Here is a 56,130-nt window from a genome sequence, read left to right as displayed (position 1 = left end):
CGCAAACAAAAGCACCGGCGGCGGCGGGCGACCCCCATCCCCATAGGCGTCGCCCGCACTAACCGCCGGTCTCGGGTCGCGCCGTCCCCCAACGGCTGATGCCACCCGTCCCCAAACACCGATCCGCGGCGATCATTGCTGATCGACCCGTTCCCCGAACTAACGGCTCGGCGTCCATCGACCACGCTAGTTGGGGCAGTCAAGCCTCACAACCCGTATGCGTGTCGACATCTGTCTCAGGCGTCACAATCGCCAACAACCAACCGATCGGACGATCCGGTTATCACTCGTCCGGACTCCTTCGCACCGGTTGAAATTACGACTCTTACCGAGCGAAGGAAATGATGAGCGTCGAATCAGGGCGATCTTGACGGCGGGTGGCGCGCAGATGAATTCACGGTGATCATGATCGTGTTTTCGCACGTCAGAGCGATCTTGGCGGAGGCCGAGGTGGCTGCGCGACACCGTCGCGAGATATCTTCCGGTCCGAAAATGGGGTAGCGCTTGCGCACGGCACTTCTCGCCGCCGGACTCGCGGCGCGACCATCTTCACCCCACCCGCGGCGGCCACCGCGACCATGCCGAGATCCGGGCCGGCGGTGAGGCCGGGACCGAAGCCGCCGATCGTTTCGGGCCCGGCGGACCGAGCCGCTGAAGCACGGTCAGGTGATCGACTCGGCTCAGGGTGGCGTCGCCGGGATGCACGGGGGGACCGGCAGGCGGTCAGTGGCAGCACCGCCGCGCTGACCGTGCGCGCCACGGACACGGCAGTGGGATCAGGGCGTGCCGTCGCTGACCGGATCGGGCGCGGCGAAGTGCTTGAAGGCCTGCAGGTTGGCCAGGGACTCGCCACGCTTGACCCGCCACTCCCACTCCCGGCGGATCGACGAGCCGAACCCGATCTCCAACATGATGTCGAACGACTCGTCGGAATACGTCAGCACCGCGCCGAGCAGCCGGTCCAGCTCGTCCTCGTCCAGGCCCTTGAGCGACACCCGGCCGGTCAGGTAGATGTCGCCGACCGCGTCGATGGAGAACGACACCCCGTACATCCGGGCGTTGCGGCGCAGCAGCCAGGCCCACAGCTCCTCGCGGCGCTCGTCCGGCTGGCGCATCACGAACGCCTCGATCCGCAGCGCGTGCTCGCCGACGATCAGGTTGCAGGCGGTCTTCAGCTTGTGCGTACCGGGCAGCGTGACCACGTAGGACGTGTCGCCGGTCGGCTCCCACTCCAGCTCACGGTCGTCGAGCACCTTCTCGATCAGTGCGGTCACCATGCGCAGCTCGCCCCCTCCACCCGGGCCGTGATCAGCGCCCGGTGCTCCGTCACCGCGTCACGGTAGACCCGCAGCAGCGTCTCCACGGTCCGATCCCAGGAGAACTGGGAGGCGTGCGCGACCGCGCCGGACGACAGCCGGTGCCGATAGCCGGGCGCGGCCAGCAGCCGGTCCAGCACCCGCGCCCAGTCGGCCGGGTCGTGGCCGTCGATCAGCACGCCGCTCTCGCCGTCGCGGACCGCGGTGACCAGCCCACCGACCGCGGCCGCCACCACCGGCGTGCCGCAGGCCTGCGCCTCCAGCGCGACGAGCCCGAACGACTCGTTGTAGGACGGCACCGCGACCAGGTCGGCGGCCCGGTAGAGGGCGGCCAGGCCGGCGCCGGTCTGCGGGGGCAGGAACACCACCGAGTCGGTGACACCGAGCGAGGCGGCCAGCTCGATCAGCGCGGACGGGCGGTCCAGCCCGCTGCCGCTCGGGCCGCCGCAGATCACCAGGGTGACGTCGCCGGCGCCGCGGGCGCGCATCTCGGCGAGCGCGGAGATCAGCACATCCGGCGCCTTGAGCGGCTGGATCCGGCCGACGAACGCGACGATCCGGCCGTGCTCGGGCAGCCCGAACCGGGCCCGGTCGGCCGGGCCGGGACGGAACCGCTCCAGGTCGACGCCGGGCTGCACCACGCTGACCCGGGCCGGGTCGGCCTGGTAGTGGGTGATCAGGTCCTGCGCCTCGAACCGGGTGTTCGCCACCAGGCGGTCGGACTCGGCGACCACCTGCTCCTCGCCGATCACCCGGGCTTTCGGTTCCGGCCGGTCACCGGCCGCGATCAGCCGGTTCTTCACCTTGGCCAGGGTGTGCGCGGTGTGCACGTGCGGCACGCCCCAGCGCTCCCGGGCCAGCCAGCCGACCTGGCCGGAGAGCCAGTAGTGCGAGTGGATCAGGTCGTAGTGGCCCGGCGGGTGCGCCGCCTCGGCCCGCAGCACACCGGTGGAGAACGCGCAGAGCTGCGAGGACAGCTCCTCCTTGGCCAGGCCCTCGAACGGACCGGCGGTGACGTGCCGGACATGCACGCCGGGCAGCATCTCGACCACCGGGGGCAGGTCGCTGGAGGTGGCCCGGGTGAAGATCTCCACCTCGACGCCGGCCGCGGCGAGCCGCTTGGACACCTCGACGATGTAGACGTTCATCCCACCGGCGTCACCGGTGCCCGGTTGCTCCAGCGGCGACGTGTGCACCGAGACGGTGGCAATGCGCCGTGGGGTGGGCCAGCAGACCTCGGCCACGTTCGTTCCCTCCGCTCGGGGTGCTCCACCGTGAAAGTTACCCACTGGTGAAAGTCGTTGCGCAGTTGTCATCTTCCCCATCGGCGTGGGCTGAACCACTACGCAGCGGCGCGAGGGTGACTCAGGTCATGAGGTTAGATCGGAGCCATGCAGAACATCGCAGTGGTCACCGGGGCTTCCAGCGGAATCGGAGCGGCGACCGCCCGCCGCCTGGCCGGTGAGGGATTCCACGTGGTAGCCGCCGCCCGCCGGGTCGACCGGCTGGACGCGCTGGTCAAGGAGATCGGGAACGCGACGGCTGTCGAGTGCGACGTCACCTCGGACGCGTCGGTGGCCGCGCTGGCCGCCGCGGTGGACGCGCTGGACGGCCGGCTCACTGTGCTGGTCAACAACGCCGGCGGCGCCCGCGGGCTGGACCCGGTCGCGACCGGCTCGGCCGACGACTGGCAGTGGATGTTCGACGTGAACGTGCTGGGCACGCTGCGGGTCACCAAGGCGCTGCTGCCGGCCCTCGAGGCGAGTGGCGCGGGCACGATCGTGACGATCGGGTCGACGGCGGCCTTCACCCCGTACGAGGGTGGTGGGGGTTATGTCGCGGCCAAGCACGCACAGACCGCCCTGGTCGGGACGTTGCGGCTGGAGCTCTCCGGCAAGCCGGTCCGGGTGGTGGAGATCGACCCCGGGATGGTGCGCACCGACGAGTTCGCGCTGAACCGCTTCGACGGCGACGCGGCGAAGGCCGACTCGGTCTACGCCGGGGTCAAGGAGCCCCTGGTGGCCGACGACATCGCGGACATCGTCGCGTTCGCCGCGACCCGGCCGCAGCACGTGAACATCGACCGGCTGGTGGTCCGCCCGATCGCCCAGGCGGCCCAGCACAAGGTGCACCGGGAGCTGTAGCCGGTGAAACCGGTCGGCGCGATCACCCGGGGGACGACGAACCCGAACCGTCTGCGGCGGGTGGACAACTACATCGCGTACCGCTGCGCGGCCCCGCTTCTCGCGGCGGCCGCCCCGCTCGTCGTCGACCTCGGGTACGGCGCGACGCCGGTCACCGCCGTGGAGCTGCGGGGCCGGCTCGCGGCCGCGGTCCGCCCGGACGTCACGGTGGTCGGTCTGGAGATCGATCCGGGCCGGGTCGCGGCGGCGCTGCCGTACGCCGACCCGCCCCGTCTGGAGTTCCGGCGGGGCGGATTCGAGCTGGCCGGGCTGTCCCCGGTGGTGGTGCGCGCGTTCAACGTCCTGCGGCAGTACCCGGAGGACGGAGTGGCCGCGGCCTGGCGGCAGATGACCGCGACCGGCGCGCTGCTGGTCGAGGGCACCTGCGACGAGCTGGGCCGGATCGCCACCTGGGCGGTGATCGAGGACGGCGTGCCGTCGACGCTCACCCTGTCCGCCCGGCTGCCGGCCCTCGAGCATCCGGCGGTCTTCGCCGAGCGGCTGCCCAAGGCGCTGATCCACCACAACGTGCCGGGCCACCCCGTGCACGAGTTGCTGCACGCGCTGGCCCGGGCGTGGGAGACCGAGGCGACCCCGTTCGGACCACGGCAGCGCTGGCCGGCCACGGTTCGCCGGCTGCGCGCCGAGGGCCGGACGGTGCTCGACGGCCCGGCCCGGTGGCGGCTCGGCGAGCTGACCGTGCCCTGGCCGGTCTAGCTCGGGGGCGGGCCGCCTTCTTCGTCGCCGAGGACCTTTTTGAGGGCCGCCAGCAGGGCGTCGGCGGTGAACGGTTTCTTCACCAGCAGGGCGTCCGGACCGACCAGCCCCTTGGCGACCGCGATGTCCTTGGGCAGACCGGAGATGTACACCACGACGAGCTTCGGACGCATCGTGATCAGCGTGGCGGCCAACTCGCCGCCGGATGCCCCGCCGGGCAGCGTCAGGTCGGTGACCAGCGCGTTGATGTCGCCGACGTGGTCCCGGCAGACCGCAATGGCCTCGTCCGGGTCCCCGGCGACCAGGGCCGCGAACCCCCGGCGCTCCAGCATGCGACGCATGATGTCGCGGAGGTCTTCTTCATCGTCGACGACCAGGACGGTCGGCGTTACGGCGACCGGCGCCTCGGACATGGGTCCTCCTCGCGGCTGGGATCGATCTCACGCTAGCCGTCGCGGGCCCCGAAGTGGGGCACTTTGCCGAGCGCTGGCCGGACGGCCGGTTTTCCCGGAAAACCAGGACATTTCCGGATGGGTAAACAGCGACGCCGCGCGACACCTGAGGCGTCGCGCGGCGTGCGGGGCAGGACTCGGTCAGTGCTTCTTCGCGGTGCTCGCGGGGGTCTCGTTCAGGTAGCCGGTGTAGAGGACCTTGTTCGGCGAACCGCTGCCCGGATTGCGGACCAGACCGGTCTCGGCGTGCCCGACCAGGTCGTCACGGACCTGCTGCGGGGTCCAGCCCGGGTGGGCGCCGAGCACCAGAGCGACCGCGCCGGCCACGTGCGGGCTGGCCATCGAGGTGCCGCTCATCACGGTGGTGGCGGTGTTCGACGACCGGGACGCCGACTTGATGTCCACCCCCGGCGCGAACAGGTCGACGCAGCGGCCGAAGTTGGAGAACGAGGCGCGCTTGTCGGCGCTGTCCACGGCGGCCACGGTGATCGCGTTCGCGGTGTCGGCCGGCGAGGACTTGCAGGCGTTCTTCTTCTCGTTGCCGGCCGCGATGGCGTACGTGACACCCTTCGCGATCGACCGGTTCACCGCGTCGTCGAGCGCCTTGCTGACCGGGCCGCCGATGCTCATGTTGGCCACCGCGGGCAGCTTGGCGTTCTCGGTCACCCAGTCGATGCCCGCGACGAAGTCGGAGTACGAACCGGAGCCGTCGCAGCCGAGCACCTTCACGCCGACCAGCTTGACGTCCTTGGCCACGCCGTAGGTGGCGCCGCCGATCGTGCCGGCCACGTGGGTGCCGTGACCGTTGCAGTCGTTCGCGACCTTGTCGCCGTCGACGAAGTCCCAGCCGCTGCTCGCCCGGCCGCCGAACTCCTGGTGGGTGGTGCGGATGCCGGTGTCGATGACGTACGCGGTGACGTCCTTGGCCGACCGGGACGTGTACTTCTTGTCCAGGCTCCGCTCCCGCTGGTCGATCCGGTCCAGGCCCCAGGTGGCGTTGGGCTGGGTGGAGGACATGGCGATCACGGCGTCCTGCTCGACGTACTGCACGGCCGGGTCGGCGGCGAGGCGGGCCGCCTGGGTCGCGGACATCCGGGCGTGGAATCCGCGTACGGTGGCCTGGTAGTTGCCGAGCACCTGACCGCCGTACTCCGAAGTCAGGTCCTGCGAGGCGGAAGCGACCCGCAGCGCGGCGTCGGATCCGGGCTTGAGCACCACGATGTAGCTGTCCGGGATGGCGCCGGCAGCGCCGGCCTCCAGGATCGTCCCGGTCCGCGGCGCCACCGGAGCGGCCGCGGCCGGCCCGGTGAAACCGCAGAGAGAAACGGTGGCGGCGCTCGCGACGGCCGCGAAACGGACGGCCAAGCGACGGGCGTCGGAACCGAACATCAAGTGTCTCCCTCGGTCAGGTGCCTCGGCTCCAGGTGGAATGCCTTGGCGACTTGAGGGAAATCTTCAAGGAGTTGGAGAGCGGGTTCGGGTCACGCCGGGGTGCACAACCGTTGCGCGGATCCGGGCCGGGCCGACCGGCCGTCCGCTGCGGGAGCAACGGCCGAACCCCTAAAGCGTCCTGACCGGGGACCGATCTTCTCGCTGTCAGTACCGCTGCACACCGCCACCGAGCAAGGAGAGCGTTATGACCACCCTGCTGTCGCCCGAGATCGACGTAGTCGGCGAGATGACCGAGCGCTGCGATCGTTGTGGCGCGGCCGCCAAGCTGGAGGTGACCCTGAGCAGCGGCGGCGACCTGGCCTTCTGTGGCCACCACGCGAATCGGATGCATGCCGAGATCTCACGAGTGGCCAGCAAGGTCCGCCTGGAGGAAGGGTTCGGCTGGGCGGGTAAGTAACCACGCGCGCCGCGATATGCTCTTTTCCTCACGTCATGGGGGGATTGGTGCATATCGCGGCACGCGGCGTGGGCACATGGTCCCGGCTGATCGCCGGGAGCGCCGGAGTGACGGTCACCGTCCTCGGACTCCTGAACACGCACACGTCCGACCTCAGCATGCCGGAGGGGCTCACGCCCGCTCCGGCTGTCGCGTTGGCCCCGGCCGGGCTGGCCCTGCTTCTGCAGGTGATCCCGGCGGCCGGCGGGATCACCGACCGGCTGCGCACCGGGGCGGCCGCACTGCTCGCACTGACCTCGGCCGCCCTCGGCGCCACCGCGCTCGACCGGCACCCGGCCGCCGCGGTCGCCACCCTGCTCGCCGGCCTCGCGGTCGCCGGTCTCGACTTGCGGCTGCCGCGCCGGATCCGCGGCACCTCGGTGCGGGTGGCCGACCCGCTCCTGCTCGGCGCGGCCACCGTCGCCCTGGTCGCGCTGGTCCACCGGCTGTTCGCGCCGGCCGTCCCCGGGCAGGGCCCCGCCGGGGGGATGCCGCTCACCCTGGCCGCCGGCCTGCTCACCCTGACTGCCGGCGCGATCCTGGCCCGCCCCGACGCCGGCCCGCTGCGCACCCCGGACCAGTCCGGCCTGGTCGCCGAGCTGCGCGACCGTCAGGACTTCGCCGACAACCTGCTCCAGTCGATGAACGAGGCGGTCATGGTGCTCGACGCCAACTACCGCGTGATCGACGTGAACCGCCGCTGGCGGGAACTCACCGGCCAGCAGGACGACGTGCCGGAACCCCCGCCGCTGCCCCCGCCGGGCGGTGGCGGCGACTGGCTGCTGCACCGCGCCGACGGCACCGAGGTACCGGTCCTGGCCACCATGGCCGCCATCCCGGACGCGGCCGGCGCGCCCCGCGGCTACGTCGCCACCCTCGTCGACATCGCGTCGCGCAAAGAGGCCGAGGTGGCGCTCAGCGAACACGCCGCCGAACTCGAACGCGGCAACGCCGACCTGGCCGCGGCGCTCGCCTTCAAGAACGACCTGACCTCGATGCTGACCCACGACGTGGCCCAGCCGATCAGCTCGATCGCCAGCCTCGCCGAGCTGCTCTGCGCCGACTGGGCCGACCTCCCGGACGACATCCGGCTGGAACTCGCCACCAAGATCGACAAGAACACCCGACGCCTGATCAAGATGATGAACGACCTGCAGCTGCTGTTCCGGCTGGACACCGGCACGGTCACCGCCCGCCGGGTGCCGGTGCCGCTGCTCGAAGTGGTCCGCACGGCCGGCGCCGACACACCCGGCGCCGACCAGATCGAGATCACGATCGATGAGGAGCTGTCCGCGCTGGCCGACCGCGGCCACCTCGCGGTGGTCGTCGAGAACCTCCTGAAGAACGCGATCACCCACGGGGCCGCGCCGATCCGGGTGTCCGCTTCTCATCAGGGCGACGGGACGGTGCTGCTCTGCGTGCAGGACAGCGGCGCGGGCGTGCCGGCGGACCTGCTGCCCGGCCTGTTCGGGCGGTTCATCCGAGGGTCGGGGCTGGGGCTGTTCATCGCCCGGCACCTGGTGGAGGCGAACGGCGGGTCGGTCCGCTACGAGCCCGCCACCCCGCGCGGCGCCCGGCTGCTGGTCACCCTGGAAACCGCGCCCCGCTGACCGCTTCTGGTCACCGCCCCGCCGGCGCGGGACCGCTTTTGGTCATTGCCACACCGCTTTGGTACGCATACGGAGTCCCGTCCGCAGGCTACGAGCCACGTCCCGTGATGGTCTCGCGCAAGACCGCGCCCACTCCCGGCCGAGGCGCGCCTCCCGGCATCGGCTGGCTCTCAAGGGTGCTTCGCACCCCTGAAGACACCCCCGAGAACCAGCCGGGGCCTCGCGCCGGACCGCTTCGCGTGCCCCACGCCGGGCCCGCGTGCAAGTGCGTGGAACTGCGCGGGCGCGGGGCAGCGGGATGCGAGAAGGCCGCCGGCCCTGGGTGGGCGGCGGCCTTTCGGGTTGGGTGGGGTGACCGTCAGTGGTCACGGATGTCGCCCGGAGGGCTTGGCGTTGTGGACGCGTCAGCGGCCAGCCGAGCCCGCAGGGTCCCGGCGGGAGCGGCGGTCTGTACACCAGCGGACGCACGACATCTTGATCTTGATTTTTTGTCAGCCGTTGCCGCGGCCCTCTTCATTGATCATGCCGCTGCCCCAGATGTCGCCGGCGGTGGTGTGGCCGCCCATCCGGGCGGAGCCGGCCACCGCGCCGGTGTCCCAGCCCGCGCCCGGATGCGGAGCGGACTCCGGTGAGCCGAGGCTCGGCGGGGTGGCCTGGGTGGCCGGTGGGTGCTTGTGGGCGCGGGCCGCGACCGAGGCCGGTGAGGCGAAGTCGGCGCCCCGGCCGAACAGCGAGCTCGCCGGGGTGGGGAAGAGTTTGGTGCTGGCGCCGGTGGGCATCGGGCGGCCGCCGAGGACGCCGCTCTCGATCAGGCCCTTGAAGGTGGTCAGGTCGGCTTTGAGCCTGCGGTTCAACGACTCCTGGCCGTGCCGGTCGCTGGGCATGAGGAACGCGATGTCCGCCTCGAGCTGGGCGACGATCTGGGTCTTCGTCTCGCCCATCGGGCGCAGCGTCAGGGTCTCGGCGAGCAGCGGTCCCTCCATGGTCGACCAGGAGACCCGCTCGTCCGGTGATCGTTCGATGATCTGCGCGTCGAACTCCCGGCGCTTGCCGTCCACATCCATGATCCAGTGTGTCTGGTCCGCTCCGATGGTGGTCACCTGACGGACCCCGGTCATGAACCTCGGGTAGTTCTCGAACGCGGCGAGTTGCTCGTACACCGTGTGCAGCGGTGCACTCACCTCGATGGCCTGCTGAACCATACTCATCGCATCTCTCCCATGCTGAAGTGCTGGCATGACAGAGAGTACGGAGACGAGTGCGACCCGTGTTCGCTTTCGCTCAGACCCGCCGGAGGTACTGCCAGCCGCCCACCTCGGCCGCGTACCGGGCGTCACTCGCCGGGACGAGGGACACCGAGGCGTCCCGCAACTGGGCCACCAGACGCGGGGACGGGCTGCGCCACGCCTCACTGATCTCGACCAGGGTGCCGGTGGTCCGGCAGGCCGAGGCCAGGTCGGCCAGCAGCGCCGGGGAGACCGCGGTGTCGTCCACGCCGGCCTGCGCCAGCAGCGCGAGGGGGCGGGCCAGCTGGGTGGGCACGTACCGGCAGGCCCGCTCCAGGCCCTGCACGGTCGCCGCGACCAGCAGCTCGGCCACCTGCTCGGCGGTCAGCTCACCGGCCGCCACCCGGGTCCGGATCGCCCGGGCGTCCAGGAGCTCGTCACCGTACGGCAGCGCGGAGATCGCCACCGACAGCGCGTCGAGCTGGGTCAGGTCGGCGGGCAGCGCCAGCCAGCCGTCCGGGCGGACCACCTCGACCTCGGCGGCCACCCGCAGCGTCATCTCGGTACGGTGCCGGGCGCGGCGCACGGCGTCGGCGTACGCGGACAGCCAGGTGGTCTCCGGCCCGGCCTGGTCGGCGAAGGTGAGCGCGGTCAGGCCGGCCCGATCGGCGGCCGAGACCACCACGCCGACGGCATCCCGACCGGCCGAGAAGCCGGTGTGCACGTGGGCATCCACTGTCAGATCAAGCGGCCCCGCGGTTCCTACCGCTCCGCCGCCGATGACTGATTCCCGCTCTGCGCCCACGATCGCTCCCCGGACTGAAAGCGCGGGATTCTCCCGCCCACCGAGAAGACTGCGGGTCGCGCGTTGTCTCCGGGGTCAGCCGCCGGTGCAGGTGAGGAGCGTACGTCCGCCGGACGAGCAGAAACGGGCATCCGAGATTCGGATGCCCGTTCCGGGGTTCACTCCTGCGGCCGGCTCTCCGGCTTCTCCAGCATCGCGGTCACCGCGGTCACCGCGGCGTCGTCGGGTGACGCGGCGGCCCGGTTCGCCTCCTGCAACTCCCGATACACCTCCTCGCGGTGCACCTGGACGTGTCGCGGGGCCTGGATGCCCAGCCGGATGACGTCGCCGCGGGCTTCCAGCACGGTGATCACGACGTCGTCGCCGATCATCACGCTCTCTCCGGCCCGTCTGGTCAGCACAAGCATCGGCGCTCTCCTTCTCCATCCATGGAACGGACAGCATTTTTACTTCCTCGAGCGGACAGCATGGCAAAGGCGCGGCCGCGATACACCGCGACCGCGCCCGTGCTTACGGCTCAGAAGGCCCGGTTCATGATCGCCCGGACGGGGTAGCCCGAGCCGGTGAGGATGGTCTGCACGGCCCGCATGCTGTCCCGGTCCACCACGATCGGAGCGAGGAGGTTCGCGGTGGTGTCCTCCTTGCTCGCGGTGATGATGGTCAGCAGCAGCACGCGGTCGGCGTCCTTGGTGTTCAGCGCGGCGAACACCGACTCGTCGATCTCCGGGGCGTAGTCCGGGAAGAACGGCTCCGGCGGCGCCACCAGGAACCGGAGTTCCGGGTTGTCGAGCGAGGTGAGGGCGTAGAGCAGACCGTCGTCGTTCAGTCGCACCAGGACGAATTCCTTGTGCGCCGGGAACCCGGGCATAGGCACCGCCATCGAGATGGTCGGCAGGCCCAGCGACGGGTCGGTCATGGTGGCCTCGATCGGTCGGGACATGGTGCGAGTAGTCATGGTCACCTCAGGAAATCGATGAGCGAGGGCTGGATCACCTTGGCCGTGGCGGCCAGGGCGGCCTGATACGAGGTCTGCTGGAGCTGCAATTCCATGATCGCCTTAGGCAGGTCGACATCCTCGATATCGGACAACTGCGACGACACGGACATCAAGCGATCCTCAGCGGACTGCTTCATCTGGGTAACCCGATTATATCGGGCACCTACGTCCGAAAGAGTGGATTTCACGAGATCAGACGCGTTATCGATGTTCTGTAGGCCCGAGTCCAGCGCGTCCATATCGCCGGACCGCATCGCCGCGATGACGTCGTCCAACGCTCGGAACATCTGGGCCGGGTTGTCCACCATGTTGCCGTTCTCGTCGGTCACCTGATCGGCGCCGAACACCTCCGGGCCGCGCACGTCGACCCGCACCTTCGCGTTCGGCCCGATCGCCCGGACCGTCTCGCCGGCCTCCTCCCCGGTGTACTTGCCCGCGTCGTCGTACGCCGCGGTGTCCGGTGTGGACCCGCCGAACACCGGCCGGTCCAGATATCGGGAGTTGGCGAACTGGACCAGGTTGCCCTTGATCTCCTCGAGCTGCTCGGCCCGCGCCCGGTTCGCCTCCGGGGTGGCCTGCGCGCCGTTGCGCGCCTCGAGCGTCAGGTTGCGGGCCACGGTCAGCAGCTCCACCGACGACTGCAGGTTGTCCTGCGCGACGCCGAGCCGGCCGACCGCGTCGTCGGCGTTCGCCGAGTACTTCTTGTTCGCCCGGACCTCGCCGCGCAGTTGCAGCGCGGTGACCGTGCCGGTCGGCGAGTCGGACGGGCGTTTCAGCTGCTTGCCGCTGGAGATCTGGTCCATCGCCGTCTGGGTCCGGCCGAGGTTGCGCTGCAAACTGGCCATCGCCCGGTTGCGCATACCGCTGTCGGTGATCCGTGGACTGGTCATACCGTGCCCCCTTACCTACCGACCAGGCCGGTTCGGTTGATCAACTGGTCGAGCATCGAGTCGATGGTGGTGAGCACCCGGCTGGCCGCCTCGTACCCGCGCTGGTAGGTGAGCAGGTGGGTCATCTCCTCGTCGAGGTTGACCCCGGACTCGGCGTCGCGTGCCGAGTCCACCTGATCGGTCACCGCGTTCTGCACGTCGCGGCGGCGGGTCGCGGCCTGGGACGAGACACCCAGCTCGCCGATCATCGACTTGTACTCGGTGTCCGCGCCGGTCCGGGACTCGGCCAGTTCGGCGATCGTGTCCGCCAGGTTCCCGTCGAGCACCTTGGGCGCCCCGGTCGGGAAGTCGGCGGTGGGCGCGCCGGTCGGGTCGCCGGACGAGATCGCCACCTGGGTCGGGTTGGTCACCGCCACCTTGATCTGCGCGGCCGTGACGTCGTCCTCGAGCCCGGTGTCGTTGCGGACGAAGAACGGCGCGCCGGTCGTGCCGTCGATCGCGTAGCCCTTCTCGTAGATCGCGTTGACGTTCTTGGCCAGCGTGCCCGCCACCACGTCCAGCTTCTTGGTCATGGTGTCCAGCACGCCGTCCTTGGCGAGCAGTTCCATCGTGGCGCCCATCGTGCCGCCGGCGGTGACCGCGGTCTTGGTGTCCGCGAAGCGCAGGTTGACCTCGCTGCTGGCCAGGTCCTCCAGCCGGGTGGCACTGCCCTTCTCGATCTCGATGGCCCGGGTGCTGAACCCGGTGACCAGCGGGGCACTGCCGACGAAGACGTTGATCACGCCGTTCGGCAGGTCGGTGGCGGACGCGCCGACCAGCTCGGACAGCTTGAGGATCTGGGTGGCCCGCTGGTCCTGGAGCTCGTTCGCGCCCAGACCGGCCGCCTGGGCGACGGAGATCTGGTTGTTCAGCTTGGCCACCGACTCGGCCGCCTTGTTCACCTCGTCCACATAGGTGTCCAGGCCGGTCCGCGCGGACTTGTACTGGTTGTTCAGCGAGGCGGCCGCGTCGTTGAGCGTCGAGGCCACCGTGGTCGCCTGCTCCAGCAGCGCCGATTTGGCGGACAGGTCGCTCGGGTTGGCGGCGGCCGCGTTCCAGCCGTCCCACATGTCCGCGAGGCGCCCCTGCAGAGCGGTGTCGCTCGGCTCGGCGAACACGTCCTCGATCAGGTTGTACGCCCCGGCCCGGGTGTTGTGGTACGCCGAACTCGCGTGCTCGGAGTAGCTGCGCTGGTCGAGTGCCGCGTTGCGGAGCCGGTCCACCGACGCGACGTTGACGCCGCCGGCGAGGTCGTTGGTGGTGGAGTAGATGCCCGGGTTCGTGTTGGTGTTCTGCGCCGCCAGCACCACGCGTTGCCGGGTGTAACCCTCGGTGTTCGCGTTGGCGATGTTCTGGCCGGTGACCTCCAGGCCGCGACGCTGCGCGTACAGGGAGGTCAGTGCGGTGTTGAGTCCGCTGAATGTGCTGCCCATCAGATCGCCTCATCAACGAGGGTGGGGCGGCGTGCGCCGCCGGTGACGGTCTGGCCCTGCGGCCCGTACGTTTCCACAGTCTCGGCGAACACGAGCATGGTTTCGCGAGCCGCCCGCTGCCCCGCCGTGAGCAGTTCGCGGTTGACGTCGGCCAGGGCCCGGATCTCCGACGTCAGTAACAGGAACGCCTTGCGGTGCTGATGCAGCAGATCCGACCAGGGGTCCGGCGCGGCGTCGGCCAGCTCGCCGAGCGACGCCTCCGGGGAGAGGCCGAGTTCGGCGGCGACCTCCTGGGCGTACGCCGCCCGGATGACCTCGGTCTGCCGGATCTGATCCAGCACCACCTCCACCTCACGGGTGGCGTGGCTGAGCCAGCGCGATCGATTGGCCGCGAGGAGCAACTGCTCCTCCTCAAGCTTGAACAGCAGCATCTCCAGCAGCTCGCGAGAGCGCCACAGGACGCTGGCCAGGTCGGTCAGACTCACCCGGTCCTCCGTCGTTTCGCTGGTCGGGCTGCACCCAATCGGCAACCCGCTCATTCGGACAGGTCGGCATGTTCACGGTGCCGCTGAGCACTTTCTCCCAATCGGCATTCATCTGGGTTGCACCGATAAGCCGGAAGAATTCTCGGAGAATCCTCAGAGCAGTCTGGCCACCGGCCGAAGGTAACTGCGTAACACCACGGCTCATGGATGGGCCGGCTCGAGACCCCACTCAAGGAGGAAACACTCATGGGTCTTCGCATCAATCAGAACATCGCCGCGCAGAACGCCTACCGGAACCTGTCGGTCACCGACGGGCAGATGTCGAAGTCGCTGGAGAAGCTGTCCAGTGGTTTCCGCATCAACCGGGCCGCGGACGACGCGGCCGGCCTGTCGATCTCCGAGGGTCTGCGGGCGCAGACCGGCGGCCTCAAGGTGGCGGTCCGCAACGCCCAGGACGCCATCAGCGTCGTGCAGACCGCTGAAGGCGCCCTGAACGAGACCACCAGCATGCTGCAGCGCATGCGTGACCTCTCGGTCCAGGCCAACAACGCGTCGCTCGACGACGACGCGAAGAAGGCGGCGTCGGCCGAGTTCAACAGCCTCGCGTCGGAGATCGACCGGGTCAGCGACACCACCGCGTTCGGTAAGTCGAAGCTGCTCGACGGCTCCTTCGGCACCACCGGCGAGCTCGCCGGCGCGGCGATCCCGGCCAACGCCGACGGCACCACGGCGGTCCCCGCGGCCTCCGGCGCCATGTCGATCACCAAGCTCAACGGGCAGACGCTCGCCACCCAGATCGACATCTCCTCGGTCACGCTGACCGACGACAGCGGCAAGCAGCTCTCCGCGCAGGCCTCGGCCTCCAAGATTCAGGACGCGGTCACCGCCGCCCTGAAGAAGAACGGGCACTCCGACGTCGACATCAGCATCACCGCTGAGGTCGACAAGGACAACAACGTCACGTTCAAGGCGCAGAGCGGCTCGCAGTTCACCGCCGACTTCGGCGCCACCGGCATCACCGGAACCTCGGCGAAGCCGACCACCACGGTCCCGACGAACGGCGCCTTCCAGATCGGCGCCAACTCGGGCGAGACGCTGAACGTCGCGATCGGCGCCGTCAACTCGAAGACGCTGGGTCTCAACAACCTCGACCTGACCCGGGTCGCCGACCCGGCTGCCGGCATCGAGTCCGGCGCCTCCGAGGCGATCAAGGCGCTCGACACCGCCATCCAGTCGGTGTCCGACACCCGGGCGAAGCTCGGTGCGCACCAGAACCGCTTCGAGCACACCATCAACAACCTGAACACCGCCGTGGAGAACCTGTCCGCGTCGGAGTCCCGCATCCGGGACACCGACATGGCGCAGGAGATGGTCTCCTTCACCCGGAACCAGATCCTGACCCAGGCCGGCACCTCGATGCTGTCGCAGGCGAACCAGTCCGCGCAGAACGTGCTGTCGCTGCTCCGCTGACCGGCGACCGCAACCGGATAGCTACCGGTAGCGGCTGAATTCGATCAGCGAACGGCCGAATAGGTGGGGGTAGCCAGGCAGATCAGCCGGCTATCCCCACTTCGGTTTCCCCCCCGCTCGCACTGCACCGGAAAGGCAGGCACTCGTGACCAGCTCCGTCGACGGCCTCGTCAGTGGTCTCAGCACCTCCTCGATGATCAGCTCCCTGATGCAGGTCGAGGCGGTTCCGCAGACCAAACTCAAGACCAAGGTCGCGACCGCGCAGACCGCGGTGACCTCGTACCTCTCGGTGAACACCAAGATCAAGGCCACGAAGGTGGCGGCCGAGTCGGTGGCCGACCTCGCCTCGTGGCGGTCCCTCAAGGTCACCTCCAGCTCGTCGACGGTCAGCGCGACCGCGACCGGTGGACTGGGCGGCATGGCCGGCATCGCCAAGTTCGACGTCACCTCGGTGGCCCGGAACCAGAGCACGGTGCTCAAGCTGGCCGACACCACCGCCGAGCAGGCGCTGCCGGCGAGCTTCGACATCCAGCCGGGCACCTGGAGCCCGGACGCCGACGCCGACGGTGTCGACGAGTTCACCCCGGTCGGCAACCCGGTGACCATCACCGTCCCGGAGCCCCGTACCGCCGCGAAGCTCACCTCGGCGGTCAACTCGGCCGCGATGGGGATCCGCGCCATGGTGGTCAACACGTCCGGCACCGAGGGCGTGATCCAGTTCAGCGGGCAGAAGAGCGGCTCGGCCAACGGCTTCCAGATCTCCGGGCTGGACGGCTTCGGCACGGCCGGCGCCAGCCCGACCACCACGTCCGCCAAGGATGCCGTGCTGACCATGAACCCGGGCACCGCGTCCGCGTACACGGTGACCAGCGCGACGAACACGTTCAGCGCGCTGATGCCGGGCGTGACCCTGACCGTGGCGAAGGAGGAGCAGGGTGTCACGGTCGACGCGACCACCGACACCAGCGCCATCTCCGGCAAGTTCCAGGCCCTCGTCGACGCGGCCAACGCGGCGCTGGCCGAGATCACCAGCCAGACCGCATACGACATCGACACCAAGACCGGCTCGCCGCTGACCGGTGACTTCACCGTCCGGCAGATGAAGCAGACGATGCTCAGCCAGGTCAGCAACGGGCTTTCCTACACCAAGTCGACCACCGACTCCAACGGCGTCGCGACGAACACCACTGTGGACTTCGGCTCGCTCAGCAAGCTCGGCATCTCGCTGACCAAGGAGGGCACCTTCGCCTTCAAGGAGGCGGACTTCAACAAGGCGTACCTCGCCGACCCGGCGAGTGTCCAGGAGGCCGGCATCGCCTTCGGCGCCAAGGTGAAGGAACTCTCCAACACCCAGGCCAAGGCGGTCACCGGCGTGATCACCGGCCGGAAGAGCGAGATCCAGACGCTCACCGACCAGATCGAGAACTGGGACGTACGCCTGGCCGCCAAGAAGGTGGCGCTGCAGAAGCAGTACACCGCGCTGGAGACCTCGCTCGGCAGCTTGAAGAACCAGTCGAGCTGGCTCTCCGGCCAGCTCGCCGGCTTGGGCTGATCCGCACCCGTTGCACCGACGACGCACCATCCCGCCGCCGGCTCTGCCCGAGGAGACATATGAGCGCGACCAACCTTCGTGACCGGTACCTCCAGGACTCGGTCAACACGGCCTCCCCCGCGAAGCTGCTGACCATGCTCTACGACCGCCTGATCCTCGACCTGCAGCACGGCGAGGACGCACTGAACAAAGACGATCGGGAACTGGCCAACGACAAGCTGAACCACGCTCAGGAGATCGTCCTCGAGCTGCGGATCTCGCTCAACGTGGAGGCCTGGGACGGCGCGCCCGGACTGGCGAACCTGTACGGCTTCATCCTCACCGAACTGATCGGCGCGAACATCTCCCGGAGCCCGGAGCGGGTGGCCGGCTGCCGCAAGCTGATCGAACCGCTGCGCGACGCGTGGCGCGAGGCCGCAGTCGCGGCAGCGGCGGGTTGATCGGGCCATGACCACGGACTGGCGGGGTGCCTGGACAACCGCGCTCGACGAGCTGGAGATGGACGTCTCGGCGGTCGAGGCGATGCTCGCCGACGAGCACCGGCACGCCGACACCCCGCCGGCCGACATCTGGAAGCCGCCGACCGAGCTGGGCGCGCTGCCGCTGGACCTGCGGCCGCGCGCCGACGGGATCCTCACCCGGCAACTGGCCGCGGCCGAGGAGATCGCCCGGCGGCTGACCGCGAACCGGCAGCAGGCCAAGATGACCTCCCGGATCGAGACCGGCGAGGCGATCAAGCGCCCGATCTACCTCGACTGCGCGATGTGACCGCAGCGGTGCCGACAACGACAAGGTGACGAGCACAAACGTCCCGGAACCCCGGCCAGGGGGTCCGGGATGTTCGCGTGTGCAACCTCTCAGCAACCGTCTCGCGCTCAGCCGATCACCGGACTCGCCGAACTGCATGGTACGAGCACGGATTGCTCAACCGACAGCCATGGATCGGCGACAAGACGGACTGATCAGGGAGCTGCAACGTGTTCGAAGACGTCACTTCGTCCGCACTGCGCGTCGCTGTCACCGGCCTGTCGGCCCGGCAGACCGCCATTGCCAGCAACATCGCGAACGTCGAGACCCCGGGCTACAAAGCTCGTAAGGTCAAATTCGAGGAGGCCCTTCAGGGCGCCGTCTCCCGGGGTGAATCGCCGGCCGGGGTGTCACCGAGCGTGCTGACGTCGCTCGAACCCACCCGGCTCAACGGCAACAACGTCAACCTCGACGAGGAGACGCTGCAGCACATCGACACCACGATGCGCTACCAGCTCACCCTGCGGGCCGTCGACAGCAAGTACGGCCTGCTGCGCGACGCCATCAAGGGAGCCTGAGGATGAGCATCTTCAATGCCATCGGGGTCGCGGGCACCGGCGTGACGGTCTACCGCAAGTGGCTGGACGCGGTCTCCGACAACATCGCGAACATGAACAACACCAGCCGTACCTCCGAGAACGCGTTCCAGGCCCGCTTCGTGCAGGCCCGGTCCGCGCAGGACGGCAACGGCGCCGAGGTGGCCGGCGTGTCGTTCGGCAGCGCCGAGGGAGTCCTGGCCTACGAGCCCGACAACCCGCTCGCCGACGCACAGGGTTACGTCCGCCGGCCGGACATCGACATGGGCAGCCAGATGGCCCAGATGATGATGGCTCAGCGCTCCTACCAGGCGAACCTCTCGGTCGTCGACCGGGCGCGGGACGCCTACGCGGCCGCTATCAACCTCGGGAAGTAATCATGACAGCGATCAATCCCATCGGCGGGATCTCCGGCTTCAGCGGCATCAGTGGCCTCTCCGGCGCCTCCGGGCTGTCCGGCGCCTCCGGCATGTCCGGCCTCTCCGGTGACCTGGACTTCGCCGAGGCGGCCAAGACCCCGAGCCCCAACACCGACTTCGCCCGGATGCTCTCCAAGGGTCTGGAGAGCGTGCAGGCGTCGCAGGACAAGGCGAACGACCTCGGAATCCAGGTCGCCAACGGGACGCTGCAGGACCCGGCCCAGTACACGATGGCCTCCACCGAGGCGTCCCTCGGCCTGCAGATGACCCTCGCCGTCCGGAACAAGGCCGTCGAGGCTTTCCAAGAAATCATGAGGATGCAGGCCTGACATGACTGACCGCCTTCCCGCACCGGTACGCCGCATCACGGACACCTTCAAGTCCTTCACGCCGGGACAGAAGGCTGTCACGATTTTCGCGGTCCTCGCCATCCTCGTCGGTGGCTACTTCTTCGCGACCTGGGCGGCCAAGCCGTCGTACGCGATCCTCTTCAACAACCTGTCCACGAAGGACGCCAGCGCCATCGTCGAGTCCCTCGACAAGGCCGGCACCTCGTACGAGCTGGCGAACGAGGGACAGACGATCATGGTGCCGCGTGACCAGGTGAATGCCCTGCGACTCCAGCTCTCCGGCGAGGGCCTGCCCAACGACGAGGGCACCGGGTACTCGCTGCTGGACCAGCAGGGCATCACCACCAGCGACTTCATGCAGCACGCGAACTACCAGCGGGCCATGGAGGGCGAACTCGCCAAGACCATCAAGTCGATCGACGGCGTCGAGGCGGCCACCGTGCACCTGGTGATGCCGCAGAAGGACGTCTTCGCCGACAGCGACGCCAAGCCGACCGCGTCGGTGCTCGTCGCCTCGAAGTCGACGAGCCCGCTCAGCACCGACCAGGTGCAGGCGATCGTGCACCTGGTCGCGTCGAGCGTCGAAGGGCTGGATCCGACCCAGGTGACGGTGGCCGGCGCCGACGGCAAGATCCTCTCCACCGGCGGCGGGGCCTCGGTGGCGACCGGCGGGGACAGCGGCTCCGAGTCGCAGACCGTCGAGTTCCAGAACCGGATGAACTCCTCCCTGCAGAGCATGCTGGACCGGCTGGTCGGCCCCGGGCACGCGGTCGTCACCACGACCGCCGACCTGGACTTCGACCAGACCGAGACGCGCAGCAAGACGTACAGCTCGGACCCGTCCCTCCCGTCGCTCTCCGAGACCAGCAGCTCCGAGACGTACAGCGGGAGCGGCACCGGCAACGGCGGCGTGCTCGGCCCGGACAACATCCAGGTGCCGAACGGCGCCGGCTCCAACGGCCAGTACGCGAACAAGAACGAGGCCCGCAACAACGCCCTCAACGAGGTGCAGGAGGTCCGCCGCAAGGCACCGGGCAGCATCCGGCGGCTGAACGTGGCGGTGCTGCTGGACAGCACCACCGCGGCCTCGGTGGACCCGACCCAGGTGCAGCAGCTGGTCAGCTCGGCGGCCGGGATCGACGCCACCCGCGGCGACACGATCGCGGTGAGCGCCATGCCGTTCGACAACTCCGCGGCCCAGGCGGCCCGGGACGAGCTGGCGGCCTCGGCGGCCCTGGACAAGCAGAACAAGCAGATCACCCTGATCAAGACGGCCGCGCTCGCCTTCGTGGTGCTGATGCTGATCTTCCTGGCCTGGCGGGCCAGCCGGCGTGCCAAGCGGCGCCAGCAGCTCACCGCCGAGGAGAAGGCGCACCTGGAGGAGATGCAGGCCGCGCTGGACGCGCAGCGGCAGGCCGAGCTGGAGGCCACCCACGCCATGCACGCCGCCGGGATGATCGAGAGCGGTTCCGGGTTCATCCCGGAGGAGATCAACGAGGCCCGCGAGGAACGGCACCGCGAGATCGAATCGATGGTCAAGGAGAAACCGGACGAGATGGCCACCCTGCTGCGCGGCTGGATGGCCGCCGACGCGACGCACCACTGACCCCCCAGGTAGCCCCCGCAGGCAAGACGGTTCGAGGAGTACGCGTTGACCACACCCGCGCTCACCACGCTCTCCATGACGGGCGTACGCAAGGCCGCGATAATGCTGGTCCAGTTCGGCAAGGAACAATCCGCGCAGGTGCTGGCGGGAATGACCGAGAAAGAGGTCGAGATGCTCTCCGCGGAGGTCGCGCGGCTGGGCAAACTCGATCCGGTCCAGGTCGACGACGTGATGGACGAGTTCTACGCCATGGCGACCACCCGGTACGCCGGTTCCGGCGGCATGGACTACGCCCGTGAGCTGCTGGAGGCGTCGCTCGGCAAGGAGCGGGCGGCGCTGATCCTGGACCGCCTCGAAGCGTCGATGAACGACATCCCGTTCAACTTCCTCAGCAACGCCGACCCCCGGCAGCTGCTCTCCTACGTGCAGTACGAGCACCCGCAGACGATCGCGCTGGTGCTCGCGCACATCCCGGCCGGCCTGGCCTCGTCGATCCTGGCCGGCCTCCCGCTCGAGGTGCAGACCGAGGTCGCGCACCGGATCGCGATCATGGACCGCACCTCGCCGGACATCATCCGGCAGGTGGAGAGCGCGTTGCAGCGCAAGCTCTCCAGCGTGCTGCAGCCCGACGAGCTCTCCACGGTCGGTGGCCTGCAGCCGCTCGTCGAGATCATCAACCGCGCCGACCGGACCACCGAGCGGCTCATCCTGGAGGCCCTGGACGCCCGCAGCCCGGAGCTGGCCGAGGAGATCCGCCGCCGGATGTTCATGTTCGAGGACGTGGTGAACCTCGAGGACCGCGCGGTCCAGCTGATCCTGCGCCAGGTGGAACCGGCCGACCTGGCCACCGCCCTCAAGGGTGTGCCGGAGAACGTCCGGGACAAGGTCACCAAGAACCTCTCCGAGCGCGGCCGGGAGAACCTGCTCGAGGAGATGGACCTGCTCGGCCCGGTCAAGGTCAAGATGGTCGAGGAATCCCAAGCGAAGATCGTCAGTGTCATCCGCACCCTGGAGGACTCCGGGCAGATCGAGATCCAGCGTGGCGGCGATGTTGATGAGCTCATCGCCTGACGGGCCGGTGATCCGCGGGGCGGAGGCGATCGGCGCGACCGCCGCCCGCTTCTCCACCGACCTGCGCCGGCCGGATCCGAACAGCCCGAAGGTCCTGGAGGAGGCCCGGCAGCAGGCCCGGACCACCGGGTACGCCGAGGGCTGGTCCCAGGGCAAGCGCGACGCCGTGGCCGCCGCCGAGGCCGCCGCGTCCCGGGCGCTGGTCAGCGAGGACCAGCACGAGCAGCGCCGGTCGGCGGCGCTCGCACACGCCGTGAACGCGCTCGGCCGGGCCATCACCGAGCTGGAGAACCAGCTCATGCCGACCTTCACCGAGCTGCAGGAGCTCGTGCTGGCCAGCGCGTTCGAGCTGGCCGAGGCGATCGTCGGGCGGTCCCTGCTGGACGACCCGGAACGCGGCCCGGACGCGCTGCGCCGGGCGATGACCGCGGCCCCCGAGCACGGCGACATGACGGTGCGCCTGCACCCGGACGACCTCCGGACCCTGGCCGGCGACACCGGCGGCGCGTACGACTACCAGGGCCGGAAGATCACCTTGCGCGCCGATCCCAGCCTCCGTCCCGGCGACGCGATCGCCGAGACCGGCACCGCGACCGTCGACGCGACCATCGCGGCGGCGGTCGCCCGGACCCGCGAGGCCCTGCGGATCTGAGTCCGCACCCGGCTCGCTGGCATGAGAGGCAGGGCATGACCGACGTCTTCCACCACCGCATGCAGAGTGCCGTCGCGGCGGCCCGGCCCCGGGTCAGCGGGCGGGTCACCGGCGCGGTCGGGCTCCGGGTCACGGTCAGCGGGATCGAGGCCCGCGTCGGTGACCTGCTGCGGATCGGCACCGGGCCGGACGCGGTGCTCGCCGAGGTCGCGGCCCTGGACGGGCAGCAGCTGTCCTGCCTGCCGCTGGGCCCGATCGCCGGGCTGGGCACCGGCACGCCGGCGATGAACACCGGTGGCCCGCTGCGCATCTCGGTCGGCCCGGACCTGCGCGGCCGCATCCTGGACGGCCTCGGCCGCCCGATGGACGGCGGCCCGCCACTGCGCGGCGAACTGGTCGGCATCGACTCCGCCCCACCGTCCGCGATGGAGCGCCAGCTCGTCGACAAGCCGATGTCACTGGGCGTACGGGTCCTGGACACCCTGGTCCCGTGCGGACGCGGCCAGCGGATCGGCATCTTCGCCGGCTCCGGCGTCGGCAAGTCCACCCTGATGAGCATGATCACCCGGGGCACCTCGGCGGAGCTGAACGTGGTCGCCCTGGTCGGTGAGCGCGGCCGGGAGGTCCGCGAGTTCATCGAGCACGACCTGGGCAAGGAGGGGCTGGCCCGCTCGGTCGTGGTGATCGCCACCTCGGACGCGCCACCGCTGGTCCGGCTCCGGGCCGGCGCGGTCGCCACCCGGATCGCCGAGTACTACCGGGACGAGGGCGCCGACGTCCTGCTGATGATGGACAGCGTGACCCGGGCGGCGATGGCCCAGCGCGAGGTCGGCCTCTCGGTCGGTGAGCCGCCGGCCACCCGCGGGTACCCGCCGTCGGTCTTCGCCATGCTCGCCTCGCTGCTGGAGCGGGCCGGTCCGGGCGCCCGGGGCAGCATCACCGGGCTCTACACGGTGCTGGTCGAGGGTGACGACCACAACGAGCCGATCGCCGACGCGGCCCGCTCGATCCTGGACGGGCACATCGTGCTGGACCGCAAGCTCGCCACCGCCGGCCACTTCCCCAGCATCCAGGCGCTCGACTCGATCTCCCGGGTGTCCAACCGGATCACCAGCCGGGAGCAGCGCGCGGACGCCACCGAGCTGCGCCGCCTGATGGCCGCGCACCGCGAGGTCCGCGAGCTCGTCGAGATCGGCGCGTACGTGCCGGGCACCAACCCGGAGGCCGACCGCGCCAACGCGGCGTGGGGCCAGATCAGCGCGTTCCTGCAGCAGGACCTGGACGAGCGGGTCACCGCCGACGACGCGTGGGCCGCGTTGCGCGCCCTGATCGCCACGACCTAGCGATTGGTGGTGCTTCGTCCGTTAAGAGACGCCGCAGGCAGCGGACTCGTTGCGGGTTGGGTGCAGGGCCTCAGACGATCTCCGACCGGGCCGAAGCGGTGAGGTGAGGGCTCCATCCGCCCGCTAGGAGGCTGACGTGAACCGCATGTTCCGACTCTCCCCGGTGCTGCGCGCGCGCAAGGCGCAGGAGGACGGCGCCCGCGGCGCGGTGATCCAGTCGCGTGCCGACGTCCGGGACGCCCAGGCGCTGGTCAAGCGCCGGCATCTGGACCTGGTCGGCCAGGACGCGCCGTCCGAGGGCTCGGCCCGGGCCATGGTGGCCGCGCTGGTGGCCCGGCAGTCGCTGGCCGCCGGCCTGTTCGACGCGCAGCGGATGGTCACCGACGCCGAGGAGGTCGAGCGGGAGAAGGTGGCCGCCCTGACCGACGCGGCGAAGCGGCGCCGCGCGGTGGAGATGATGTCCGAGCGGCACGCCGCCCTGGTCAAGGCACACGACCTGCGTACCGACCAGGCCAACCTCGACGAGCTCGCGGTGACCTCGAAGGCCCGCAACGCGGCGCGCGGCGTCAAGGACACCTGACCCGCCGGGCAACTACCGATCCCGCCCGTCGCCCGCCGAGAAAGAACCCGTCGCCCGCCGAGAAAGAACGGGAGCGAAGCATGAGCCTTGGTGTCGGTGGTGTCCTGTCCCGCGTCGCCGAGCTGCAGGATCAGCTCGGCCTGACCCCGCCGCCCGCGGCGGCCGACGCGTCGTCCGGCGACAAGTTCAAGTCGGCGCTGGCCAAGGCCGCTGGGCCGGGCAAGGGCTCCGGCGCGGCCGCCGGACCGGCCGGCGGCGACGTGGTCGCCGCGGCCCGCAAATATCTGGGTACGCCGTACGTCTTCGGCGGCACCGACCCGAAGAAGGGCCTGGACTGCTCCGGGCTGGTCCAGCAGGTCTACGAGGACCTCGGCGTGAAGCTGCCGCGCACCTCGTGGCAGCAGGCCACCGCGGGCCGGCCGGTGGCCAGCCTGTCCGACGCCAAGCCCGGTGACGTGCTGGCCTTCGACTCGCCGGTGGACCACGTGGCGATCTACATCGGCGACAACAAGATGATCGCCGCGCCGAAGCCGGGCGACCACGTGAAGATCCAGTCGGTGTACGAGAAGCCGACACACATCCGCCGGATCATCGACGACGTGCCGCCCGCCGCGGTGCAGGACATGTCGGCGCTGCGCCCGGCCGGTCTGCGCGGGGCGGCGAGCGGCGCCGGGCTGGCCGGTGTGCCGTACGCGGACCTGTTCCTCAAGGCCGGCGCGAAGCACGACGTCCCACCGAAGCTGCTGGCCGCGGTCGCCAAGGTGGAGTCCGGGTACAACCCGAAGGCGGTGAGCCCGGCCGGCGCGCGCGGCATGATGCAGCTGATGCCGGGCACCGCGAAGGGCCTCGGCGTGGACGATCCGTTCGACCCGGCGCAGGCCGTGGACGGCGCCGCGAAGATGCTCAAGGGCTTGCTGAAGGAGTTCAAGTCGGTGCCGTTGGCCCTGGCCGCGTACAACGCGGGTGGCGGCGCGGTGCGCAAGTACGGCGGGATCCCGCCGTTCGGTGAGACCCAGGCGTACGTGCCGAAAGTGCAGAAGGCGCTGGCCGCGCTCGGCGGCTGAGTCCTGGCGAAAGACCCACCGCACCACCGGATCAGTGAGGAGCGGCATCATCATGTCGAGTTCCGTGACGGGCCCGGAGCACCGGCCCGCTGTCGAGACCACCCGCCGGCGGGGTGCGCGGCGTGACGACGGCGCGGACTTCGGGTCGGCGCTCTCCGCCGAGCTGGGCCGGGCCACCGCCGACCCGGCCACGAACCGCGCGGCCACCGATCGGGCGGCCGGCAGCCGTGCCGCCGACCGGGCCGACGCCGACCGGGTGGCCGCCGAACGTGGCGCGTCCGAACGCGGCACCGCCGAACGCACGGCTTCGGACCGTGCGGGCTCCGATCGGGCCTCGTCCGACCGGGCCGCCCAGCGCGCCGCCGACCAGCGCGCCGCGAGCCGGGACGAGGCCGGCCGGGTCACCGCCGAGCGGGCCGCCGCGGACCGCGCCGCCGCCAAGGTCGCCACCAACCGGGCCGCCACCCGCCGGGCCGCCGCTGCCGACCGGGCCGCGGCCGACCGGGCCGGCCGAGCCGGCGAGCGTCCCGACGACACCGGACGCGCCGAGGACACCGTCCGGCCCGTGCCGCGTGCGAAGGCCAAGGCCGCCGCCGCCCCGGAGCCCGGCACGAAGGCCGTGGCGGACGCCGGCCAGGCCAAGCCCGCCGACCCGGCGGTTGTCCCCACGGAGGTGGCAGCGTCCACACCGGATCCGGCCCTGCCGACGGCCCCGACAGCCCCGACGGCCACCGCCGCCATCGGTCAGCCCGGCGTCGGCCCGGCCACTCCGACCGAAACCGCACAGCCTGGCACCGATCAGCCCGCGACCGGGCTCACCCCGGTCACCGGCCCGGTGCCGGCCGGAGCGACGGTGGCCGCCGCCGTCGCGGGTGCCGCGCCGCCCGCGCCCCCGACCGGCACCGACACGCCGGGTGTCCAGCCCGGCGCCACCGCCGCCCGGTCCGGCGCCACCGCCCAGCCCGGGGCAGCCGCTCTGCCCGGGGCAGCCGCCCAGCCCGGGGCAGCCGCCCTGCCCGGCGCCACCGCCCTGCCCGGGGCAACCGCCCCGCCCGGGGCCGCTGTCGCCGCGGCCGGCGCCACCCCGGCCCGCCCGGCCTGGCTCGCCGCCGCGACCGCCACCGCCAAGGCCGGCACCGAGGAGACCGGCACCGGACCGGCCACGGCGCCGGGCACCGAGGCCACTCCCGGCACGCCCGCCGAGGCCGTCGCGGCGCCGGCGCCCGGCGAGGCCGCTCCGGACGCGAGACCGGACACCGGTGACGGTTCGCCGGGCGGGAACGGGCAGCCGGGGGCGGAGTCCCGTACACCGGAAACCGCACCGGCGACCGCGGCCGCACCGCCCGCCGCGACCACCGCGGTCCCGGCGGCACCACCCGCCGAGACCGGCCTTCCGCCCGGCGCCGCCCTGCCCGGAGTGACCGGCCCGCAGGCCACCGCACCGGCCGCACCGGCCGCACCGACGGCACCGGCCGAGAACTCGACACCGATCCCGGTCGCGCCCCCGGCCGAGCAGATCGCGATGCGGATCGCGCCGCTGCGGCTGGACGCCGACGGGGTGCACCGGCTCACCGTGAACCTGCACCCGGTCGACCTCGGCCCGGTCCAGGTGGTCGCGGAGATCCGCAACGGCGACATCACCGTGCAGCTCACCGGTGGCACCGAGGCCGGCACCGAGGCGATCCGCTCGGCCCTCGACGATCTGCGCCAAGAGCTGCAGGACTCCGGGTTCGGCAACTGCACGCTCGACCTGCGCCAGGGCAGTCCGCAGGAGCAGGCGCGGCAGCAGTTCGAGGCGTCCGGCGGCTTCGGCCGGCGCGGCGGCGGGACCGGCGGGAACGCCGACCTCCCGGTCGAGCCGGCCCCGGTGACCACCCGCCGGGTCGCCGCACCCGGCCGGATCGACATCCAGGCCTAGCCTGGTCCGAGCACGACAGCGGCGCCGGTCCTCGATGAGGGCCGGCGCCGCTGTGAGATGCACTGATAGCTCTTCCCCAAGGCACCAGTGCGGGGGTGTCACGCCGAACGTTCGGTACCCATCGGCTTGGCCGCGGTCGCCGGTGTCTCCTCGGTGATGCCGTACCCCGAGGTGACGAAGCGGAACGCGGCGATCAGGACCGCCGCGATCGGCACCGCGATCAGGAACCGGATCAACACCTGGGTGAACTCGATCTGGTCGAACAGCAGCCGGTACCAGGCCGGCAGGCTGAGCAGCAGAGCGAATCCCAGGACCGACGGTCGGATCATCGGCGGGGCGTGCGAGTACCCCGCCGGGCCATCGCGGCCACCGGCATCACCTCAGCGGCGATCCGGGCGCACAGCATCGCGGCCCAGGCGTGCGGAGTGGCCGGCTTGCCGTCCAGCGAGAAGATCGGCACGTCCAAGCCGAGCACCGACGCCGGGTCCGAGGTCAGCTCCACGCTGTGCACCATGAGCGCCTCCACCTCACCGAGATTGCGCAGGTGGCGTGCGGTGTCGGCGGTCTTGCGGGTGGCGTCGACGACGGCCCAGAGCGCGGTGGCGCCGAGCGCGTCACACATCTCGTTGACCCAGAACTCGTCGGTGCCGCCGACCGGCGCGTCGATCACCACGACCCACGCGTGGTCGGCCGACTGCAGCTTGTCGGAGCGTGACTCGGCCACGTCCCGGCTGGAGATCAGCCGTGACGAGTGCAGCCCGGTGCCGGCCGTGGACGGCGCCGCCAGCAGCAGGTGGGTGTGGTCCACGTGGATCTGCTCGAGCAGCTGCTTGGCGATCGGCACCGCCGTGTGCACCTCACCGGCGAGCACCAGGATCTCGCCGGGGCCGTCCGGGATGCCCGGCGCGGCCGGACGGGACGCGAGCACCCCGAGCACACCGGCGTAGGTGTCGCCGCCGGTGATCTGGCGGGCCATCTCCTCGGGCATCCCGACCGTGATCAGGTTGGTCTGCACCGCGTCGAGGTCGCTGCTGGTCCGCCGGGGCGCCGTCTTCGGCGTGATCGGCGGTGCCGGTGCCGCGGCGGCCACCGGTGCCGGGGAGACCGGGATCGGCTCGTCGCCGGGCAGGCCGTACACCTCGGCGGCGGACCGGAGCGGCGCGGTCGGCCCGGGAGTCTGGAACGCGGCCCGGGGCGGCGCCGCGGTCGGCTCGGTGGTCCGGATCGGCGCCGCGGCGGTGGTCTGCGGCACGGCCCGGCGCGCCGGTGACACCGTCGCCGCACCGGCCGGCGAGACCGGCGCCGAGGGCGGTGGTGCCGGTCGTCCGCCGGGCCGGCCGGGCAGCGCGGCCGGCAGGCTGGGTCGCCCGCCGACGTTGACCGGTGGCTCGTTCGCGGTGGCCGGCGTGAACGCGCGCACCGCCGCGTCGGCCGGTTGGCGGACCCGGTGACCGGGTCGCTGTGTCTCGCCGAGGTGGCTCGCCACGTCGAGTCCGGCCATCAGTTCCGCAAACGCGGTACCGGTGTCCCCCATCCCCGCCTCCCTGCTGTCCTGCTTGGTGAGAGCTTCCGGTCGAGCCAGCCGATCGCCGAGTCCGTTGCCGGGGCTCAGCCCGGGCCCGGGGCCCAGTCGTGGTGCCGACGGCCGGGCCGGCGCCGGCTCGCCGGTGAACCGGTCCCGGGACTCGGCCTGTTCGAGCAGCCGCTCCAACGGGTTCGCGCCGCTACCGGCGACTGTCTGTTGCGCCATGTCCTCACTGTCCTCTTGTGCGTCCGGTACCTCGACGGAGAGCTCGTAGTGCTGCTTCGCGAAGAAGCCTCCGAGACCACCGCTTCGTACCTTGTCGGCGGAGATGATCCGGACGCGCGAGCCGTACTCGTCACGTACCTGAGCCAGTAACGGCTCGATGGCCGGTCCCTCAAGCAGCACCCGCGTAGGCACCGTTCACCACCCCTATCGTCTCGATCTGTGCGGTGGAACCAGAGATCTCGCTGTACGACAGCACCTGCACCCGGCGGGAGCCGGCACGCAGCAGTCGCATCAGCGGCAACCGCAGTTGTGGCGAGCACGCCAGGACCGGGTTGAGGCCCTGTTGCTCGGCGGCCTCGGCGAGCCGGCTGGCCTCGCTGACGATCGCCTCGGCACGCATGCCGTCGATCGCCATGAAGGCGCCGGTCTCACTGGGCCGGAGAGACTCGAGCAGACTCTGCTCGAGCATCGGGTCAAGCGTGATCACGGTCAGCCGGCCGGCGGTCGCGTACTGGGCGGCGATGGCCGGACCCAGTGCGTTGCGCGCGGCCTCGATCAGGCCGTCGTGATCCTGGGAGAGTTTGGCCCGCAGCGACAGCGACTCGAAGATCCGGACCAGGTCGCGGATCGGCACACCCTCGTCGAGCATCGCCTGCAGCACCTTCTGGATCTGGCCGAGGCTGAGCAGCCCCGGGGTCAGCTCCTCGACCACCACCGGGTGGGTGCGCTTGACCATTTCGGATAGTGCGCGCACGTCCTCCCGGCCGAGCAGCCGGCTGGCGTTGTTCCGGACCACCTCGGCGAGGTGCGTGATGATCACCGACGCCCGGTCGACGACCGTCGCTCCGGAGAGCTCGGCCTGGTAGTGCAGTTCGGCCGGCACCCACTTGCCGGCCAGGCCGAACACCGGTTCGACACCGGCCCGGCCGGGCAGCGCCTGTAGCCCCTCACCGATCGCCAGCACGGTTCCGGGTGGCGCCTGTCCGGTGCCGGCGTCGACACCGGAGATCCGGATCGCGTACGACGACAGCGGCAGGTCCAGGTCGTCCCGGGTACGCACCGGCGGCATGATCACCCCGAGTTCGAGGGCCATCTTGCGCCGCAGCGCGCGCACCCGGTCGAGCAGGTCGCCGCTGTTCACGTCGACCAGGTCGACCAGGTCCGGTGCCAGGGCCAGCTCCAGCGGGTCGATCCGCATCTCGCCGAGCAGTTGCTCGGGCGAGTCCGCGGCGGGCATCTCGACCGCCTCGACGACCGGCAGGTCCTCGTCCGGCACGGTCTCCTTGACCCGTTGCGCGATCACCAGCACCGCCACCCCGACCACCAGGAACGGGATCTTCGGCAGCCCCGGTATCACGCAGAGGGCGAGGGCCGCGGCGCCGCCGATGCGCAGCGCCAGCTTGTTCTGGCCGAGCTGGGCGGTGACGCTCTGACCCATGTCCCCGGAGGTCGCCGACCGGGTCACGATCAGGCCGGTGGCCACCGAGAGCAGCAGCGCGGGCACCTGGGAGACCAGGCCGTCGCCGATGCTCAGCATGCTGAACTGGTTCATCGAGTCGGTCGGCGACAGGCCGTGTTGCAGGATCCCGACCGCGAACCCGCCGATCAGGTTGATCAGGGTGATGATGATGGCCGCGACGGCGTCGCCCTTGACGAACTTGGAGCCACCGTCCATCGCGCCGTAGAACTCGGCCTCGGCGGCCACCTCGGCCCGGCGCTTCTTCGCGGCGGACTCGTCGATCAGGCCGGCGTTCAGGTCGGCGTCGATCGCCATCTGCTTGCCGGGCATCGCGTCGAGGGTGAACCGGGCGCCGACCTCGGCGACCCGCTCGGCACCCTTGGTCACCACGATCATCTGCACGATCACCAGGATCGAGAAGATCACCAGGCCGATGACCAGGTTGCCACCGACCACGAAGCTGCCGAACGCGTGGATCACCTTGCCGGCGTCGCCGTCGCGCAGCACCAGCCGGGTGGCGCTGATGTTCAGGGCCAGCCGGAACAGCGTCATCACCAGCAGCAGCGCCGGGAACACCGCGAAGTCCAGGGGCTTCTCGACGAACATGCTGGTCAGCAGCACCAGCAGGGCCACCGTGATGTTGAAAGCGATCAGCAGGTCCAGCAGGAAGGTCGGCAGGGGGACGACCATCATGATGATGATGCCGATGACCCCGATGGGGACGGCGAGTCTGCTGATGCTCGGCTTCTTCACGACACCTTCCAGGCATGGGCAGTCCGATGGCCATCCGGGCCCAGTCGTCGCCGTCCTGGCGTCGTTCTGTTCGGCGTTCCGTCGCCATCACTGAGACCCTTGTGGCACCGCCACGCCCCGATCCTCCCCGGTAACCGCCCCCGATGTGAGGAAATCTCCCGAATTCCGGTTACGTCATTGCTGGGGTGGGGTTCGGATTGCGGTGCACACCAGCCGCCGACCCCCGTGCCTTCAGGCTCATCACGAACGCCAGCACCCTGGCCACCGCGCCGAAGAACTCGGCCGGGATCTCCTGGCCCACCTCGCAGCTCGCGTTGAGGGCCCGGGCCAGTGCCACGTCCTGCACCATCGGCACCCGGTTGTCGTTGGCCAGCTGCCGGATCTTGGCGGCCACCGGGCCCTTGCCCATCGCGACCACCTTCGGAGCGCCCTTCTCCGGCTCGTAGCGCAGCGCGACCGCCACGTGCACCGGGTTGACCACCACCACGTCCGCGGTCGGCACGTCGGCCATCTGGCGGTTGCGCGACATGGCCATCTGCCGGGCCCGGATCTGCGCCTTGATCAGCGGGTCACCCTCGGCGTTCTTGTTCTCCTGCTTGACTTCCTCCTTGCTCATCCGCAGTTGCTTCTGGGTACGCCGGCGCACCACGAAGTAGTCCGCACCGGCCATCGCGATACCGGCCAGCGCCGCGGCCCGGATCAGCGCCAGCGCGGCGTCGGAGACGATGCCCAGCAGCGCGGCGAGCGGCAGCCGACCGGCGGTCAGCAGCTTCGGGACGATGTCCTTCATCGTCATGTACAGCACGCCGGCCAGCACCAGGGTCTTGAACAGCGACTTGGTGAGCTCCCAGACCGCCTGCCCGCCGACTATCCGCTTCAGGCCGGTGAACGGGTTGAGCCGGTTGAACTTGGGGACGAACAGCTTGGTGGCGACCCGGATGCCGCCCTGCGCGCCGGCCGCGGCGACACCGACCGCCATCATGGTCATCGCCAGTGGCAGCACCGCCCAACCCGCACTGAACAGGCCGTCCTTGAGGATGCCCAGGCACTTGGCCGGATCCGGATGGACGATGATGTCCGGGATCTTGCCGACCAGGTCCTCGGCGTGCTCCATCGCCTTGCGCAGGGTGCGCGGCAGCATCACGCTGGCGGCCAGCATCCCGAACCAGGCGCCGAGGTCCGGCGTACGCCCGATCTGGCCCTCTTGTTTGGCCTTCTTGAGCTTCTGTTGAGTCGGTTGTTCGGTTTTCTCGCCGGACATCTCCACCTCCTCCCATCAACGGGCGGCCCGGCGGCAGTCAGCCGCCGCTGAGCTGGACCACCGCGCTGACCGCCCGTTCGACGAGGGTGTGCAGCGCGCCGGGGAGCATCCCGATGGCCAGCCCGGAGAGGGTGACCACCAGGAAGATCTTGATCGGGAAGCCGAGCTGGAACGCGTTCAGCGCGGGCGCCACCCGGTTCAGCAGGCCGAGCGACACGTCGGCGAGGAACAGCACGCAGATCAGCGGCCCGGCGATCTGCAGCGCCGACAGGAACATCTCGCCGATCCCGCTGACCAGCAGCTTGGTGAACGTCTCGACGGAGAACGTGGTGTCCAGCGGCAGCGTCTTGAAGCTCTGCAGGAAGCCGCGCAGGATCAGCTGATGCCCGTCGCTGGCGAACAGCAGGGTGATCGCGATCAGGTTGTAGAACCGGCCGAAGACCGCGTTCTGGCTCATCCCCAGCGGGTCGTACGCCATCGCCAGGGTGAACCCGCCGAACAGGTCGAGCAGGTCACCGGCGGCCTGCAGGGCGGCGAACAGCAGCGCCGTGACGAAACCCAGCCCGACACCGACGAAAACCTGCATGATCACGCTGAAGATCAGTGCGGGGGTCTCCATCGACGGGACGGTGTCCCGCAGGTACGGCGTCATCGGCAGGGTCAGCCCCACCGAGAGCAGCGCCTTCACCGGCCCGGGGATCAGCCGCGAGTTGAACGGCGGGCAGACCGCCATCCACGCGCCGGTCCGGCACGCGCCCAGCAGGAGCGCCATCAGCTCGGCGATCGGGACGTCGAAGTTCATAACCGGTACGAGCCGACCAGTGCCGTGATGATCAGCCCCCACCCGTTGACCAGCACGAACAGCAGCAGCTTGAACGGCAGCGCGATGGTCACCGGTGGCAGCATCATCATGCCCAGCGACATCAGCGACGCGGAGACCACCATGTCGATGATCAGGAACGGGATGAAGATGACGAAGCCGATGATGAACGCGGCCCGCAGCTCGGAGAGCACGAACGCGGGCACCAGCGTGGTCAGCGGCACGGCGTCCCGGTTCGCCGGTTTGGCCTGGTCGGACACCTTGATCAGCAGGGCCAGCTCGTCCTCGCGGGTGGTCTTCCACATGAACTCACGCAACGGCTTGATGCCGTCGTTGAACGCCTGGGCCTGCGTCTTGTCGCCCTTCAGATAGGGCTGCACGCCCACGTCGTTCATCGCGGAGACGGTCGGGCCCATGATGAACAGGCTCAAGAACAGCGCCAACCCGGCGATCACCTGGTTGGGCGGCAGGGTGGTCAGGCCCATCGCGTTGCGGGTGATCCCGAGAACCATGAAGACCTTGGTGAAACACGTGCAGAGCAGCAGCAGCGCCGGCGCCACCGAGAGCATGGTCAGACCGAGAACGATCACCAGGCTGGAGGCCGGGCGGCTGCCGTCCGGGTTCGTACCGTTGATGTTGAGGTTGATGCTCGGCGGCGAGGTCTTCGGTGCCTGCGGCACCCGCGGCAGTTCCGGTGGTCGTTCCGCCGCCGGGTGGGCGGGCGCCTGCGGCGCTTGCTGGGGTACGTCCATGAGCGCGCGATCCGCAGCCCCCGCCGCGACCTCCGCCCCGGGCTGACCGGGTGCGGCGGACACCGGCGTGGGTAACGCGAGAGCCAGCCCCACGCCCGCGAGAAGTATCAGGATCGCGCGTCGCATCTCATCGCCTCGTCGTTCGCTCGCGCAGGAATTCCAAGGTGGACCGCCAGGTCCGGGGCGAGAGGATCGAGCCGTCGAGCGGGCCGTGATGCTCCTCGTGGATGCTCGGCCCGGTCTGCGCCGCGGGGTGCCGGCCCGGCAGGATCATGTCCGGTTCGATCAGCTCGGACGGCTCGATGAGCAGATGGTCGCGGTGTTCGACCGGCTCCGGCTCGAACATGTCCAGCTCGGCCTCGCCCAGATAGCTGATCTGCTGGTCGGTGACGCCGAGGACCAGCGCCCGGTCGGACACCTTCACCACCGCCACCGCGGCGCCCCGGCTCAACTGCTGCCGGTTGAGCACGGTCAGCGGGCCGTGCCCGCGGCCACCGAACGGACGCCGTAGCGCCCGGGCCAGTCCCCACATCATGAACAGCACGATGAGCAGGGAGAAGCCGACCTGGAGGAGAAGCCGGATCAAGGTGGGGACTCCTACTCGGCGCCGGGCGAGACGATCTCGGTGATCCGGATACCGAAGTTCTCGTCCACCACGACCACCTCGCCGCGGGCGATCAGGCGGCCGTTCACCAGCAGGTCGGCCGGGCTGCCGGCGGCCCGGTCCAGCTCGACGATGGCGCCCGGGATCAGCGAGAGCAGCTCGCGCACGCTCATCCGGGTCCGGCCCAGCTCGGCCGAGACCTCCATCTCCACGTCGTGCAGCATGTCCAGCCCGGCGCCCCGGGAGCCGAGCGCCGACGAGGTCCGCTGAGCCACCCCGCCGCCGGTGGCGGCGGCGGCCGTCATGGCTGCCATCGGATCGTCGGTCGGCCACGGGCTGAGCGCCATGGCGATCACCGCGCGGACGTCCTCGTCGTCGCGCAGCGGGATGGCGACCGCGCCCTCCTTGGTGGCCAGCGCGCTGAGCGCCACCTGCGGGTCCATCACCTGCCCCGGGTCGAGGATCACCGGTCCGAACACCCGGGAGGCGGCCTCGAGGGCCGGCCGGACGGCCGCGGTCAGGTCCAGCTCGCCGAGCGGGCTCTCCTTGAGCGCGTCCGCGAGATCCTGGCCGACCACCACGACGACCTCGCCGGAGGCCGCGCCGCTGAAGCGCGCGGTGACCGCCTGGCCCTCGATCACTGTCTCGCCGGGAGTCACCGGGTCGCCGGCGAACAGGGCACGACTGGTGGGCAGTACCGCCAGCGCGGCCTCGGCGGCGTTCCGGGCCAGTGACAGTTGCGGAGCGGTGATGGCAGGGGCGGTCATGAGCGGCCAGACTCCTTGGACGAGTTCTCATGGGGGGACGGCACGACGAGACAGGCGAGCCGAGCACCCTGATTGCCGGGTACGGCATGCGCGAAGACGATGTCGTTCACGGTGACCTCGAGCGGCCGGCTGGTCTGATGCCCCAGCGGCACGACGTCACCCGGACGTAGATCCACGATGTCATCGGTACGCATCCGAATGGGCTGGAATCGCACTGCTACGTCGATCGGAGCGGCGGAAAGTCCGGCGGTCAGGCTCCGCAGCGCCTTGTCCTTGGCCTGTCGCTCGGACGCGCTGAGCACGATCGTCTCGGTGCGGGAGAGCACCGGGAGGATCGTGTTGAACGGCAGGCAGATCGTGGAGATGCACTCCTCCGCACCGATCTTGGTCTCGAACGACGCCACCACGACCGCGTCGCCGGGCGCGTGCGCGCGGAGGAACTGCGCGTTGTACTCGATCTCCTTGAGCTTCGGCGAGATGTCCACCAGGCTCTCGAAGCCGTAGCGCATCTCGCCGAGCATCCGCTCGATCAGGCCGCGGAGCAGCGGCATCTCCACCTCGGTCAGCGGGCGCTCCGGCTGGGAGCCGCCGGGGCCGCCGAGCATGTGGTCGATCGCGGTCATCACCGCGGACTGGGCGATCTCCAGCAGGACCGTGCCGGGCAGCGGGTCGAGGGTGACCACCCCGATGATCGTGGGGTTGGCCAGCGACGCCACGTACTCGTCGTAGTTCAGTTGCTCGATGGAGATGAGCGAGACGTTGCTGACCGCGCGGAGGCGGGTGGTCAGCAGGGTGCCGCAGCTGCGCGCGTACGTCTCGAACGCGATCTGCAGGGTCCGGACGTGTTCACGGGAGAGCTTGATCGGGCGACGGAAGTCGTACGCCGTCGGCCCCCCGCCCTGGCCACGGCGCGACATCTTGCCCGGGGTGCGTGCGGTGGTGGTCACGTCGTCCTGATCGGCGGACTTCGCGAACCGCTGAGTGCTGGGGGCGGTTTTGCCCCTTAATACACGAAAGGGCGGGTCTCCCCGAAGAGACCCGCCCTCACCCGCTATTACGTGTTACCGCTGACTACGACGTTCGGTTACTGCGTCACGAAGGAGGTGTAGTAGATGTCCATGACCTCCTTGGTCCCGTCCACCGTGTAGGCCTTGATCAGCTTGGCCAGCAGGTCCGCCTTGAGCTTCGCGCGGCCTTCCTCGGTGGAGAGCTCGGCGACCTTCACACCGGTGTACTCGTCGATCGCCAGCTCGTAGGCCTCGCTCAGGTCGACCGCCTCGGCGGCCGCCTCGGTCTGCTGCAGGGCGAAGCCGAGCTTCAGGTAGTGGCCGTCGGCCAGGTTCACCGTGATCGTGTTGTCGGCCGCGGTGACGACGCCCTTCTTCGGCGCCGCCTCGGCCGAGTCGCCGCGGAGCATGAAGAACGCTCCGGCGCCACCGCCGCCCAGCACCACCAGCACCGCCGCGATCACGATCATCATCTTCTTGCTGGACTTCTTCGGCGCTTCCACCGCAGCAGTGTCCTTTTCGTCAGCCATGAGAAGTCCCCCTCAGTTCTTGTTGTCAGAGATGATCGTGGAGTAATTGCTGGGCGTGCTGTCCGTACCGGTGGTGCTGGAGCCTGAGGAGTTGCCGGCCTCGACCGTCTTCGCCGCGGCCTCGGCGGCGGCCTTGGCCTCGGCCGAGGTCTGGCCGGCGTGCAGCTTGGTGTCGGTGCCGGCCGCCGAGGGCAGCAGCGCCGCCTGGTCGGCCGACAGCATGGTCAGCACGACCACGTCCACCCGGCGGTTCATCGTGATCGACCGCGGGTCCTTCGGGTCGATCAGCGGCTTGGTGTCGGAGAAACCGACAGCGCTGAGCCGCTTCTTCGGGATGCCGTGCCCGGTGAAGTACCGGACCGTGGTGGAGGCACGAGCCGCGGAGAGCTCCCAGCCGCTCGGGTAGTACTTGGTCCGCGCCTTGAGCTGGTTGGTGTTGCCGTCCACCTCGATGTTGTTCGGCAGCTTGGCCAGCGTCGGGGCGATCGCGTTGAGGATCTTCTCGCCGGTGGGGCGCAGGTCCGCCCGGTCGCCGGCGAAGACGACCTCGTTGGTCACCACGGTGATGATCAGGCCACGCTGGTCGATGGTGAACTTCACGTTGCCGAGCAGCTTCGCGGCGGCCAGAGCGTCGGAGATCTTGTTCTCGATCGCCTTCATGTCCTCCGCCTCCTTCGCTGCCTTCTCGGCGTTGGCCGAAGCCTTGGCACGATCCTCGGCCTTGACCGCCCGGTCGACCGCTTCCTGCTGCTTCTTGCTCAGGCCCTCGGTGCCGGAGGACCCGTCACCCGGGTTGGAACCCGGGTCGATCTGCACGATCTGCGCGTTGTTCGAGGCACCGTCCAGCGGGGCGTAGTTGCCGCTGAACGCCGCGCTCTTGGAGCCGAAGCCGGCTGACAGACCCTGCGCCAGCTGGGCGAACTTCTTGGTGTTGATGTCACTCATGGAGAACAGGACGACGAAGAGGACGAACAACAGGGTGAGCATGTCGGCGTACGACACGAGCCAGCGCTCGTGGTTGACGTGCTCTTCGTGCTCCTCATGGGCTTTCTTGCGCTTGCCACCACCAGAACTCATGCTCAGGCCGCCTTCTTGGAGGAGGCCATGGCCTCAGCCTTCTTCATCTCGTCCGGGGGGAGCAGGCTGCGCAGCTTCTGGGCGACCAGACGCGGGTTCGAGCCGGCCTGGATGGCCAGGACACCGTCGATGACCAGCTCCATCTCCTCCGCCTCGACCCCGCTGAGCCGGGTCAGGCGGGCCGCCATCGGCAGCCAGATGATGTTGGCGCTGAGCACGCCCCACAGGGTGGCGACGAACGCCGCGGAGATCGAGTGACCGAGCGTCTCCGGCTTGTCGAGGTTCTCCAGCACGTGGACCAGGCCCATGACCGTGCCGATGATGCCGATCGTCGGGGCGTAGCCGCCCATGTTCTCGAAGAACTTGGTGCCGGCCTTGTCGGCCTTCTTCTTCGCGGCGACCTCGGCGTGCAGGATGTCATGCAGCTCATCCGGGTCGGTGCCGTCGATGGCGAGCTGCAGCCCCCGCTTGAGGAAGGGGTGCTCAACCGTCTTGACCGCGTCCTCGAGGGCCAGCAGGCCCTCGCGGCGGGCCCGCTCGGCCAGCTTCACGACGTTGTCGAGCAGCTGGGTCGGCGGCGTCACCTTGGCGGTGAAGGCCTTCTTGAGCTGGTTGACGAACCCGGTCGCGTCCTTCAGGACACCGCCGGCCATGGCGGCGGCGAACGCGCCGCCGAAGACCAGGATCATGGACGGGATCAGGAGGATGGAGGCCGGCGAACCGCCCTCCAGGATCTGGACGGTGAAGACGATCACCAATCCGGCGAGCACTCCGACGATCGTGGAGATGTCCATGTCAGCGTTCCTTCCGGTGCAGCGGGAGCACCTTGGCGTCGAGGTCGTCGTCCGACGAGGAGTGGGCAGCCGTGGAAACTGGCTCCATACGGCTCGCCTGGGCGATGAGCGAGGCGCGGTAATGACGCACCGAGTCGATGAATTCGGGCACCGACTCAGAGATGACGTACTTGGTGCCGTCCACCAGGGTGACGACCGTGTCCGGCGTGCAGTCCACACGCTCGACCAGGTCCGGGTTCAGTGCGAACACGGCACCATTGATACGAGTTACGAGGATCAAGACTGTCCCGTCCTTGGTTCGTCCTTGGCTGGTGGAAGGCCCTCCGTGGCCCTACGCCTACTACTTCGGCGCGATCCCGGTTGCCGATGAGATCCAACCGGTCGCTATCCGGGTGCGAGCTGCGACGATCCGGGGCCCACACAGCGGCGGCCGGGGCAGGCATGAGTGCCCCGCCCCGGCCGCCGCCGGACAACCTGCCGCTGCTGCTAACGCTTCATGCTGACGAGCTCCTGGAGGATCTCGTCGGAGGTCGTGATGATTTTGGAGTTCGCCTGGAAGCCGCGCTGGGCGATGACCAGGTTGGTGAACTCCTGCGCCAGGTCGACGTTCGACATCTCCAGGGCACCGCTCATCACCGCGCCCATGCCGGCGCTGCCGGGCTGACCCACCTGGGCGTACCCGGAGTTGACGGTATCCCGATACGTCGAGTCGCCGGCCTTCTCCAGACCGTTGACGTTCTTGAAGGTGGCCATGGCGACCTGACCCAACACTTCCTTCAAGCCGTTGCTGTAGACGCCGATGATCTGACCGGTGTCAGACACGCTGTAGGAAAGTGAGGTGAGCGCACCCGACGTCTGCCCGTCGGTGTCGAACACCCGAGCGTCAGAGAGTCCGGAATACGACGTGACATCGGAGATGTCGACCGTGTACGCGTTGGGTGCGCTGCCGATGCTCAGCGTCTTCTGCACGCCGCCGGCCCCGTCGCTCGGCTTGCCGCCGGAGAAGTTGATCGTCGCGTCACCGCTGACCGGGTCGCCGTTCTCGTCGAAGAGCGTGACCTTCCAGCTCGACGTGGTCGGGTCGGACGTGTTGTCGTACCCGGCCTGTCGCTCCATCTTCGCGGTGACCGTGTGCGTGCCGCCCTGCGCGTCGAACACCTTGACCGGGATGGTGGTCGCGTAGGTGTCGCCGCCATTGTCCGGATTGTTGACATCCGGGATTTTGTCGCTGCTCAAGTTGCCCTTGAGGGTGACCGTGGTGGTCGCCTTCGGCGGGATGGTGGCCCCGAGGGGCATGCGGATGTCACCCGGCTGGACTGCCGAGTTGACTATGCCGTTAGTGGCCGTCCAGCCCTGCACCGGCTCGCCATTGGCACTGGCCAGCACACCGTTGGCGTCGAAGCCGAACGAGCCGGCCCGGGTGTAGAGCATCTCGTTGCCGCTGCGAGTGATGAAGAAGCCGTCACCCTGGATCATCATGTCGCCGGACTTGCCGGTGGTCTCCGCGGAGCCCTGTGCGAAGTTCGAGGTGATGCCGGCGACCCGGACACCGAGGCCGACCTGCGCCGGGTTCGAGCCGGCCTGACCGTTCTGGGGCGCGCCGGCCGCGCCGACCATCTGGCTGAGCGTGTCCTGGAACTGGACCGAGGTCGACTTGTAGCCCACCGTGTTGACGTTCGCGATGTTGTTGCCGGTGACATCCATCATCTGCTGGTGCGCGTGCAGGCCACTGATACCGGAGTAAAGAGAACGCAGCATAAAGGGTTCTTCCTTCGCGAAAGAGAAGTAGGACGAGGAATGCGAATCAAGCGGTCTGCTGAATCTCCGTGACCTTGGACAGCTCTACATCCGTGTTCCCGACCTTGAGCATCGGTTCGCTGTCTCCGTTGAGCTTTGCCGCGGCGACCACACCGGTCTGATAAGCACCGAGCTGGTCCATGTACTTGACGGTCTTGCCGACCAGTTGGCTGGCGCTGACCATCCGCTGGCCCTTCATCATGCTGAGCATGTCTTCCAGCTTCTCGACCTGCGTGAACTGCGCGGTCTGCGCCAGGAACTGGGTGGAATCCGCGGGATTCGACGGGTCCTGGTACTTGAGCTGAGCCACCAGCAGCTTCATGAAGGTGTCCTTGTCGCCGAGGTCGTTGTCCTTGGCGGCGGCCTTCGCGGCTGCGGCGGCTTTCGCGGCTGCCGCCTGTGCGGCTTCCGAAGAGGCACCGGTGGCGCCCATTCCAGAGGTCGGCGAGGTCATTGACATCTCCTGTCCCTTGGTGGCTCAACCTAAGCTTCGGCCCGGCATGAGATTTTCTTAGGGACAAATTTGCGGGCCCGCCGGATCGGCGGGCCCGCAATTTCGGATCTTCAATTTTCCGCGTACGTTCGCGGTCGCGCGACGTCCTCAGGGTGCCAGCGAGATGCTGAGCTTGCCCTTGCCGTACCGGCTCACCTCGACCATCAGGTCAAGCCGGCGACCCAGGGCGAGCAGCACCGCCCGGGCGTCGCTCGGCAGCTCCATGCCCGGGTAGATCACCTGGTAGAGCTTGACGTGCGGCGCCCCCTCCTTGTTGAGGAGGCTGGTGAAGATGTTGCACAGCTCGAAGACGTTCTCCGCCAGGTTCGGGAAGAGCTGCTTCTCGTCGATGCTGTCCTCGGCGGCACCGGGCGGCAGCAGACCGAGCGCGGCGCCGGCGTTGGCCGCCAGACTCAGTTGCAGGCCCATCGACGCGTAGATCTTCTGGCCGGCGTCGGTGAAGATGGCCACCGTGGCGGTCCGGACCTCTTCCGCGCTGAGCGGGTCACCGGGACTGACGGTCACCTCACGGCCGAGGAGGTCCTCGAACAGGTTGCGTACGGCTAGTGAGCCGGGAAGAACCGAGACGTCTGACATGTCGTAATCATCCCAAAATAGGAGCGAAAACTTCGTCGAATCGCTCAGCGGTGAAAGGCTTGACGATGAAGAAGGCCGAACCCGAGGCTTCGGCGGCGGTCTTCATCTCGGGCGTGCACTCCGAGGTGACAAAACCGAATTTGACGCTGTTGCCGGCGGCGCGGAGTTGTCGCAACACCTCGATACCGGTCAGATGCGGCATATTCCAGTCGGAGATCACCAGATCCGGCTGCTCCGCCGTGGTCTTGTCGAACGCCTCCTGCCCGTCAGCAGCCTCGATCAGGGCGTGGTCGCCGAAACCGGCCTGCCGCAGGGTACGAACGACGATCTGCCGCATCACCCGGCTGTCATCAGCAATCAGGATCTTCATGCACCCTCCTCCTTCGTGTCGGTGCTGCTCTGCCACATCGAAATGGACACCGGCTCGCCCTCCCAGAGCCCATAGACGCCGGTGATTCGTTTGGTGTTCGGAAAGCGCGCCGAAGCCTCCGGCGCGAGGGAAACTTGCGGGAGGGACAGGTGCGCTCCCGCCGGGAGCATCGCCTTGACGTTGCCGCCGACGATGTTCGCCAGTTCGCCGAGCGTGTCGGAGATGTCCTCCTCGCTGACCTCCTCCTGCTCCATCGCCAGGAAGGCGGCCGCGGCGCGCTGGGCGGCGGCCCGGGACGACGCGTACACGATGTGGCCGCTCCACGACCCGGTGATGGAGACCGAGGAGTGCACCTCGGAGGGCTGGTTCTCGTCGTACGTCGGGATCAGCGGGCTCACGCCCTCCGGATCCAGATATGACTCCCAGACCTGTTCCACCATCTCCGCGAGGTCGTTCTCGTCCACCTCGACTTCGACACTCATGAGTTTGCTCCGGTCGGCACGAGGCCCAGCAGGGCCAGCTTCTCGATCATGGCGCCCTCGGTGAAGGGCTTGATCACGTACTCGTGGGCGCCCGCGGCGAGTGCGCGGACGATCTGACTCTGTTCGCTCTCGGTGGTGACCATCACCAGGGTCATCTCCCGCAGCCGCGGGTCGGCCCGGACCTTCACGACGAACTCGAGCCCGTTCATGTTGGGCATGTTCCAGTCGATGAGGGCCAGTTCCGGCACCTCGGTCATGTCGGCGAGGAGATCGAGAGCCTCCTTGCCGTCACCCGCCTCAACCGCCTCGAAGCTCAGCTTCGTGACGATGCGCTTGAGGATCATGCGCATCGCGCGCGAATCGTCGATCACCATGGCGCGCATCGGCGTCATCCCCTTCTCCCGGCGCCCGCAGGCACCGCGTTACGGATTCGGTACGCGGATGTGCGGCCAGCGGCCACCCGCTCATAGTTGTCGTCGATCCCGATCGTCGTCTCGGCCGCCCCGAGGAACAGCCAGCCGTCCGGGCGCAGCAGCTTCGCGGCCTGCTGCAGCACCTGGCGCTTGGTGGCCACGTCGAAGTAGATGAGGACGTTGCGCAGGAAGATCACGTCGAACGGTTGCATCGGCGGGAACGGCGCGGTCAGGCTCATGTGCTTGAACGACACGTTCCGGCGCAGCGGCTGGATGATCCGCCAGTGCGCGCCGGCCCGCTCGAAGTACTGCACCAGCTGAGTGGCGGCCAAGCCGCGGTTCACCTCGACCTGGCTGTACTCGCCCTTCGAGGCGCGCTCGACCATGGTGTGCGAGATGTCGGTGCCCTGGATCTCGTAGTTCCAGCCGGCCGGCAGGTTCTCCTGCATGGTGATCGCCAGGCTGTACGCCTCCTGACCGCTGGAGCTCGCCGCCGACCAGAAGCGCAGCTTGCGGGTGGCCGCCCGGGACTTCACCAGCTCGGGGAGCACCACGTCGGTGAGCGCGGAGAACGGCTCCCGGTCCCGGAACCAGGACGTCTCGTTGGTGGTCAGCGCGTCGATGATCTTGCGCTGGAACTGCGGGTTGGGCCGGCGCTGCAGGTCGGCCAGGAACTCGTTGACGTTCGCCGCGCCGACCGCGCGGGCGACCGGGATCAGTCGCGCCTCGACCAGGTACTCCTTGCCCGGGGCCAGCACGATCGAGGCTTCCTTGCGGACCAGATTGGAGACGAACGAGAAGTCCGATTGCGAGAGGGTCATCGCGCCACCGCCGCGGACCGTCCCACGCGAACCCGGTTGAGCAGCGCGCCCGCTATCCGGTCCAGCGGCAGCACCTCGTCCGCGAGGCCCGCACCGACCACGGCGCCGGGCATGCCCCAGACCACCGAACTCGCCTCGTCCTGCGCCAAGATCTCGCAGCCCGCGTCTCGTAGCACTTTCGCACCACCCCGTCCGTCTTGTCCCATGCCGGTGAGGACGGCAGCGAAGGCAGTGCCGCCGTACAGCGCCGCCACCGACCGGAACATCACGTCCACGGCCGGTCGGCAGGAGTTCTCCTGTGGTGCGTTGCTGAGCTGGGTCAGCGTCGCCGTGCCCCGGCGGTTGAAGACCAGGTGCCGGTCGCCGGGCGCGATGTAGACCGTGCCGGCGGTGAGCTCCATGCCGTCACCGGCCTCCACCACCTTCAGCGGGGTGCTGCGGTCCAGCCGCTCGGCGAACATCTTGGTGAAGACCGGCGGCATGTGCTGGGTGATCACCACGGGCACCGCCAGGTCCGCGGGCAGACCGAGCAGCACCTTGGTGAGCGCGTCCGGGCCGCCGGTGGAGGAGCCGATCGCCAGGATGTCGATCCGGCCCTGCGGCCCGCCGCGGCGGGCGGCAGCGGGCCGAGCCGGCACCGGTCCGGAGGCGGGTGGGCGGGCCGCGCCGGGCGGCGGTGGCGGGCCGGGCCGTCCCGGCGCCGCGGCACCGGGACGCAGCCCGGCGGCCGGCGCCGGACCACGCGGTGGCGCGGACGGCGGCGGCGTCCGGCGGCGTCCGCCGAGCGCTTGGATCTTCGGTACGAGCTGGTCCCGCACCGCCTGGATGGACTCCTTGACCGAGCCCACGTTGCTGGGCTTGGTGACGTAGTCGGTCGCGCCGGCGGCAAGTGCCTCCAGGGTGGCGCTGGCACCCGCCGCGGACAGCGTGCTGAACATGATCACCGGCAGTGCCGCGTGCCGTTTCCGCAGCTCACGAACGGCTTCAATGCCGTCCATCTGCGGCATCTCGATATCCATGGTGACCACGTCGGGCTTGAGCTGATCGATCTTGGCTTGGGCCAGCAGGCCGTTCGCCGCGGTGCCGACCACCTGGATGCCCGGAGCATCCCCGAGAGCGTCGACGATCAGCCGCCGGACCACCACGGAATCGTCGACGACGAGAACCGAGATCATTCGACCACTCCCTTCAACCGAGCCAGGCCGGACCGAGTGCCGCAACCACCGGCGCGAGCAGCCGGTGCGCCGTTGCGGTGTCCAGCAGATCGCGAACCACCAGCGCCTGAACGGCGCCGCTGAGCATGTTCCAGACCCCACCGGCCCGGTCGGCCAGCGGAATGCCGGCCGTGTCCACCGCCTGCACCAGCAGCATCTGCGCCGCGGCGGCGGTACGGACCCGATCCGAGAGATACGCCGCCCAGGACGCCGAGTGCACGGCGGGCGACCAGCCCGCGGTGTTGCGCCGGGCGTCGTCGGCGGCCGTCGACACCCGTTGCCGGTCCTCCGGCCGCAGCGTTTGCAGCCGGTCGAGCAGGGCGGAGACCGTGTAGTGGTGCGGGCCGAGGTCGATCGGGGCGCCGGTCGGCAGCTTGCGCACCGCGGACACCCAGCCGGCGCCGAGGCGGCGGCGGGTGTCGTCGTCCAGGACCTCGCGCAGGTAACAGGCGACCGCGGCGTCGCAGAGCAGCGCGGTCGCGCCGGACGCCTCCTCGGTCTGCCGGGCGGCCCGGCCGGTGCCCTCCCAGGTCCACGACATCACGTCGTAACGCAGGCAGGTGAGCAACGAGTCGACCGAACCGATCGGCGCGCGCTCGACCAGGGCGAGGTTACCGGCCGGGTCGTCCTTCGACATCCCCTTGAGGCTCGGCATCCGGCGCGCGGCGCTCTCCACCTCGACCCAGAGCGGGCCCCGGGTGTCCTCGTCCGGCAGCCGCGCGGCGAGCACCGGCAGGTCGGCGACCTGCAGGCGCAGCGCGCGCAGCATGACGTCGGCCGCCGCCGACCCGCCCGGCAGGCGGGTCAGGTCGAAGCCCAGGACCGGGGCGCTGACCAGGCTGTACATCAGTTGGTGGCGCGGTACGTGTCGACCGCCTGGTTGACGTCGAGGGCGAGCATCAACCGTCCGTCCAGTTTGAACGTGCCGACCACCAGCTCCCGGGTCGGGCCGCTGAGGGTGTCCGGTGGTGGCTCGAACGTCTCGTCGTCCAGGTCGACCACCTCACCGATCTTGTCGACCAGCAGGCTCACCGGCTCGCCGTCGCCGCGCAGGATCACGTTCATCACCGGTCCCTGCAGCGTCTGCCGGGGGAGCCCGAGCTGGACCCGCAGGTCGACCGCCGCGATCACCTGGCCCCGCAGGTTGAACAGGCCACCGACGGCCTTCGGCGCGAGCGGCACCGCGGTGTACTCGTTGTACGAGAGCACCTCCTGCACGGTGTGCACCTCGACGCCGAAGAGCTGGCCGTCCACCTCGAAGGTGGCGAACTGGCGACTCGCCATCTCAGGCCTCCACCAGCATGTCGTCGGACGCGTCGCTGTAGAAGTTCGGATCGGCGGCGAGGATGGCCCGGCGTACGTCGAGCAACTCGGTGACCCGTTGCTGGATCACCGCGGTACCGACCAGCCCGTCCTCCTCGGCGTCCCGGCGTGCCGCCGTCGAGTTCTCGGCGATGTCCACGATCCGGTCGACCACCAGCGCCACGCTCCGTCCGCCCTCGCTGTAGACGACCACCGACACGGTGTCGCCCTCGGGCTCCTCGCCGTACGCGCCGAGCAGGTGCGACAACCGCACCAGCGGCAGGATCTGCCCTCGGTACTGCACGACTTCGCGGGAGCCGGCGTGTTCGATCCGGTCCTTGGGGAACTCCTCGAGCCGGGTGACCGTGTCCAGCGGGATCGCCACCCGGCGTTCGCCGACCGCGGTGACCAGCAGGCGCTGCATCTTGCCCTCGCCGGAGGCCTTCGAGTTGGCGACGACGTTCTCGCGTTCCGAGTCGACGGCCAGGTGGGAGCGGCGGGCCAGCGACGACACGTCCAGGATCAGGCCGACCTTGCCGTCGCCGAGGATCGTCGCGCCGGCGTACAGGCCGATGTCCTTGAACCGGGTGTTCAGGGCCTTGACCACGACTTCTTCAGTGTTCAGCACCCGGTCCACGACCATGCCGAACCGGCGGCCGTCGGCCTGCAGCACCATGATGTAGACGCCCTGGTCGCCACCGACCTCCAGGCCGAGCGCGCGGTCCAGCCGGATCAGCGGCAGCAGTTTGCCGCGCAGGCGGTAGACCGGGGCGCCCGAGGCGTACTCGATCTTGGTGGACTGTCCGTCGATGAAGACCAGCTCGAGCACCGCGACCTGCGGGACCACGTACCGGTGCTCACCGCAGTCGACGGTGAGCGCCTGGATGATGGCCAGGGTCAGCGGGATGGTGAGCCGCCAGACCGTACCCCCGCCGGGCGTCGAGTCGACGCTGACCGCACCACCGATGTTCTCGATGTTGGTCTTGACCACGTCCATGCCGACACCGCGGCCGGAGACGTTGGTGACCTTGGCGGCGGTGGAGAAGCCGGGTTGGAAGACCATCGCCATGATGTCGCGCCGGTCCATGTTCGCGACCTGGTCCGGACGGAGCAAGCCCTTCTCCACTGCCTTAGCCGCGATCCGGTCGACGTCCAGGCCGGCGCCGTCGTCGGCGACCTCGACCGCGACGTGCCCGCCCTCGTGGTACGCGCGGAGCGTCAGCGTGCCCTCGGCTCCCTTGCCGGCGGCGATCCGGCGCTCGGGTTCCTCGATGCCGTGGTCGACCGCGTTGCGCACCAGGTGGGTCAGCGGGTCCTTGACCGCCTCGAGCAGGCTCCGGTCGAGCTCGGTGTCCTTGCCCTGCATCACCAGCTGGACCTGTTTGCCGAGCGAGTTGCTCAGGTCCCGGACGACGCGGGGCAGCTTCGACCAGATGTGTTCGATGGGCTGCATCCGGGTCTTCATGATGCCGGCCTGCAACTCGCTGGTGATCATGCCGAGTCGCTGGGCGCTGCGCACCAGGCCGGAGTCGCCGATCTCCATGACCCCGCGAACCAGCTGGTTACGGGCGAGCACCAGCTCGCCGACCATGTTCAGCAGGGTGTCCAGGAGGTCGACGTCGACCCGGATCGCGCTGTCCGCGATGCTCCGCTTCGGCGCCGCCTGCGACTGCAGGGCCTCGTTCACCGCGGCCGGCTGGGTCTTGCCCTCGTCCAGCAGGATGGTGCCGAGCTTGCGCTCGTCGCCCTCGATCTGCTGCTGCAGCGCGGTGGACACGTCGCCCGGCTGGGCGGCGCCCGCCTCGACCAGGATCTGGCCCAGCGGTTGCCGCTGTTCGGCGACCGGCTCGGGCACCGGGCGGGCCGGCGTCTCGTCGAGCGGCACCGGCGCTTCGCCGTCCGCGGCCGGAGCGGCCTCGGCGACGGGCGCGGCGGCGGCCGGAGCCTCCGCCTTCACCTCGGCCGGCGCGTTCATCTGCGCGTTGACCTTGACGATGATGCTGTCGATGTCGACCTCGGACTCGGTGCCGTTCTCCTCGATCGAGGCGAGCAGCGAGCGGACACCGTCGATGGTGACGAGCAGAACGGTAATGGTCTCCGGGGTGACCGGCTGGACGCCGTCCCGCAATCGGGACAGCAGGGACTCACCCGCGTGCGCCAGCTTCTCCAACCGGGAGAACGCCAGGAACCCGCTGGTGCCCTTGATCGTGTGGATCGCCCGGAAGATGCGGGAGATCAGATCACGCGAGTTCGGTTCCTGCTCCAGGCTCACGAGGTCCCGGTCGATCTGGTCCAGGTTCTCGTGCGATTCCATCAGGAATTCGCCGACGATCTCGCCAAGGTCTTCCACGACACCTACCTCCTGCTCGGCTTCACAGCCCTCATCGACCCTGACGGGCACCAACTGAGAAGACTCACCCGGTACGCCCGACTTCTCAGGCTTCCCCGCCCGGGCGGCGGTAGCGATAGCCGAACCCGCGCACCGATTCGATCGGTGATTCCTCGGGATCGGACCAGCCGAGCTTGCGCCGCAATCGCAGCACCGCGAACTTGACCCGCTCCTGGCCGATGCCGGTCGGGTCGTCCCACGCCTGTGTGAGCAGCTGATTCGGCGAGAGCACCGCGCCGGCGTGCCGCACCAGCGCGTTCAGCAGGCGGAACTCGGTCGGCGTGAGCCGCTTCTCGTCCCCCTTGACGTAGACCCGGCGCTTGGTCGGATCCAGGTGCACCAGGCCGTCGTCGTAGATCTGGCTGGCCCAGCTGTTCTGCCCGGTGGACGAGCGGCGCAGCAGCGCCTCCACCCGGGCCAGCAGCTCGTTGTTGGCGAACGGCTTGGTCAGATAGTCATCCGCGCCACCACGCAGGCCGCGGACCTTCTCCGCTTCCTGCCCGTGCGCGGTCAGCACCAGCACCGGCACGTCCGAGACGTCGCGGAGACGTTCCAGTACCTGCCAGCCGTCCATCTCCGGCAGACCCACGTCGAGCACCACCAGATCGGGGTGCTCGGCGTACGCCTCCTTGAGGCCGGAACGCCCGTCCGCGGCGTGGGCCACCTCGTACCCGGCGCGGCTGAACAACAGCCGCAGGGCGAGTGCGATGTCCGGGTCGTCTTCGACCACGAGTAGGCGACTCATCGTGTGTTCACCCTGCCCCCAACCCGTGCTCGCACCCGTTTTCGGGCACGGCCGATCTCCCTCGCGCCGCAGGCGGCGGTGGGAAGTTCGGTGTCTCGCTTGGCACCGTCCGCGCGACCGCGGACGGGAGAAATTCAAAGGCGCAAAAACACCATAGCGTGATGTCATCGCCTATTTACGGACAGTCACAGTTTAGCGGGCAAAGACCCTGTACACCGGCCGGTCGCCGAAGGATCCGGCCAAGACGGATGTCAGGCGCTAATCACGCTCCGCTGCCCGCCTGCGGGCCGCCGATCCCCTCAGCTTTTCATTTCTTGTACGGCATTTCCGCCGTTCCGCGAAAGATGTGACACGGGACGAAGTAAAGGGTCCGATATCCCTGGTGGACGAATCGCGTCCGCCACGGATCCGGGAGGAACCCGTGCTCGACAAGGTGGTACGCCGCGCCTCCGCGCTAGCGGCCGCGCCCGCGCTGCTCGCCCTGCCCGCCGCTCTGTTCGCGCTGCCGCACGCGGTGAACGCCCAGGGACCGGTGGTACCGGACCGGCCGCCGGGCCAGCCCACGCCGGTCGTCACCGACACGGTTCCGGAGCCGGCCACGACGTCACCCGGCCCGGCGACGACACCGCGCACCCCGGCCGCGCCGATCACGCCGAACGTCGAGGCCGCACCGGCCGGCGCGGCCACCCCGGACCCGGAGAAGGCCCGCGCCCGCAGCCTGATGCACCAGGTCGTCCGGCTGACCAACCGGGAACGCCGGGCGGCCGGCTGCCCCCGGGTCGGCCTGGACCACGAGCTGATCCTGGCGTCGGTGGCACAGAGCTACTACATGGCCCGGACCCGGCTGTTCAGCCACGTGTGGCGGGACGGCTCCACCTTCTCCATGCGGGCGCAGCGGGCCGGGTACCGCACCCCGGCCGGCGAGAACATCGCCTGGGGCTACCCGACCGCGCCCGAGGTGATGAAGGCGTGGATGGAAAGCCCGGGGCACCGCGCCAACATCCTGAACTGCGGGGCCAAGAAGATCGGCGCGGCCATCGTGTACGCGTCGGACGGCACGCCCTACTACACCCAGGTGTTCGGCTGGCGCTGAACCGGTTCGTCCCGCGTCTAGAACTCGACGCCGACCAGCACCGGTTCGGGGTGCAGTTCGACGCCGAAGCGGTCGCGTACCCCGTCCCGGATGGTCCGGGCCAGGTCCAGCAGCGCGGCCGTGTCGCCCGAACCGCGGTTGGTCAGCGCCAGGGTGTGCTTGGTGGAGATCGAGACCCCGGCGCCGGCGAAGCCCTTCGGGAACCCGGCGTTCTCGATCAGCCAGGCCGCCGGGATCTTCACGGTGCCGTTCTCGCCCGGCCAGTGCGGCATGCCGCCACGGGTCGTGGTCAGCTCCGCGAAGAACGCGGCCGGCACCACCGGGTTGGTGAAGAACGAGCCCACCGACCAGGTGTCCCGGTCGGCCGGGTCGAGCACCATGCCCTTACCGGCGCGCAGCTGCAGGACCGTCTGCCGGGCCTGCGCCACCGGCACCCGGTCGCCGGCCTCGGCGCCCAGCTGCCGGGCCAGCTCGGCGTACCGGATCGGGGCGGAGAGCCCGTCGGTCGCCAGCCGGAAGTCGACCGCGGTGACCAGGTGACGGTCGCTGTGCTTGAACACGCTCGAGCGGTAGCCAAAACCGCACTCGGCCGGGGTCAGCACCAGCTGCTCGTCGGCGACCCGGTCGTAGGCGTGCACCGCCACGATGGTCTGCTCGACCTCCTGGCCGTACGCGCCGACGTTCTGGATCGGGGTGGCGCCGGCCGAACCGGGGATGCCGGACAGGCACTCGACGCCGGACCAGCCGTTCGCCACCGCGTACCCGACGAAGTCGTCCCACGGCTCGCCGGCGGCGACCCGGACCACGACCTCGCCGTTGCCCTCCGCCACCACCTCGACGCCGCGGTTGCGCAGCACCAGCACCTCGCCGTCGAAGCCCGCGTCACCGATCACCACGTTGCTGCCACCGGCCAGGATCAGGAACGGGCGTCCCTCGGCCGTGGCCTTACGCACCACCGCGACCGCTTCGTCCGTCTCGACAGCGGTGGTCACCGTGCCGGCCGGGCCACCTAGGCGTAGCGTCGTATATACCGCCAGCATTCGGTCCGCAGCCGGAACAGCGTCAGCCTCGTAGTTATCGTCAGTCAGATGATCGGCGTATGCGTCGGGCACGACGTTCACCCTAAGCTCATAGGGCAGAGTGATTCACCGGCGGTCCGGCCGAGCGGGAGACGACTGCGATGAACAGGTTGCACGGGACGAAGGACTTCTGGCTGGCGGCGCTGCGCGCCGACGGCCCGGCCCTGCGGGACGCCGTGGCCGAGACCGGTCCCGACGCTCCCGTGCCGGACGTCCCCGACTGGACCACCGGCGACCTGGCCCACCACGTCACCGGCCTGCTGCGCTGGGTCCGCGCCACGGTCACCCGCGGGGTGACCGACCGGCCCACGGTGGCGCCGGACGCGGACCCCCGGCCGGGCTGGGACGAGGCACTCGACCAGCTGCGCCGCGAGGTCACCGGCACGATCGAGACGCTCGAGGCGCTCGACCCGGACTATCCGGCGTGGAACTGGGCGCCCCAGCCGAAGAAGGCGGCCTTCTGGGACCGCCGGCTCGCGCACGAACTGTCGGTGCACCGCTGGGACGCCGAGGCGGCCGCCGGGCGACCCACCCCGATCGAGACCAAGCTCGCCACCGACGGGGTCGCCGAGATCCTGGACACCTGGCTGCCGGCCGGCAAGCGGCTGGGCCCCACCGACCTGCACGGCGTGGTCCACCTGGTCGGCACGGACGCCGAGACCGAGTGGTTCGTCCGGCTGCGCGGCACCGGCATCGCCCTGCTGGACACCGGCACCATCCTCGACACCGACGACCACCACGCCCGAGCCAAGGCCACCGGCACCGCCAGCGACCTCCAGCTCACCCTGATGGGCCGCACACCCCTCACCCCTCCGGCCCAAACCGGCGACCCCCGCCTGTTCCAAGCCCTCCGCACCGGCTGACCGGGCTCCACTTCCTCACCGCTGGACGCGCCCCCACCCCGTGGAGGTTCGCGATTTGCCGTCGACGAGTTAGAGCCGATTTCTGGTACCCGCCGGGTTTGCGGGCACCGGAAATCGGCTCTAACTCGTCGACTTTCAGGGCAAATCGCCGCTGAGCGAAGCTCAGCAAATAGGTATAGTGAACCGGTTAAGTTCAGCGGATCAAGGAAGCGGTGAAGACATGACGGCAACCGTCACGTCCACGTCGGCGCAGCCGGCGCGTGCGGGGATCACCTTCCCCGACGGCTTCGTCTGGGGCGCGGCCACGGCCTCGTACCAGATCGAGGGTGCGGCGCGGGAGGACGGTCGCGGCCCGTCCATCTGGGACACCTTCAGCCGTACGCCCGGAAAGGTGTACGCCGGCCACACCGGCGACATCGCCTGCGACCACTACCACCGGTACGTCGACGACGTGGCGCTGATGGCCGACCTGGGGCTGGCCTCGTACCGGTTCTCGGTCGCCTGGCCCCGGATCCGCCCGGACGGCACCGGCCCGGTCAACACCAAGGGGCTCGACTTCTACGACCGGCTCACCGACGAGCTGCTCGCCAAGGGCATCGACCCGACCGTGACGCTGTACCACTGGGACCTGCCGCAGACCCTCGAGGACCACGGCGGCTGGACCAACCGGGCGACCGCCGAGGCCTTCGCCGAGTACGCCGAGATCGTGTACCGCCGGCTCGGTGACCGGGTGGCCACCTGGACCACGCTGAACGAGCCGTGGTGCTCGGCCTACCTCGGGTACGCGTCCGGCATCCACGCCCCCGGCGTCAAGGACCCGGCGGCGTCCCTGGCCGCCGTGCACCACCTGAACCTCGGTCACGGCCTGGCGACGCAGGCGCTCCGCGCGGCCGGCGCCCAGCGGGTCAGCATCACGCTGAACCCGTGCGAGGTCTACCCGGTCGACCCGGAGAACGCCGCCGACCGGGACGCTGCCCGCCTGATCGACGGCCTGGCCAACCGGATCTTCCTGGACCCGCTGCTGCGCGGCGAATACCCGGCGGACGTCCTCGAGCACGTCGCCCGGCTCACCGACCTGGCGTTCGTCCAGGACGGCGACCTGAAGATCATCAACCAGCCGATCGACGTGCTGGGGATCAACTTCTACAACCCGGCGTACGTCTCGGCGAAGCCCGGCGCCCCCGGCGCGCTGGACTACCCGGGCAGCGAGGGCATCGCGTTCCGGCCGCCGGTCGGCCCGGTCACCGACATGAACTGGCCGATCGAGCCGGCCAGCCTGACCCGGCTGCTCACCCGCCTGCACCGGGACTACCCGGGCACCCCAATGATGATCACCGAGAACGGCGCGGCGTTCCCCGAGGGCCCGGCGGCCGACGGCAACGTTCCCGACCAGCGCCGGATCGACTACGTCGACGGCCACCTGCGCGCCTGCCACGACGCCCTGGCCGCCGGAGTGGACCTGCGTGGATACTTCCTCTGGTCGCTGATGGACAACTTCGAATGGGCCGAGGGCTACAAGAAGCGCTTCGGTATCGTGCACGTCGACTACACGACGCAGCAGCGCGTGCTCAAGGACAGCGCCAAGTGGTACCGCGAGGTGATCCGGCGTAACGGGCTCGAGTAGCCCGCCTTTATTGAGGAGCGTTTTGTGACGACGCGGGAGCGCCCGACCCTGGAGGCGGTGGCCCGGCGCGCCGGGGTGTCCCGCGCGACCGTCTCCCGCGTCGTCAACGGCTCGACCACGGTGGCGGCCACCATCCGGGAGGCGGTCAACCACGCGGTCGAGGAGCTCGGGTACGTACCGAATCAGGCCGCCCGCAGCCTGGTCACCCAGCGCACCGACTCGATCGCGCTGATCCTGCCGGAAACGGCCAACCGGGTCTTCTCCGACGATCTGTTCTTCCCGGCCATCATCCGCGGCGTCGGGATGGAGCTGGAAGCGGCCGACAAGCAGCTCGTGCTGATGATGACCGGCTCCGAGGCCGGCCACCACCGCGTCGAGCGCTACGCGGTGGCCGGCCACGTCGACGGCGTCATGTTCGCCTCGATCCACGGCGCGGACCCGCTGCCCGGCGCGCTGGCCCGGCGCGGCATCCCGGTGATCTGCAGCGGCCGCCCGATGAACGCCGAACCCCCGGTTCCGTACGTCGACGTCGACCACGCCGGCGGAGTCGCCGCCGCGGTCCGCCACCTGATCGGAACCGGTCGCCAGCGGATCGCCACGATCGCCGGCCCGCAGGACATGGTCGCCGGGGTGGAACGCCTCGCCGGATACACCGACACGCTCCGCTCGGCCGGCCTGCCGGAGCTGGTGGTGGCCGGCGACTTCACCCGGGAGTCCGGGATCACCGGGATGCGCACACTGCTCGCCCAGGACCCGGCGCTGGACGCGGTCTTCGTCGCCTCCGACCTGATGGCGCACGGCGCGCTGCTGGCGCTGCGCGAGGCCGGACGGCGGGTGCCCGCCGACGTCGCGGTGATCGGCTTCGACGACTTCGAGATCAGCCGGTACAGCGACCCGCCGCTGACCACGGTCCGCCAGCCGATCGGCGAGATGGGCCGCACCCTGGCCCGCCAGATGCTCCGCCTGATCAGCGGCGAACCCGACGTACCGGAGTCGATAGTCCTACCCACCGAACTGATCGTCCGCGACTCCGCCTGACCCCGCCCGACCCCGCCGAGGGCTTCCCGCTACGGCCGGGCGTCCGCCACCGCGCGGGTTTTCCGCTACGGCTGGGCGTCGGCTACCGCGCGGGCGACCGCTGCGGTTTCGGCGCCGAACAGGACGAGGTACGCCGTACGCAGGTGCTCCGGCTCGGCCGCGCGCAGCACTCCCAGCGCCTGCCGGACCGCGTCCTCGACCGGCCAGCGGTAGATCCCCGCCGAGATCAGCGGAAAGGCCACCGTCTCGGCGCCCAGCCCGTCGGCCACCCGCAGCGAGTTCGCGTAACACGCCCGGAGCAGCTCGGACCGGTCCTCGGTCGCGCTGAACACCGGCCCGACGGTATGCACCACCCAGCGCGCCGGCAACCGCCCCGCCGTCGTCGAGACCGCCTGGCCGACCGGCAGCCCGCGACCGTATTTCGCCGCCCGCAACGCTCGAGTCTCCGCGAGGATCTCCGGCCCGCCCTTGCGATGAATCGCGCCGTCCACCCCACCCCCACCGAGCAGCGACGAGTTGGCCGCGTTCACCACCACGTCCACCCGCTGCCCAGTGATGTCCCCATCAACCAGCTCCACCCGCACAACAGCTCCCCCATCCACCACCAACCCCACAGCGTGGGGAATTACAGCGCACTCCACACCCAAACTCCCCACACAAACCCGTCACGAGCACTACGTGTGAAATTACGGCGCGCTCCGCACCCAAACTCCCCACACAAGCCCGCGACGAGCACTACGTGTGAAATTACGGCGCGCTCCGCACCCAAACCCCCCACGCAAGCGCGCGACGAGCACTGCGTGGGGAGTTAGGGCGCGATCATGGCT

The 56,130-nt window shown here is 69.8% G+C and carries 60 protein-coding genes; 22 read left to right on the top strand and 38 right to left on the bottom strand.

Translation table 11 applies throughout. From position 1 onward, the window contains the following. Positions 1-776 precede the first annotated feature (776 nt). A complete protein-coding gene (locus ADL15_RS39415; RefSeq protein WP_067702781.1) occupies positions 777-1,277 on the bottom strand; it encodes a type III secretion system chaperone family protein in 501 nt (166 codons plus the stop codon). After that, positions 1,271-2,605, bottom strand: coding sequence for a D-inositol-3-phosphate glycosyltransferase (gene mshA / locus ADL15_RS39410; RefSeq protein WP_449369312.1), 1,335 nt, complete (start codon positions 2,603-2,605; stop codon positions 1,271-1,273). The genes ADL15_RS39415 and mshA overlap by 7 nt, the downstream gene beginning before the upstream one ends. 102 nt (positions 2,606-2,707) lie before the next feature. Here mshA and ADL15_RS39405 point away from each other — a divergent pair, with 102 nt between their 5' ends. Then, positions 2,708-3,460 carry an SDR family NAD(P)-dependent oxidoreductase gene (locus tag ADL15_RS39405; protein WP_067702775.1) on the top strand — a complete coding sequence of 251 codons (753 nt, stop codon included), beginning with the start codon at positions 2,708-2,710 and terminating at the stop codon, positions 3,458-3,460. 3 nt (positions 3,461-3,463) lie between these two features. Beyond that, positions 3,464-4,216 carry a methylase gene (locus ADL15_RS39400; protein ID WP_067702772.1) on the top strand — a complete coding sequence of 251 codons (753 nt, stop codon included), beginning with the start codon at positions 3,464-3,466 and terminating at the stop codon, positions 4,214-4,216. Here the strand turns inward: ADL15_RS39400 and ADL15_RS39395 are convergent. Next, complete coding sequence (locus ADL15_RS39395) at positions 4,213-4,629, bottom strand: response regulator (protein ID WP_067702769.1); 417 nt, start codon at positions 4,627-4,629, stop codon at positions 4,213-4,215. The two genes, ADL15_RS39400 and ADL15_RS39395, sit on opposite strands and share 4 nt — an antisense overlap. Positions 4,630-4,809: 180 nt before the next feature. Further along, entirely contained in the window at positions 4,810-6,057 is a 1,248-nt protein-coding gene (locus tag ADL15_RS39390; RefSeq protein ID WP_067702765.1) for a S8 family peptidase, read from the bottom strand. A gap of 247 nt (positions 6,058-6,304) precedes the next feature. Between ADL15_RS39390 and ADL15_RS39385 the strand changes: the two genes are divergently transcribed. After that, positions 6,305-6,517, top strand: a complete 213-nt coding sequence (locus tag ADL15_RS39385) for a DUF7455 domain-containing protein (protein ID WP_067702762.1) — start codon at positions 6,305-6,307, stop codon at positions 6,515-6,517. 68 nt (positions 6,518-6,585) lie between these two features. After that, positions 6,586-8,166, top strand: a complete 1,581-nt coding sequence (locus ADL15_RS39380; protein ID WP_067702758.1) for a sensor histidine kinase — start codon at positions 6,586-6,588, stop codon at positions 8,164-8,166. Positions 8,167-8,657: 491 nt separating this feature from the next. Here ADL15_RS39380 and ADL15_RS39375 read toward each other — a convergent pair whose 3' ends face one another. From ADL15_RS39375 to ADL15_RS39345, 7 genes are all read right to left on the bottom strand, one after another. Continuing rightward, positions 8,658-9,374 carry an SRPBCC family protein gene (locus ADL15_RS39375; protein WP_232344833.1) on the bottom strand — a complete coding sequence of 239 codons (717 nt, stop codon included), beginning with the start codon at positions 9,372-9,374 and terminating at the stop codon, positions 8,658-8,660. Between the two features lie 73 nt (positions 9,375-9,447). Continuing rightward, the gene (locus ADL15_RS39370; RefSeq protein ID WP_232344832.1) at positions 9,448-10,128 is read right to left on the bottom strand and encodes a hydrolase; all 681 of its coding nucleotides are present in this window, start codon (positions 10,126-10,128) and stop codon (positions 9,448-9,450) included. A 227-nt stretch (positions 10,129-10,355) separates the two neighbouring features. Next, positions 10,356-10,604: a carbon storage regulator CsrA gene (gene csrA / locus ADL15_RS56685; protein ID WP_067702749.1), complete on the bottom strand. Its 249-nt coding sequence runs from the start codon at positions 10,602-10,604 to the stop codon at positions 10,356-10,358. A gap of 110 nt (positions 10,605-10,714) precedes the next feature. Then, positions 10,715-11,152 (bottom strand): flagellar assembly protein FliW, encoded by a 438-nt coding sequence (locus ADL15_RS39360; RefSeq protein ID WP_067702746.1) that lies wholly within the window; start codon positions 11,150-11,152, stop codon positions 10,715-10,717. A 2-nt stretch (positions 11,153-11,154) separates the two neighbouring features. Next, entirely contained in the window at positions 11,155-12,084 is a 930-nt protein-coding gene (locus ADL15_RS39355; RefSeq protein ID WP_067702743.1) for a flagellin N-terminal helical domain-containing protein, read from the bottom strand. Positions 12,085-12,095: 11 nt separating this feature from the next. Continuing rightward, on the bottom strand, positions 12,096-13,556 hold the full coding sequence (flgK, locus tag ADL15_RS39350; RefSeq protein WP_067702741.1) for a flagellar hook-associated protein FlgK: 1,461 nt from the start codon (positions 13,554-13,556) through the stop codon (positions 12,096-12,098). Beyond that, on the bottom strand, positions 13,556-14,041 hold the full coding sequence (locus tag ADL15_RS39345; protein ID WP_067702737.1) for a flagellar protein FlgN: 486 nt from the start codon (positions 14,039-14,041) through the stop codon (positions 13,556-13,558). The genes flgK and ADL15_RS39345 overlap by 1 nt, the downstream gene beginning before the upstream one ends. A 246-nt stretch (positions 14,042-14,287) precedes the next feature. Between ADL15_RS39345 and ADL15_RS39340 the strand changes: the two genes are divergently transcribed. From ADL15_RS39340 to ADL15_RS39275, 14 genes are all read left to right on the top strand, one after another. Continuing rightward, entirely contained in the window at positions 14,288-15,511 is a 1,224-nt protein-coding gene (locus tag ADL15_RS39340; RefSeq protein ID WP_067702734.1) for a flagellin N-terminal helical domain-containing protein, read from the top strand. A gap of 145 nt (positions 15,512-15,656) precedes the next feature. Further along, positions 15,657-17,063, top strand: a complete 1,407-nt coding sequence (gene fliD, locus ADL15_RS39335; protein ID WP_067702731.1) for a flagellar filament capping protein FliD — start codon at positions 15,657-15,659, stop codon at positions 17,061-17,063. Positions 17,064-17,122: 59 nt separating this feature from the next. Beyond that, positions 17,123-17,503 (top strand): flagellar export chaperone FliS, encoded by a 381-nt coding sequence (fliS, locus tag ADL15_RS39330; protein ID WP_067702728.1) that lies wholly within the window; start codon positions 17,123-17,125, stop codon positions 17,501-17,503. A 7-nt stretch (positions 17,504-17,510) separates the two neighbouring features. Beyond that, on the top strand, positions 17,511-17,831 hold the full coding sequence (locus ADL15_RS39325) for a hypothetical protein (RefSeq protein WP_067702724.1): 321 nt from the start codon (positions 17,511-17,513) through the stop codon (positions 17,829-17,831). Between the two features lie 209 nt (positions 17,832-18,040). Further along, a complete protein-coding gene (locus tag ADL15_RS39320) occupies positions 18,041-18,388 on the top strand; it encodes a flagellar basal body rod protein FlgB (RefSeq protein WP_067702720.1) in 348 nt (115 codons plus the stop codon). Between the two features lie 2 nt (positions 18,389-18,390). Further along, positions 18,391-18,783, top strand: a complete 393-nt coding sequence (locus tag ADL15_RS39315; protein WP_067702717.1) for a flagellar basal body rod protein FlgC — start codon at positions 18,391-18,393, stop codon at positions 18,781-18,783. A 2-nt stretch (positions 18,784-18,785) separates the two neighbouring features. Beyond that, positions 18,786-19,154 (top strand): flagellar hook-basal body complex protein FliE, encoded by a 369-nt coding sequence (gene fliE / locus ADL15_RS39310; protein ID WP_067702714.1) that lies wholly within the window; start codon positions 18,786-18,788, stop codon positions 19,152-19,154. 1 nt (position 19,155) lies between these two features. Further along, on the top strand, positions 19,156-20,781 hold the full coding sequence (fliF, locus tag ADL15_RS39305) for a flagellar basal-body MS-ring/collar protein FliF (RefSeq protein ID WP_067702711.1): 1,626 nt from the start codon (positions 19,156-19,158) through the stop codon (positions 20,779-20,781). Between the two features lie 45 nt (positions 20,782-20,826). Then, on the top strand, positions 20,827-21,852 hold the full coding sequence (fliG, locus tag ADL15_RS39300; RefSeq protein WP_067702708.1) for a flagellar motor switch protein FliG: 1,026 nt from the start codon (positions 20,827-20,829) through the stop codon (positions 21,850-21,852). Next, positions 21,836-22,504 carry a FliH/SctL family protein gene (locus tag ADL15_RS39295; protein ID WP_083972312.1) on the top strand — a complete coding sequence of 223 codons (669 nt, stop codon included), beginning with the start codon at positions 21,836-21,838 and terminating at the stop codon, positions 22,502-22,504. Before fliG ends, ADL15_RS39295 begins: the two co-directional genes overlap by 17 nt. A gap of 35 nt (positions 22,505-22,539) precedes the next feature. Next, on the top strand, positions 22,540-23,847 hold the full coding sequence (locus tag ADL15_RS39290) for a FliI/YscN family ATPase (protein WP_067702703.1): 1,308 nt from the start codon (positions 22,540-22,542) through the stop codon (positions 23,845-23,847). Between the two features lie 145 nt (positions 23,848-23,992). Next, a complete protein-coding gene (locus ADL15_RS39285; RefSeq protein WP_232344834.1) occupies positions 23,993-24,427 on the top strand; it encodes a cell envelope biogenesis protein TolA in 435 nt (144 codons plus the stop codon). 80 nt (positions 24,428-24,507) lie between these two features. Further along, a complete protein-coding gene (locus ADL15_RS39280; protein WP_067702697.1) occupies positions 24,508-25,491 on the top strand; it encodes a transglycosylase SLT domain-containing protein in 984 nt (327 codons plus the stop codon). A 52-nt stretch (positions 25,492-25,543) separates the two neighbouring features. Then, positions 25,544-27,409 carry a flagellar hook-length control protein FliK gene (locus ADL15_RS39275; protein ID WP_067702694.1) on the top strand — a complete coding sequence of 622 codons (1,866 nt, stop codon included), beginning with the start codon at positions 25,544-25,546 and terminating at the stop codon, positions 27,407-27,409. Positions 27,410-27,507: 98 nt separating this feature from the next. Here the strand turns inward: ADL15_RS39275 and ADL15_RS39270 are convergent, their stop codons facing one another. The 25 genes from ADL15_RS39270 to ADL15_RS39150 all read right to left on the bottom strand — a co-directional run bounded on the left by ADL15_RS39270 (position 27,508) and on the right by ADL15_RS39150 (position 49,606). Further along, positions 27,508-27,738, bottom strand: coding sequence for a hypothetical protein (locus tag ADL15_RS39270; protein ID WP_067702691.1), 231 nt, complete (start codon positions 27,736-27,738; stop codon positions 27,508-27,510). Beyond that, complete coding sequence (locus ADL15_RS39265; RefSeq protein WP_232344831.1) at positions 27,735-29,339, bottom strand: hypothetical protein; 1,605 nt, start codon at positions 29,337-29,339, stop codon at positions 27,735-27,737. The genes ADL15_RS39270 and ADL15_RS39265 overlap by 4 nt, the downstream gene beginning before the upstream one ends. Further along, the gene (locus ADL15_RS39260) at positions 29,329-31,371 is read right to left on the bottom strand and encodes a flagellar biosynthesis protein FlhA (protein ID WP_067702685.1); all 2,043 of its coding nucleotides are present in this window, start codon (positions 31,369-31,371) and stop codon (positions 29,329-29,331) included. The genes ADL15_RS39265 and ADL15_RS39260 overlap by 11 nt, the downstream gene beginning before the upstream one ends. Before the next feature lie 169 nt (positions 31,372-31,540). Further along, a complete protein-coding gene (locus ADL15_RS39255) occupies positions 31,541-32,632 on the bottom strand; it encodes an EscU/YscU/HrcU family type III secretion system export apparatus switch protein (RefSeq protein ID WP_067702793.1) in 1,092 nt (363 codons plus the stop codon). Positions 32,633-32,669: 37 nt separating this feature from the next. Then, positions 32,670-33,434: a flagellar biosynthetic protein FliR gene (locus ADL15_RS39250; protein ID WP_067702682.1), complete on the bottom strand. Its 765-nt coding sequence runs from the start codon at positions 33,432-33,434 to the stop codon at positions 32,670-32,672. After that, positions 33,431-34,204, bottom strand: a complete 774-nt coding sequence (gene fliP, locus ADL15_RS39245; RefSeq protein WP_232344830.1) for a flagellar type III secretion system pore protein FliP — start codon at positions 34,202-34,204, stop codon at positions 33,431-33,433. Before fliP ends, ADL15_RS39250 begins: the two co-directional genes overlap by 4 nt. 127 nt (positions 34,205-34,331) lie before the next feature. Further along, complete coding sequence (locus tag ADL15_RS39240) at positions 34,332-34,790, bottom strand: FliO/MopB family protein (protein ID WP_083972309.1); 459 nt, start codon at positions 34,788-34,790, stop codon at positions 34,332-34,334. A gap of 11 nt (positions 34,791-34,801) precedes the next feature. Beyond that, positions 34,802-35,575 (bottom strand): flagellar motor switch protein FliN, encoded by a 774-nt coding sequence (gene fliN / locus ADL15_RS39235; protein WP_067702677.1) that lies wholly within the window; start codon positions 35,573-35,575, stop codon positions 34,802-34,804. Further along, the gene (locus ADL15_RS39230) at positions 35,572-36,522 is read right to left on the bottom strand and encodes a flagellar motor switch protein FliM (RefSeq protein ID WP_232344829.1); all 951 of its coding nucleotides are present in this window, start codon (positions 36,520-36,522) and stop codon (positions 35,572-35,574) included. The genes fliN and ADL15_RS39230 overlap by 4 nt, the downstream gene beginning before the upstream one ends. Positions 36,523-36,659: 137 nt before the next feature. Then, positions 36,660-37,112 (bottom strand): flagellar basal body-associated FliL family protein, encoded by a 453-nt coding sequence (locus tag ADL15_RS39225; protein ID WP_067702674.1) that lies wholly within the window; start codon positions 37,110-37,112, stop codon positions 36,660-36,662. Positions 37,113-37,124: 12 nt separating this feature from the next. Further along, positions 37,125-38,189: a flagellar motor protein MotB gene (locus ADL15_RS39220; RefSeq protein ID WP_067702671.1), complete on the bottom strand. Its 1,065-nt coding sequence runs from the start codon at positions 38,187-38,189 to the stop codon at positions 37,125-37,127. Between the two features lie 2 nt (positions 38,190-38,191). Beyond that, entirely contained in the window at positions 38,192-38,983 is a 792-nt protein-coding gene (locus ADL15_RS39215; protein ID WP_067702669.1) for a motility protein A, read from the bottom strand. A 1-nt stretch (position 38,984) separates the two neighbouring features. After that, the gene (locus ADL15_RS39210) at positions 38,985-39,263 is read right to left on the bottom strand and encodes a flagellar FlbD family protein (protein ID WP_067702666.1); all 279 of its coding nucleotides are present in this window, start codon (positions 39,261-39,263) and stop codon (positions 38,985-38,987) included. 206 nt (positions 39,264-39,469) lie between these two features. Continuing rightward, a complete protein-coding gene (locus tag ADL15_RS39205; protein WP_067702663.1) occupies positions 39,470-40,741 on the bottom strand; it encodes a flagellar hook protein FlgE in 1,272 nt (423 codons plus the stop codon). A gap of 46 nt (positions 40,742-40,787) precedes the next feature. Next, a complete protein-coding gene (locus tag ADL15_RS39200) occupies positions 40,788-41,234 on the bottom strand; it encodes a flagellar hook assembly protein FlgD (protein ID WP_067702661.1) in 447 nt (148 codons plus the stop codon). Between the two features lie 147 nt (positions 41,235-41,381). Continuing rightward, the gene (locus tag ADL15_RS39195; protein WP_067702658.1) at positions 41,382-41,870 is read right to left on the bottom strand and encodes a hypothetical protein; all 489 of its coding nucleotides are present in this window, start codon (positions 41,868-41,870) and stop codon (positions 41,382-41,384) included. Between the two features lie 7 nt (positions 41,871-41,877). Then, positions 41,878-42,240, bottom strand: coding sequence for a response regulator (locus tag ADL15_RS39190; RefSeq protein ID WP_067702655.1), 363 nt, complete (start codon positions 42,238-42,240; stop codon positions 41,878-41,880). Beyond that, a complete protein-coding gene (locus ADL15_RS39185) occupies positions 42,237-42,722 on the bottom strand; it encodes a chemotaxis protein CheX (protein WP_067702651.1) in 486 nt (161 codons plus the stop codon). The genes ADL15_RS39190 and ADL15_RS39185 overlap by 4 nt, the downstream gene beginning before the upstream one ends. Then, a complete protein-coding gene (locus tag ADL15_RS39180) occupies positions 42,719-43,114 on the bottom strand; it encodes a response regulator (protein ID WP_083972308.1) in 396 nt (131 codons plus the stop codon). The genes ADL15_RS39185 and ADL15_RS39180 overlap by 4 nt, the downstream gene beginning before the upstream one ends. Continuing rightward, positions 43,111-43,956, bottom strand: coding sequence for a CheR family methyltransferase (locus ADL15_RS39175; RefSeq protein ID WP_067702645.1), 846 nt, complete (start codon positions 43,954-43,956; stop codon positions 43,111-43,113). Before ADL15_RS39175 ends, ADL15_RS39180 begins: the two co-directional genes overlap by 4 nt. Then, complete coding sequence (locus ADL15_RS39170; protein WP_067702642.1) at positions 43,953-45,131, bottom strand: protein-glutamate methylesterase/protein-glutamine glutaminase; 1,179 nt, start codon at positions 45,129-45,131, stop codon at positions 43,953-43,955. Before ADL15_RS39170 ends, ADL15_RS39175 begins: the two co-directional genes overlap by 4 nt. Before the next feature lie 13 nt (positions 45,132-45,144). Beyond that, complete coding sequence (locus ADL15_RS39165) at positions 45,145-46,017, bottom strand: hypothetical protein (protein WP_067702639.1); 873 nt, start codon at positions 46,015-46,017, stop codon at positions 45,145-45,147. Further along, the gene (locus tag ADL15_RS39160) at positions 46,017-46,454 is read right to left on the bottom strand and encodes a chemotaxis protein CheW (RefSeq protein WP_067702637.1); all 438 of its coding nucleotides are present in this window, start codon (positions 46,452-46,454) and stop codon (positions 46,017-46,019) included. Before ADL15_RS39160 ends, ADL15_RS39165 begins: the two co-directional genes overlap by 1 nt. Before the next feature lies 1 nt (position 46,455). Next, positions 46,456-48,822 carry a chemotaxis protein CheA gene (locus ADL15_RS39155; protein WP_067702634.1) on the bottom strand — a complete coding sequence of 789 codons (2,367 nt, stop codon included), beginning with the start codon at positions 48,820-48,822 and terminating at the stop codon, positions 46,456-46,458. 85 nt (positions 48,823-48,907) lie between these two features. Then, positions 48,908-49,606 (bottom strand): response regulator transcription factor, encoded by a 699-nt coding sequence (locus ADL15_RS39150; protein WP_067702631.1) that lies wholly within the window; start codon positions 49,604-49,606, stop codon positions 48,908-48,910. Between the two features lie 382 nt (positions 49,607-49,988). Here ADL15_RS39150 and ADL15_RS39145 point away from each other — a divergent pair, with 382 nt between their 5' ends. Next, positions 49,989-50,699, top strand: coding sequence for a CAP domain-containing protein (locus ADL15_RS39145; protein ID WP_232344827.1), 711 nt, complete (start codon positions 49,989-49,991; stop codon positions 50,697-50,699). A 17-nt stretch (positions 50,700-50,716) separates the two neighbouring features. On the opposite strand, the gene ADL15_RS39140 is transcribed toward ADL15_RS39145, so the two are convergent. Further along, the gene (locus ADL15_RS39140; protein ID WP_083972311.1) at positions 50,717-51,811 is read right to left on the bottom strand and encodes a UDP-N-acetylmuramate dehydrogenase; all 1,095 of its coding nucleotides are present in this window, start codon (positions 51,809-51,811) and stop codon (positions 50,717-50,719) included. Between the two features lie 68 nt (positions 51,812-51,879). On the opposite strand from ADL15_RS39140, the gene ADL15_RS39135 reads away from it, so the two are divergent. The 3 genes from ADL15_RS39135 to ADL15_RS39125 all read left to right on the top strand — a co-directional run bounded on the left by ADL15_RS39135 (position 51,880) and on the right by ADL15_RS39125 (position 55,303). Beyond that, positions 51,880-52,641, top strand: coding sequence for a maleylpyruvate isomerase family mycothiol-dependent enzyme (locus ADL15_RS39135; protein ID WP_067702625.1), 762 nt, complete (start codon positions 51,880-51,882; stop codon positions 52,639-52,641). Between the two features lie 220 nt (positions 52,642-52,861). After that, a complete protein-coding gene (locus ADL15_RS39130; protein WP_067702621.1) occupies positions 52,862-54,265 on the top strand; it encodes a GH1 family beta-glucosidase in 1,404 nt (467 codons plus the stop codon). A 24-nt stretch (positions 54,266-54,289) separates the two neighbouring features. Beyond that, complete coding sequence (locus tag ADL15_RS39125) at positions 54,290-55,303, top strand: LacI family DNA-binding transcriptional regulator (protein ID WP_067702618.1); 1,014 nt, start codon at positions 54,290-54,292, stop codon at positions 55,301-55,303. Positions 55,304-55,368: 65 nt separating this feature from the next. Here the strand turns inward: ADL15_RS39125 and ADL15_RS39120 are convergent, their stop codons facing one another. Continuing rightward, positions 55,369-55,887, bottom strand: coding sequence for an O-acetyl-ADP-ribose deacetylase (locus ADL15_RS39120; RefSeq protein ID WP_067702615.1), 519 nt, complete (start codon positions 55,885-55,887; stop codon positions 55,369-55,371). Positions 55,888-56,130: the final 243 nt, after the last annotated feature.

Source organism: Actinoplanes awajinensis subsp. mycoplanecinus (assembly GCF_001509495.1).
GTDB lineage: Bacteria > Actinomycetota > Actinomycetes > Mycobacteriales > Micromonosporaceae > Actinoplanes > Actinoplanes palleronii.
The sequence above is the reverse complement of the archived record's forward strand: the minus strand, read 5'-3'. Positions and strand labels throughout refer to the sequence as shown.

Excerpts from the sequence above, each read along its gene's own strand:
- ADL15_RS39415 (WP_067702781.1), bottom strand. The coding sequence starts at position 1,277 with ATGGTGACCGCACTGATCGAGAAGGTGCTCGACGACCGTGAGCTGGAG.
- ADL15_RS39405 (WP_067702775.1), top strand. The coding sequence starts at position 2,708 with ATGCAGAACATCGCAGTGGTCACCGGGGCTTCCAGCGGAATCGGAGCG.
- ADL15_RS39395 (WP_067702769.1), bottom strand. The coding sequence starts at position 4,629 with ATGTCCGAGGCGCCGGTCGCCGTAACGCCGACCGTCCTGGTCGTCGAC.
- ADL15_RS39390 (WP_067702765.1), bottom strand. The coding sequence starts at position 6,057 with ATGTTCGGTTCCGACGCCCGTCGCTTGGCCGTCCGTTTCGCGGCCGTC.
- ADL15_RS39385 (WP_067702762.1), top strand. The coding sequence starts at position 6,305 with ATGACCACCCTGCTGTCGCCCGAGATCGACGTAGTCGGCGAGATGACC.
- ADL15_RS39375 (WP_232344833.1), bottom strand. The coding sequence starts at position 9,374 with ATGAGTATGGTTCAGCAGGCCATCGAGGTGAGTGCACCGCTGCACACG.
- csrA (WP_067702749.1), bottom strand. The coding sequence starts at position 10,604 with ATGCTTGTGCTGACCAGACGGGCCGGAGAGAGCGTGATGATCGGCGAC.
- ADL15_RS39360 (WP_067702746.1), bottom strand. The coding sequence starts at position 11,152 with ATGACTACTCGCACCATGTCCCGACCGATCGAGGCCACCATGACCGAC.
- ADL15_RS39355 (WP_067702743.1), bottom strand. The coding sequence starts at position 12,084 with ATGACCAGTCCACGGATCACCGACAGCGGTATGCGCAACCGGGCGATG.
- flgK (WP_067702741.1), bottom strand. The coding sequence starts at position 13,556 with ATGGGCAGCACATTCAGCGGACTCAACACCGCACTGACCTCCCTGTAC.
- ADL15_RS39340 (WP_067702734.1), top strand. The coding sequence starts at position 14,288 with ATGGGTCTTCGCATCAATCAGAACATCGCCGCGCAGAACGCCTACCGG.
- fliS (WP_067702728.1), top strand. The coding sequence starts at position 17,123 with ATGAGCGCGACCAACCTTCGTGACCGGTACCTCCAGGACTCGGTCAAC.
- ADL15_RS39325 (WP_067702724.1), top strand. The coding sequence starts at position 17,511 with ATGACCACGGACTGGCGGGGTGCCTGGACAACCGCGCTCGACGAGCTG.
- ADL15_RS39315 (WP_067702717.1), top strand. The coding sequence starts at position 18,391 with ATGAGCATCTTCAATGCCATCGGGGTCGCGGGCACCGGCGTGACGGTC.
- fliE (WP_067702714.1), top strand. The coding sequence starts at position 18,786 with ATGACAGCGATCAATCCCATCGGCGGGATCTCCGGCTTCAGCGGCATC.
- fliF (WP_067702711.1), top strand. The coding sequence starts at position 19,156 with ATGACTGACCGCCTTCCCGCACCGGTACGCCGCATCACGGACACCTTC.
- ADL15_RS39295 (WP_083972312.1), top strand. The coding sequence starts at position 21,836 with ATGAGCTCATCGCCTGACGGGCCGGTGATCCGCGGGGCGGAGGCGATC.
- ADL15_RS39290 (WP_067702703.1), top strand. The coding sequence starts at position 22,540 with ATGACCGACGTCTTCCACCACCGCATGCAGAGTGCCGTCGCGGCGGCC.
- ADL15_RS39285 (WP_232344834.1), top strand. The coding sequence starts at position 23,993 with ATGTTCCGACTCTCCCCGGTGCTGCGCGCGCGCAAGGCGCAGGAGGAC.
- ADL15_RS39280 (WP_067702697.1), top strand. The coding sequence starts at position 24,508 with ATGAGCCTTGGTGTCGGTGGTGTCCTGTCCCGCGTCGCCGAGCTGCAG.
- ADL15_RS39275 (WP_067702694.1), top strand. The coding sequence starts at position 25,544 with ATGTCGAGTTCCGTGACGGGCCCGGAGCACCGGCCCGCTGTCGAGACC.
- ADL15_RS39270 (WP_067702691.1), bottom strand. The coding sequence starts at position 27,738 with ATGATCCGACCGTCGGTCCTGGGATTCGCTCTGCTGCTCAGCCTGCCG.
- ADL15_RS39255 (WP_067702793.1), bottom strand. The coding sequence starts at position 32,632 with ATGTCCGGCGAGAAAACCGAACAACCGACTCAACAGAAGCTCAAGAAG.
- ADL15_RS39250 (WP_067702682.1), bottom strand. The coding sequence starts at position 33,434 with ATGAACTTCGACGTCCCGATCGCCGAGCTGATGGCGCTCCTGCTGGGC.
- fliP (WP_232344830.1), bottom strand. The coding sequence starts at position 34,204 with ATGGACGTACCCCAGCAAGCGCCGCAGGCGCCCGCCCACCCGGCGGCG.
- fliN (WP_067702677.1), bottom strand. The coding sequence starts at position 35,575 with ATGACCGCCCCTGCCATCACCGCTCCGCAACTGTCACTGGCCCGGAAC.
- ADL15_RS39225 (WP_067702674.1), bottom strand. The coding sequence starts at position 37,112 with ATGGCTGACGAAAAGGACACTGCTGCGGTGGAAGCGCCGAAGAAGTCC.
- ADL15_RS39220 (WP_067702671.1), bottom strand. The coding sequence starts at position 38,189 with ATGAGTTCTGGTGGTGGCAAGCGCAAGAAAGCCCATGAGGAGCACGAA.
- ADL15_RS39215 (WP_067702669.1), bottom strand. The coding sequence starts at position 38,983 with ATGGACATCTCCACGATCGTCGGAGTGCTCGCCGGATTGGTGATCGTC.
- ADL15_RS39205 (WP_067702663.1), bottom strand. The coding sequence starts at position 40,741 with ATGCTGCGTTCTCTTTACTCCGGTATCAGTGGCCTGCACGCGCACCAG.
- ADL15_RS39200 (WP_067702661.1), bottom strand. The coding sequence starts at position 41,234 with ATGACCTCGCCGACCTCTGGAATGGGCGCCACCGGTGCCTCTTCGGAA.
- ADL15_RS39195 (WP_067702658.1), bottom strand. The coding sequence starts at position 41,870 with ATGTCAGACGTCTCGGTTCTTCCCGGCTCACTAGCCGTACGCAACCTG.
- ADL15_RS39190 (WP_067702655.1), bottom strand. The coding sequence starts at position 42,240 with ATGAAGATCCTGATTGCTGATGACAGCCGGGTGATGCGGCAGATCGTC.
- ADL15_RS39185 (WP_067702651.1), bottom strand. The coding sequence starts at position 42,722 with ATGAGTGTCGAAGTCGAGGTGGACGAGAACGACCTCGCGGAGATGGTG.
- ADL15_RS39180 (WP_083972308.1), bottom strand. The coding sequence starts at position 43,114 with ATGACGCCGATGCGCGCCATGGTGATCGACGATTCGCGCGCGATGCGC.
- ADL15_RS39175 (WP_067702645.1), bottom strand. The coding sequence starts at position 43,956 with ATGACCCTCTCGCAATCGGACTTCTCGTTCGTCTCCAATCTGGTCCGC.
- ADL15_RS39170 (WP_067702642.1), bottom strand. The coding sequence starts at position 45,131 with ATGATCTCGGTTCTCGTCGTCGACGATTCCGTGGTGGTCCGGCGGCTG.
- ADL15_RS39165 (WP_067702639.1), bottom strand. The coding sequence starts at position 46,017 with ATGTACAGCCTGGTCAGCGCCCCGGTCCTGGGCTTCGACCTGACCCGC.
- ADL15_RS39160 (WP_067702637.1), bottom strand. The coding sequence starts at position 46,454 with ATGGCGAGTCGCCAGTTCGCCACCTTCGAGGTGGACGGCCAGCTCTTC.
- ADL15_RS39150 (WP_067702631.1), bottom strand. The coding sequence starts at position 49,606 with ATGAGTCGCCTACTCGTGGTCGAAGACGACCCGGACATCGCACTCGCC.
- ADL15_RS39135 (WP_067702625.1), top strand. The coding sequence starts at position 51,880 with ATGAACAGGTTGCACGGGACGAAGGACTTCTGGCTGGCGGCGCTGCGC.
- ADL15_RS39130 (WP_067702621.1), top strand. The coding sequence starts at position 52,862 with ATGACGGCAACCGTCACGTCCACGTCGGCGCAGCCGGCGCGTGCGGGG.